The organism is Geobacillus sp. JS12 (genome assembly GCF_001592395.1).
In the GTDB taxonomy this organism is placed as follows: domain Bacteria; phylum Bacillota; class Bacilli; order Bacillales; family Anoxybacillaceae; genus Geobacillus; species Geobacillus zalihae.
In genome coordinates, this window is sequence record NZ_CP014749.1 from 1,797,501 (window position 1) to 1,855,171 (window position 57,671).

Annotated in this window: 54 protein-coding genes and 4 pseudogenes (2 of these 58 cut by a window edge); 10 read left to right on the plus strand and 48 right to left on the minus strand. The window is 52.2% G+C overall.

Annotated elements, in window-relative coordinates; all coding sequences use genetic code 11:
* A pseudogene (locus tag A0V43_RS08690) lies at positions 1-1,396 on the minus strand (ISLre2 family transposase) (it extends 123 nt beyond the left edge of the window).
* 484 nt (positions 1,397-1,880) lie between these two features.
* Here A0V43_RS08690 and A0V43_RS08695 point away from each other — a divergent pair.
* The gene (locus A0V43_RS08695) at positions 1,881-2,171 is read left to right on the plus strand and encodes a hypothetical protein (RefSeq protein WP_063192918.1); all 291 of its coding nucleotides are present in this window, start codon (positions 1,881-1,883) and stop codon (positions 2,169-2,171) included.
* 64 nt (positions 2,172-2,235) lie between these two features.
* Positions 2,236-2,679, plus strand: a complete 444-nt coding sequence (locus A0V43_RS08700; RefSeq protein ID WP_011231631.1) for an Hsp20/alpha crystallin family protein — start codon at positions 2,236-2,238, stop codon at positions 2,677-2,679.
* 16 nt (positions 2,680-2,695) lie between these two features.
* On the opposite strand, the gene A0V43_RS08705 is transcribed toward A0V43_RS08700, so the two are convergent.
* The 9 genes and pseudogenes from A0V43_RS08705 to A0V43_RS08745 form a co-directional block, all read right to left on the minus strand.
* Complete coding sequence (locus A0V43_RS08705) at positions 2,696-3,718, minus strand: LacI family DNA-binding transcriptional regulator (protein WP_020756380.1); 1,023 nt, start codon at positions 3,716-3,718, stop codon at positions 2,696-2,698.
* 56 nt (positions 3,719-3,774) lie between these two features.
* The gene (gene galT, locus A0V43_RS08710; protein ID WP_063192919.1) at positions 3,775-5,301 is read right to left on the minus strand and encodes a UDP-glucose--hexose-1-phosphate uridylyltransferase; all 1,527 of its coding nucleotides are present in this window, start codon (positions 5,299-5,301) and stop codon (positions 3,775-3,777) included.
* 3 nt (positions 5,302-5,304) lie between these two features.
* Positions 5,305-6,291, minus strand: coding sequence for a UDP-glucose 4-epimerase GalE (gene galE, locus A0V43_RS08715; protein ID WP_063192920.1), 987 nt, complete (start codon positions 6,289-6,291; stop codon positions 5,305-5,307).
* Positions 6,288-7,478: a galactokinase gene (locus A0V43_RS08720; protein ID WP_063192921.1), complete on the minus strand. Its 1,191-nt coding sequence runs from the start codon at positions 7,476-7,478 to the stop codon at positions 6,288-6,290. The genes galE and A0V43_RS08720 overlap by 4 nt, the downstream gene beginning before the upstream one ends.
* 700 nt (positions 7,479-8,178) lie before the next feature.
* A complete protein-coding gene (locus tag A0V43_RS08725; RefSeq protein ID WP_063192922.1) occupies positions 8,179-11,220 on the minus strand; it encodes a beta-galactosidase, LacZ type in 3,042 nt (1,013 codons plus the stop codon).
* Positions 11,221-11,241: 21 nt separating this feature from the next.
* A complete protein-coding gene (locus A0V43_RS08730) occupies positions 11,242-12,066 on the minus strand; it encodes a carbohydrate ABC transporter permease (RefSeq protein ID WP_063192923.1) in 825 nt (274 codons plus the stop codon).
* Positions 12,059-12,873, minus strand: a pseudogene (locus tag A0V43_RS08735) (carbohydrate ABC transporter permease). The gene A0V43_RS08730 and the pseudogene A0V43_RS08735 overlap by 8 nt, the downstream one beginning before the upstream one ends.
* A 358-nt stretch (positions 12,874-13,231) precedes the next feature.
* On the minus strand, positions 13,232-14,521 hold the full coding sequence (locus A0V43_RS08740) for an ABC transporter substrate-binding protein (protein ID WP_063192924.1): 1,290 nt from the start codon (positions 14,519-14,521) through the stop codon (positions 13,232-13,234).
* Between the two features lie 201 nt (positions 14,522-14,722).
* Complete coding sequence (locus tag A0V43_RS08745) at positions 14,723-16,741, minus strand: beta-galactosidase (RefSeq protein WP_063192925.1); 2,019 nt, start codon at positions 16,739-16,741, stop codon at positions 14,723-14,725.
* Positions 16,742-17,091: 350 nt separating this feature from the next.
* Here A0V43_RS08745 and A0V43_RS08750 point away from each other — a divergent pair, with 350 nt between their 5' ends.
* Positions 17,092-17,877 carry an EcsC family protein gene (locus A0V43_RS08750; protein ID WP_063192926.1) on the plus strand — a complete coding sequence of 262 codons (786 nt, stop codon included), beginning with the start codon at positions 17,092-17,094 and terminating at the stop codon, positions 17,875-17,877.
* Positions 17,878-17,940: 63 nt separating this feature from the next.
* On the opposite strand, the gene A0V43_RS08755 is transcribed toward A0V43_RS08750, so the two are convergent.
* The 7 genes from A0V43_RS08755 to A0V43_RS20790 all read right to left on the minus strand — a co-directional run bounded on the left by A0V43_RS08755 (position 17,941) and on the right by A0V43_RS20790 (position 25,147).
* Positions 17,941-20,127 (minus strand): alpha-galactosidase, encoded by a 2,187-nt coding sequence (locus tag A0V43_RS08755; protein ID WP_063192927.1) that lies wholly within the window; start codon positions 20,125-20,127, stop codon positions 17,941-17,943.
* Between the two features lie 100 nt (positions 20,128-20,227).
* Entirely contained in the window at positions 20,228-21,886 is a 1,659-nt protein-coding gene (locus tag A0V43_RS08760) for a glycerol-3-phosphate dehydrogenase/oxidase (RefSeq protein WP_063193842.1), read from the minus strand.
* A gap of 159 nt (positions 21,887-22,045) precedes the next feature.
* Positions 22,046-22,600: a glycerol-3-phosphate responsive antiterminator gene (locus A0V43_RS08765; RefSeq protein WP_063192928.1), complete on the minus strand. Its 555-nt coding sequence runs from the start codon at positions 22,598-22,600 to the stop codon at positions 22,046-22,048.
* A 15-nt stretch (positions 22,601-22,615) separates the two neighbouring features.
* Positions 22,616-22,771 (minus strand): hypothetical protein, encoded by a 156-nt coding sequence (locus tag A0V43_RS19780; RefSeq protein WP_162924034.1) that lies wholly within the window; start codon positions 22,769-22,771, stop codon positions 22,616-22,618.
* 17 nt (positions 22,772-22,788) lie between these two features.
* The gene (locus tag A0V43_RS08770; protein WP_063192929.1) at positions 22,789-24,186 is read right to left on the minus strand and encodes a HAMP domain-containing sensor histidine kinase; all 1,398 of its coding nucleotides are present in this window, start codon (positions 24,184-24,186) and stop codon (positions 22,789-22,791) included.
* Positions 24,183-24,857: a response regulator transcription factor gene (locus tag A0V43_RS08775; protein ID WP_063193843.1), complete on the minus strand. Its 675-nt coding sequence runs from the start codon at positions 24,855-24,857 to the stop codon at positions 24,183-24,185. The genes A0V43_RS08770 and A0V43_RS08775 overlap by 4 nt, the downstream gene beginning before the upstream one ends.
* Positions 24,858-25,024: 167 nt before the next feature.
* On the minus strand, positions 25,025-25,147 hold the full coding sequence (locus A0V43_RS20790; protein ID WP_013524106.1) for a hypothetical protein: 123 nt from the start codon (positions 25,145-25,147) through the stop codon (positions 25,025-25,027).
* 231 nt (positions 25,148-25,378) lie between these two features.
* Here A0V43_RS20790 and A0V43_RS08780 point away from each other — a divergent pair, with 231 nt between their 5' ends.
* On the plus strand, positions 25,379-25,843 hold the full coding sequence (locus tag A0V43_RS08780; protein ID WP_011231644.1) for an Hsp20/alpha crystallin family protein: 465 nt from the start codon (positions 25,379-25,381) through the stop codon (positions 25,841-25,843).
* 86 nt (positions 25,844-25,929) lie between these two features.
* Positions 25,930-26,064 (plus strand): annotated as a pseudogene (locus A0V43_RS19010) (sporulation protein); the annotation flags it as partial.
* Between the two features lie 83 nt (positions 26,065-26,147).
* On the opposite strand, the gene A0V43_RS08790 reads toward A0V43_RS19010, so the two are convergent.
* Complete coding sequence (locus A0V43_RS08790) at positions 26,148-26,492, minus strand: YppG family protein (protein WP_013144931.1); 345 nt, start codon at positions 26,490-26,492, stop codon at positions 26,148-26,150.
* Positions 26,493-26,683: 191 nt separating this feature from the next.
* Between A0V43_RS08790 and A0V43_RS08795 the strand changes: the two genes are divergently transcribed.
* Positions 26,684-26,884 carry a YppF family protein gene (locus A0V43_RS08795; protein ID WP_011231648.1) on the plus strand — a complete coding sequence of 67 codons (201 nt, stop codon included), beginning with the start codon at positions 26,684-26,686 and terminating at the stop codon, positions 26,882-26,884.
* A gap of 120 nt (positions 26,885-27,004) precedes the next feature.
* Entirely contained in the window at positions 27,005-27,175 is a 171-nt protein-coding gene (locus A0V43_RS19785; RefSeq protein WP_013144930.1) for a hypothetical protein, read from the plus strand.
* Positions 27,176-27,256: 81 nt separating this feature from the next.
* Here the strand turns inward: A0V43_RS19785 and A0V43_RS08800 are convergent, their stop codons facing one another.
* The gene (locus tag A0V43_RS08800; RefSeq protein ID WP_063192930.1) at positions 27,257-27,640 is read right to left on the minus strand and encodes a YppE family protein; all 384 of its coding nucleotides are present in this window, start codon (positions 27,638-27,640) and stop codon (positions 27,257-27,259) included.
* A 116-nt stretch (positions 27,641-27,756) separates the two neighbouring features.
* Positions 27,757-27,999 (minus strand): hypothetical protein, encoded by a 243-nt coding sequence (locus A0V43_RS08805; protein ID WP_013144928.1) that lies wholly within the window; start codon positions 27,997-27,999, stop codon positions 27,757-27,759.
* A 223-nt stretch (positions 28,000-28,222) separates the two neighbouring features.
* On the opposite strand from A0V43_RS08805, the gene recU reads away from it, so the two are divergent.
* On the plus strand, positions 28,223-28,825 hold the full coding sequence (gene recU, locus A0V43_RS08810; RefSeq protein ID WP_011231652.1) for a Holliday junction resolvase RecU: 603 nt from the start codon (positions 28,223-28,225) through the stop codon (positions 28,823-28,825).
* A 33-nt stretch (positions 28,826-28,858) separates the two neighbouring features.
* Entirely contained in the window at positions 28,859-31,591 is a 2,733-nt protein-coding gene (locus A0V43_RS08815) for a penicillin-binding protein 1A (protein WP_063192931.1), read from the plus strand.
* A 103-nt stretch (positions 31,592-31,694) separates the two neighbouring features.
* Here the strand turns inward: A0V43_RS08815 and nth are convergent, their stop codons facing one another.
* The 18 genes and pseudogenes from nth to A0V43_RS08905 all read right to left on the minus strand — a co-directional run bounded on the left by nth (position 31,695) and on the right by A0V43_RS08905 (position 47,700).
* Positions 31,695-32,366, minus strand: a complete 672-nt coding sequence (gene nth, locus A0V43_RS08820) for an endonuclease III (RefSeq protein ID WP_011231654.1) — start codon at positions 32,364-32,366, stop codon at positions 31,695-31,697.
* A 103-nt stretch (positions 32,367-32,469) separates the two neighbouring features.
* Positions 32,470-33,170 (minus strand): annotated as a pseudogene (locus tag A0V43_RS08825) (DnaD domain protein).
* A 66-nt stretch (positions 33,171-33,236) separates the two neighbouring features.
* Positions 33,237-34,532: an asparagine--tRNA ligase gene (gene asnS, locus A0V43_RS08830; RefSeq protein WP_011231656.1), complete on the minus strand. Its 1,296-nt coding sequence runs from the start codon at positions 34,530-34,532 to the stop codon at positions 33,237-33,239.
* Positions 34,533-34,593: 61 nt separating this feature from the next.
* Positions 34,594-34,734 (minus strand): hypothetical protein, encoded by a 141-nt coding sequence (locus A0V43_RS19790; protein ID WP_164834616.1) that lies wholly within the window; start codon positions 34,732-34,734, stop codon positions 34,594-34,596.
* Positions 34,735-34,758: 24 nt separating this feature from the next.
* Entirely contained in the window at positions 34,759-35,940 is a 1,182-nt protein-coding gene (locus A0V43_RS08835) for a pyridoxal phosphate-dependent aminotransferase (protein ID WP_013144923.1), read from the minus strand.
* A 21-nt stretch (positions 35,941-35,961) separates the two neighbouring features.
* Positions 35,962-36,438, minus strand: a complete 477-nt coding sequence (locus A0V43_RS08840) for a cell wall elongation regulator TseB-like domain-containing protein (RefSeq protein ID WP_015375254.1) — start codon at positions 36,436-36,438, stop codon at positions 35,962-35,964.
* Between the two features lie 5 nt (positions 36,439-36,443).
* Positions 36,444-36,614 (minus strand): YpmA family protein, encoded by a 171-nt coding sequence (locus A0V43_RS19015; RefSeq protein WP_011231659.1) that lies wholly within the window; start codon positions 36,612-36,614, stop codon positions 36,444-36,446.
* A 336-nt stretch (positions 36,615-36,950) separates the two neighbouring features.
* A complete protein-coding gene (gene dinG, locus A0V43_RS08850) occupies positions 36,951-39,680 on the minus strand; it encodes an ATP-dependent DNA helicase DinG (protein WP_063192932.1) in 2,730 nt (909 codons plus the stop codon).
* A gap of 47 nt (positions 39,681-39,727) precedes the next feature.
* Positions 39,728-40,111, minus strand: coding sequence for an aspartate 1-decarboxylase (gene panD, locus A0V43_RS08855; protein ID WP_011231662.1), 384 nt, complete (start codon positions 40,109-40,111; stop codon positions 39,728-39,730).
* Entirely contained in the window at positions 40,093-40,995 is a 903-nt protein-coding gene (panC, locus tag A0V43_RS08860; protein WP_011231663.1) for a pantoate--beta-alanine ligase, read from the minus strand. The genes panD and panC overlap by 19 nt, the downstream gene beginning before the upstream one ends.
* Positions 40,992-41,831, minus strand: coding sequence for a 3-methyl-2-oxobutanoate hydroxymethyltransferase (panB, locus tag A0V43_RS08865; protein ID WP_063192933.1), 840 nt, complete (start codon positions 41,829-41,831; stop codon positions 40,992-40,994). The genes panC and panB overlap by 4 nt, the downstream gene beginning before the upstream one ends.
* A 266-nt stretch (positions 41,832-42,097) precedes the next feature.
* A complete protein-coding gene (locus tag A0V43_RS08875; protein ID WP_013144917.1) occupies positions 42,098-43,087 on the minus strand; it encodes a bifunctional biotin--[acetyl-CoA-carboxylase] synthetase/biotin operon repressor in 990 nt (329 codons plus the stop codon).
* Positions 43,045-44,259: a CCA tRNA nucleotidyltransferase gene (locus A0V43_RS08880; RefSeq protein WP_063192934.1), complete on the minus strand. Its 1,215-nt coding sequence runs from the start codon at positions 44,257-44,259 to the stop codon at positions 43,045-43,047. The genes A0V43_RS08875 and A0V43_RS08880 overlap by 43 nt, the downstream gene beginning before the upstream one ends.
* Positions 44,256-45,392, minus strand: coding sequence for an N-acetyl-alpha-D-glucosaminyl L-malate synthase BshA (bshA, locus tag A0V43_RS08885; RefSeq protein ID WP_063192935.1), 1,137 nt, complete (start codon positions 45,390-45,392; stop codon positions 44,256-44,258). The genes A0V43_RS08880 and bshA overlap by 4 nt, the downstream gene beginning before the upstream one ends.
* Positions 45,389-46,099, minus strand: coding sequence for a bacillithiol biosynthesis deacetylase BshB1 (gene bshB1 / locus A0V43_RS08890; protein ID WP_063192936.1), 711 nt, complete (start codon positions 46,097-46,099; stop codon positions 45,389-45,391). Before bshB1 ends, bshA begins: the two co-directional genes overlap by 4 nt.
* Before the next feature lie 5 nt (positions 46,100-46,104).
* Complete coding sequence (locus A0V43_RS08895) at positions 46,105-46,539, minus strand: methylglyoxal synthase (RefSeq protein ID WP_063192937.1); 435 nt, start codon at positions 46,537-46,539, stop codon at positions 46,105-46,107.
* A 31-nt stretch (positions 46,540-46,570) separates the two neighbouring features.
* On the minus strand, positions 46,571-47,368 hold the full coding sequence (gene dapB, locus A0V43_RS08900) for a 4-hydroxy-tetrahydrodipicolinate reductase (protein ID WP_011231670.1): 798 nt from the start codon (positions 47,366-47,368) through the stop codon (positions 46,571-46,573).
* Positions 47,365-47,700, minus strand: a complete 336-nt coding sequence (locus tag A0V43_RS08905; protein WP_063192938.1) for a nucleotide pyrophosphohydrolase — start codon at positions 47,698-47,700, stop codon at positions 47,365-47,367. The genes dapB and A0V43_RS08905 overlap by 4 nt, the downstream gene beginning before the upstream one ends.
* A 160-nt stretch (positions 47,701-47,860) precedes the next feature.
* On the opposite strand from A0V43_RS08905, the gene A0V43_RS08910 reads away from it, so the two are divergent.
* On the plus strand, positions 47,861-48,733 hold the full coding sequence (locus tag A0V43_RS08910) for a YitT family protein (RefSeq protein ID WP_063192939.1): 873 nt from the start codon (positions 47,861-47,863) through the stop codon (positions 48,731-48,733).
* Positions 48,734-48,871: 138 nt separating this feature from the next.
* Here A0V43_RS08910 and ypjB read toward each other — a convergent pair whose 3' ends face one another.
* The 10 genes from ypjB to A0V43_RS08960 all read right to left on the minus strand — a co-directional run.
* On the minus strand, positions 48,872-49,660 hold the full coding sequence (ypjB, locus tag A0V43_RS08915; protein WP_013524124.1) for a sporulation protein YpjB: 789 nt from the start codon (positions 49,658-49,660) through the stop codon (positions 48,872-48,874).
* 351 nt (positions 49,661-50,011) lie between these two features.
* A complete protein-coding gene (locus A0V43_RS08920; RefSeq protein WP_063192940.1) occupies positions 50,012-50,632 on the minus strand; it encodes a lipoprotein heptaprenylglyceryl N-acetyltransferase LhaT in 621 nt (206 codons plus the stop codon).
* Between the two features lie 78 nt (positions 50,633-50,710).
* Entirely contained in the window at positions 50,711-51,475 is a 765-nt protein-coding gene (locus A0V43_RS08925) for a menaquinol-cytochrome c reductase cytochrome b/c subunit (RefSeq protein WP_063192941.1), read from the minus strand.
* Positions 51,476-51,524: 49 nt separating this feature from the next.
* Positions 51,525-52,199 carry a menaquinol-cytochrome c reductase cytochrome b subunit gene (gene qcrB / locus A0V43_RS08930; protein ID WP_011231676.1) on the minus strand — a complete coding sequence of 225 codons (675 nt, stop codon included), beginning with the start codon at positions 52,197-52,199 and terminating at the stop codon, positions 51,525-51,527.
* A 3-nt stretch (positions 52,200-52,202) separates the two neighbouring features.
* Positions 52,203-52,712, minus strand: coding sequence for a Rieske (2Fe-2S) protein (locus A0V43_RS08935; RefSeq protein ID WP_063192942.1), 510 nt, complete (start codon positions 52,710-52,712; stop codon positions 52,203-52,205).
* A 144-nt stretch (positions 52,713-52,856) separates the two neighbouring features.
* Complete coding sequence (locus A0V43_RS08940) at positions 52,857-53,312, minus strand: YpiF family protein (protein ID WP_063192943.1); 456 nt, start codon at positions 53,310-53,312, stop codon at positions 52,857-52,859.
* Positions 53,313-53,400: 88 nt separating this feature from the next.
* Positions 53,401-53,934 carry a ReoY family proteolytic degradation factor gene (locus tag A0V43_RS08945; protein WP_013144907.1) on the minus strand — a complete coding sequence of 178 codons (534 nt, stop codon included), beginning with the start codon at positions 53,932-53,934 and terminating at the stop codon, positions 53,401-53,403.
* A gap of 56 nt (positions 53,935-53,990) precedes the next feature.
* Positions 53,991-55,247 carry a tetratricopeptide repeat protein gene (locus tag A0V43_RS08950; protein WP_053415046.1) on the minus strand — a complete coding sequence of 419 codons (1,257 nt, stop codon included), beginning with the start codon at positions 55,245-55,247 and terminating at the stop codon, positions 53,991-53,993.
* A gap of 288 nt (positions 55,248-55,535) precedes the next feature.
* Entirely contained in the window at positions 55,536-56,819 is a 1,284-nt protein-coding gene (aroA, locus tag A0V43_RS08955; protein ID WP_063192944.1) for a 3-phosphoshikimate 1-carboxyvinyltransferase, read from the minus strand.
* 27 nt (positions 56,820-56,846) lie between these two features.
* A protein-coding gene (locus A0V43_RS08960) for a prephenate dehydrogenase (protein ID WP_013144904.1) crosses the window boundary here: on the minus strand, positions 56,847-57,671 show its 3' portion. 279 nt of this gene lie beyond the right edge of the window; the window shows 825 of its 1,104 coding nt (coding positions 280-1,104); the start codon falls outside the window, past its right edge; its stop codon occupies positions 56,847-56,849.

A 57,671-nucleotide genomic window follows, 5' to 3' on the forward strand; every position in this document is an offset into this window, starting at 1 on the left:
GGCCTGTTCGATCCGCTTGGACTTTGTTGAGGCCGAGACGGTCGACTGGGGCTCTTGCTCCTCCCACCGTCCCTTTCTCCACCCGATCCCGTCGATTCGGGCTGCCATCGCCCTCAGAAACGCCCGAAGCCCTTGGTCTTTCCAGCTGCGGCGGGATTTCACCCGATGCGCAAACCGGCTCATCACACTCTCCGCATGGCCCATCGGACGCATGCCGGTCGTCTCCACCCCTTGCTCCGACAGCCACCCCGATAGTCCCGGATGCATCCCGGCATCGACTCGATCCGGCGGATCATGGCAGCCAGCTGCTTCTCTTTCGCTTCGTCCTCCAACGTGCCGACCGCGCTGTTCAGCTCTACGAGAAGCCCTTCTTCATCTTGTTTCGCCAGCTTCTTCCGCACCTCCCGCCAACGCGGATGGCCGGACAGACACTGACGCAGCTCCCGCGCCACATGAAATCGATCCAGCTGAAAGCACGCCCGCTTCCCAAAATACTCCCGGCAGGCCGTGATCCACGACGCCGCGTCGCCGTTGATGACCAACAGGTCTTGGCACGGATCATAGGCATATTCCTTCATCAGCCACTCCTCAAACTGTTCCCACACGTCCCCGTCCCTTCATGGAGGTAGTGGCGCCGGTTCACCAGCTCAAGCTGCGACCCGTTTCGTCTCCATCCCTCGTGAACCGCCAGGATTTTCTCTTCTTTCGCCCGTTTCCCTTTCCCCTGGCGGGAAATAAACAGTCCATCGGCCTCCACAAACAGCACCCGGCCGTGCCGTTTGGAAACAGGGTGATGCAGCGAGACAGGGGCCTCCAGCACCAGTTGGCGAATCGCCTCGTGGCTGAGGACCGCATACCCCACGATCGACTCCAGCGTGCGAGCCGCTTTGCGGTAGGAAGAGCACTCGACGGCCAACTCGACCGCCGTTTCCTCGAGGCAAGGGCTGATCGACTGCGCTCCATCAAAGCCCAGTTCGGCATCCAGCAAGAACGTATACGCCCCCGTTTGTCGATCATAGTAGTAGTTCCGTCGGAACGTCACTTCCCCAAACAGCGTTTGGATCGTAGTCGGCCGTTTGTCTTTCAGCTGATACCGGCGCTTGTCCCGCGCTTCCGCCAGTTGTTGATCGATCTCCTCCAAAAGGGCCGCCAACAAGACAGCGAACACCTTTTGAAGAGTTCTCAACAATTGTTCCTCCAACTCTTTTAATAAAGGCCATTCTGTGGTAAGATGTTTCATGGACTCTCTCCCTCCTGTTTTCGGTTGATGTTGACAATCACCATCATAGCAGGGAGAGAGTCCTTTTTGCATGACATTTGCTTGTTCTACCGCGCTTCGCTTGGTGGCCCCGACGAGCGTCGCGAACAAAAGTTCGCAACCCTCGTCGGGGATCATTTCGGAATGTCACCCACAAATATTTTACTCACACTTCTCTTCTTATTACCGCGTTCATTTCGTCGCGGCAATTATTCATTATACGCAGTGTTAACTATTTGTCAATAGTTTTTTTATTTCATGATTGTTCGATCGTTGCACTCCGACATTCCGTCGAAGCGGCGATTTTTATTTTATACACTATCTCACTTTATGTCAACTACTTTTTTAGGTTGAACGCTCTCCCACCTACGCTAACGCTTAGAGGTGGGAGATTCTTGGGAATATCCGCCCCACGGCAGGCTGTCAACCAAGCCATCCCCGTGCGTCCCACGGTTGGGCTGCCTTACTTACAAAGACAGCAAACGAAACCAGCCCCACTATCTACATTCGACTTGGCCTCCCGAATCGCTTCGACTGCTGTATGATATAATTTCTTAAGAATATGTTGCAAGGAGCAGACCTCGAGGATCGCTATGCCTATTTTTTAAGGAGGGAAACAGCCGTGACCTATCCATTTTCTGCACTGCTTGACGCCTACCGCCGCCTTTGGCCGAATCGTTCGATCACAGCAGAGACGCTCGATGAACAGAATAGCAAGGCTCTTTTATATGAAACGATCAGGCAAGAGTTGCGCGATGAATGGACGCATCCGCGCGTGCGGCAATCGTCCGAAGTGAAGTTTTATTACGCAGTTAAGCGGGTGGCCGCTTCTGACTTGCCGGATGGCATGAAAGTAGCACTCATTCAAGCGTATTTGACGGTGATGGAACAATTGCAAGCCAATCATACATAAAACAGACGAATCCGGTTCACACTACTGAGCGGAAAAACATTTCTTGTTAAGGAGGATGGCAGTTATGGCGTTAATTCCGTATGACCCGTTCCGGCACTTGGAATCGATTCGCCGGGATATGAACCGCTTTTTTGCTAGTGATTTTCCATCGCTGTTCACTCATATGGATGAGCAGCACTGGATGCCGCGCATCGACATGCATGAAACGGCCAACGAATACGTCGTTTCGTGCGATTTACCGGGGCTGGAGCGGAAAGAGGATGTGCACATTGACGTGCAGAACAACATGTTGACCATCAGCGGCACGATTCAACGCCACCACGATGTAAGAGAAGAACAAATGCACCGGCGCGAACGCTTCTTCGGTCGCTTCCAGCGTTCGATCACCCTGCCGGCGGATGCGGCGACGGAAAACATTCGCGCGACGTACAAAAACGGCGTGCTGGACATTCATATCCCGAAAACGACGACAGGAACGAAAAAACGCGTTGATATCGAGTTCCATTAATGCGGAAGGGAGCGGCTTATCGACCGCTCCCCTTTTCGTTGCCCTCGCTGCTTGAGCGGATGACGAGCTCTGTCGGCACGACGACCTTTTTGCAAATCGCTCGTTTCGTCGTCAACCGTTCGATGAGCAGCTCAACCGCTGTTTCCCCCATAAATTCCGTGTATACTTTCACCGTCGAAAGCGGCGGGTGAAGAAATGCGGCCGTCGGAATATCATTGAATCCGACAATCGCCGCCTCTTCCGGAACAGCGATCCCGGCTTCATGCAGCGCACGCAGGGCGCCGATCGCCATCGAGTCGCTGGCAATGAAAAACGCCGTCGGCAAGTCGCCGCCTGAAACAGCCTCTTTCATCAGCCGATAGCCATCTTCAGCCGTGAAGGCACCGATCCATACATAGCGGGAATCATACAGCCCTTTGACATACAAATATTCGTAAAACGCCGCTTCGCGCTCATCGCGGATCGGCGTTTCCTCGTCGACATATTCACGGCCGCCGATATAGCCAATTTTCGTATGCCCCAACCGAAGCAAATAATCAAGCACCGTCACCGTCGCTTGACGCAAGTCGATGACGACTGAATCAAACCGATGCTCATCAGGCGAACAGTCGACAAACACAATTTGTTTGGCCCCGGCGGCAAAAACCTCGACTTCCTTCGGCCCGAATTTTCCGACGGCGATGATGCCGTCGAGCGCCTCCATCCGTTCAATCGGATAGGCGCCGTTTTGTTTAAACAATTTGACGAGTTCGATGCCGCGGTCAAAACACTCTTTTTCCACTCCGAGGCGAATCGCCATATAATACGGGTCATCGATTTCCTGGCGCTCCGAATACCAGTGAATGAGCCCGAAGCGAAACGATTCGCGCGCTTGCTGGCTTCGTTCCCGCAATGTTTTGTAGTTCAGCTCTTGGGCGACTTCAAAAATGCGCCTTCTCGTTTCATCGGAAACGGACAGCGTCGCATCGTAATTAAGCACGCGCGACACCGTCGCGACCGAAACGCCGACTTTTTCCGCGATTTCTTTTAACGTAGCCATCGTCTGTTTGCGATCCCTTCCTTATGTTTCATATGAAACGCGTTTTTTCGCCGCATTTAAACAAGAGACGACATGCGCTCCACAGCGTGCTGTATAAAGCGGCGAAACGCGTCCTTCCCTCGCTTGTCCCGCTTAAACACCCCGGCATGTTCCAACACGGTCACAAACCGTTGTCCGACTTCGTGCCGCAAAATGTCATGGACGTTGTCCTTCGTGATGTCCGGGTAGGCCGAGTGAATGGCTTCGCACCAATCCCAATGTTTATGCATCGACTCGTCCCAGTCTTCTTTTTTTGTCCGATGCACGAGATAATCGGCCAGCGTCTCCAGTTCCACGGCAAGCCGTGCCGGCAGCACCGCCAGCCCCATCACTTCGATCAAGCCGATATTTTCTTTTTTAATATGATGCAATTCTTCATGCGGATGGAAAATGCCGTACGGATGTTCCGCTGATGTCCGATTGTTGCGCAAAACGATGTCCAACTCAAACAAATCGCCGCGCCGCCGGGCGATCGGGGTGATCGTGTTATGCGGAACATCGCCGCTGTAGGCCATAATCTCGACACTTGGGTCGCTGTACGTCCGCCATGTTTCATACAAAAAGGCAGCCGCATCCAACACGTCCTCTTTTGGTCCAGTCAAACGGATGACGGACATCGGCCAGCGCACTATGCCGGCTGTGACCGACGGAAACGATGGAAGCGGGATACACTCTTCGATCTCCGCCTTTTCCATCGCAAACGGATAGCACCCGCCTTGGAAATGGTCATGCACTAAAATCGAGCCGCCGACAATCGGCAAATCGGCGTTCGAGCCAATGAAATAGTGCGGGAACTTTTCGACAAAATCAAGCAAGCGCTCAAGCGTCTTCCGCTCCATTTTCATCGGCGCATGTTCGGCGGAAAAGACGATGCAATGTTCATGATAGTACACGTAGGGAGAATATTGGAAATACCACTGTTCATCCAATAACGTGATCGGGATGACACGGTGATTGGAACGGGCTGGATGACGCCACGTTCCTTCATACCCTTCGTTTTCTTTGCATAATACACATTTTGGATACGAGGATGACGGCATCTCTTTTAATTTGACGATTTCCTTCGGGTCTTTTTCCGGCTTCGCCAAGTTAATGGTGATATCCAATTCTCCATAGATGGTTGACACTTTCCAGTGCTGATTGTTGGCGATGCGCGCCGTTTGAATGTAATTGGACGCTTGGCTCAACGAATAAAACCAGTCCGTCGCCTCCTGCGGGTCGCGGCGGTATCGCTCGTAAAAGGCGCGGATCACTTCCGACGGCCGCGGCATGACGCAGTCCATCAGTCTGGCGTCCCATATATCGCGCTCGGTTGTGGTATTCGTTTCCAACAATCCTTGTTCATACGCCCAATCAATGATTGCGTCCAATACGGGAGCGGGCGAGGCCAAGGGAACGTCCTTGATCTCGGCCGGCTGCCATTCCGTGAGCCGGAGCGCAGCCAACAGGCGGTTGCGCGCGTACACCACATCTTCCGGCGCTAAAAGGCCGCGTTGCTCGGCATAACGGATCAGTTGTTCAATCGCCGTCCAAATTCGTTCCATCGCTCACACACCCCGATAGCCGTTTGGCCGCGCTTTGTGCCACTCCCACGCCGAGGCGACGATATCCGTAATGGACAGGTATTTCGGCTCCCAGCCGAGCTCGCGCTTCGCTTTTTCCGATGAAGCGACAAGCCGCGCCGGGTCGCCCGGCCGCCGCGCCACGACGCGAGCGGGGATCGGGTGTCCGGTCACTTGCCGCGCCGCTTCGATCACTTCTTTGACGCTAAATCCATTTCCGTTGCCTAAATTGTATACATCGCTGTCTGCCCCGCTCCGCAATTTCTCGAGCGCCAGCCAATGGGCATCGACGAGATCAAGCACATGAATGTAGTCGCGGATGCACGTGCCGTCAGGCGTGTCATAGTCATCACCGAAAATGTAGATTTCCTCACGCTGGCCAAGCGGCACTTTTAAAATCAATGGAATAAGATGCGTCTCCGGGTTGTGGTCCTCACCGATTGTCGTGCCGTACGCCCCGGCGACATTAAAGTAGCGGAGCGAAATCGAGCGGATGCCATAGGCGCGGTCCGCCCATTTCATCATTTTTTCCATCGCCAGCTTCGTTTCTCCATACGCGTTCGTCGGTTCCGTCGGATCGGTTTCGACGATCGGGATTTGTTTCGGCTCCCCATACACCGCGGCGGTTGAAGAAAAGACGATTTGCTTGACGCCAAATTCTCTCATCACTTCAAGCAGCACTTGTGTGCCGTACACATTGTTGTCGTAATATTTCAGCGGCTCTTCCATGCTTTCGCCGACCAATGAGTTCGCCGCAAAATGAATGACCGCCTCAATGTCGTGCTGGCGAAACACCTCGCGCAAAAAATCGCGGTCGCGAATATCGCCTTGGCAAAACACCGCATCAGGGTGAACCGCCTCCCGGTGCCCCGTCTGCAAGTTATCCACCACGACCACGCGCTCCCCTTTTTCAAGCAGACGGTACACCGCATGGCTGCCGATATACCCTGCCCCTCCGCAAACCAAAATCATCGGCTCATCTCCTCCAGTTCCGTGAGTTCTCTCGCCCCGTCACCAACTTCAACGACATAAAAGCTTGCTTCATAACCGATTTTTTCGGCATACGCGTTTCCGACCCGTTCAATGAAATCTTGAACGCATGCCTTTTTCACAATGTTCACCGTGCAGCCGCCGAATCCTGCTCCAGTCATGCGCGCCCCGACCGTTCCTTCGTGCGACCATGCCGCTTCAACGAGCGTGTCGAGTTCAACGCCTGTCACTTCGTAATCATTGCGCAGCGACAAATGCGACTGTTTCATCAACTCGCCAAAGCGGACGAGGTCTCCCTGCTCAAGCGCCTGGGCGGCTTCAAGCGTCCGCTCGTTTTCCGTCACCGCATGGCGAGCCCGCTTTCGTTCAAGCGGGGAAAGAAGATGTGCATAACGGGCCAGTTCCGCGCTTGTCAGCTCGCCGAGCGAGGCGATGTTCCGCACGCTTTGCAGCTTCGCGAGCGCCGCCTCGCACGTCGCCCGCCGCTCGTTGTACGCCGAGTCCGCCAAGCCGCGCTTTTTGTTCGTGTTCGCGATGACGATCGCACAATCGTCAAGCACCAATGGCAAATAGCGATACTCGAGCGTCTGGCAGTTTAACAGGATGGCGCAATCTTGTTTTCCCATGCCGACGGCGAACTGATCCATAATGCCGCAATTGACGCCGATGTATTTATTTTCTACGTTTTGGCTCATTTTCACAATCTCTAGCTGATCAAGCCCGCGCCTGAACAGTTCGTTGAGCATCACCGCGGTCACAAGCTCAATCGACGCCGATGACGACAGCCCGGCGCCGTTCGGGATCGTGCCGTAATACAAAATATCCAACCCGGTCTCAAGCGGGCCAAGCGCTTGAAACGCAGCCAAGATTCCTTTCGGGTAGTTCGCCCAACCGTGTTCGCGACGATAAGACAAGTCGTCGTAAGAGACCGTGATCACTCCCGTTTCCGGGAAGTTTTGCGAATAAAAGCGGACAAACGGCTCATCTGTTTGTCGAACAAGCGCATACGTGCCGATCGCAAGCGCGCACGGCAGCACATGCCCGCCGTTGTAATCCGTATGCTCGCCGATCAAATTGACGCGGCCGGGGGCGAAGAAGATACGAACTCGTTCTTTACCCCCACCAAATACATTTTTAAAGGTTTCTGTCAAACCGAAACTAACAGCCATGATTATGCCTCCTAAACAATCAATCGCTAGTATATATTTTAGTATAAATTTTACTAAAAAACAATAAAAAAGAATTTTTATTAGGTTGCTTATTTGACATGTAACTTAAAATTACGGTCTTATGCCTTTCTTTCTTTAATCAACGTCTTATCCCTTCATCCTTTAAAAAAGTAAAATTACCCCATATTTTATTTCCTAACCTTAACTCAAAAACAACTCGCGGTATTGTCCAAATCTTAGTATTCGGCTAATCCAAAGCAACAAATAAATACGATAAAATATACCGGGTATCACTTTCAAATTCGATAATTGAATCGCCTCCAATTTCTCTTGTACCATATTGGCCAATCAGAACAGAAAACATAGCTTCAACCACTTTGTTTTCTGCAAAGAAAAAATACAGAGTTTCGCAACGAAAAGTGCAGAGAATTACAACTTGACATGGAGCCTCTGGGGGCGTGATGAAAAAGCCAGGAAGCCAGCAATATCAAGGGCTGGCTATGCCTAAAAAGGCTATCACGCCCCCCTCTCCATGTAAAGTTGGCCTAAGCCAAATTCTCTGCAGATCTCTGCATTTTTATTTTGCAATAAACACCACTTTCCATTTTTGTTTGATAAGTATATCATGTGATGGCATTTTTATTTTTCGAGATAAATAAAAACGCTAAGATGAGAAGTTTACATCATGATGCTGTTGTCGCTAAACTTTATGAATCATAAACTCAAATTCCATGTCTTGATCTGCCTTTATGACGTATTCATCGTGAACAGGGGCGCCCCAGCTGTCGTCTCCGCCAACTCCCATTTGTCGACCTGCTACCGTGACAACCGTATAATGAATATTGGGCAGCTCGTAATGATGATTGGCATGTTCAAGTTCAAAAGCTGTGTATGGCGAAAAGTTGCATTCCAATGGTTCAGTTATAGAAGAAATTTTTATTCCCTGTCCATTGTTGTTCGTTAAGCTTACTTTACGAACTCCTGTTCTGTTTCCTGATTCCTGCGGTTTGAGATAGCGCGATACATTGTCAGATACTTGATTTCTAAAAATTCCAAGTCTTGCCCCCTTTGAGCGATCGACATAGTTTTCTTCGGGCCCCATTGCATACCACTCGAGTTGATTATAGTCGGCTGGAACCTTGAATGATACCGCAAAAATCGGCATTGACGGAAGATTCTCGACTCCATGATAGACCGCCTTCACGCGAATGCTGCCATCAGCATAAACGGTATAACCAAATTTCACTTCCAATTCGGGGTTAATGGAAAATTTGTAGGTAAAGGTGACATTTACTTGGGCCGCTTCCTCTTTCACATCGACTTTTACACATTTACGCGCCAAACTCGCCGCATACCAAAGCCCCGAATAGAAGTCTTGCAAAAAACCTCGGTCATTATCAGTCGTGGCCCTCCAAAACAATGGTGCAGGAGGGACCGCAATCATCTCCTTGCCTGCGTAATTCATTGAAACTAGGCTTCCTGCCTGTTTGGAAAACATGATCGTAAAATCTTTGCCGTGCACCCCAATGTTGACATCACCATGGACAACTTTTAACTTTCCGCTAGGAACAACGAATTCCTTGGAACCAATCTGGAATACAAACTGGCCGAATGCTACCTCATAACCAGCATCAGCCCAAAGTGTTTTTTCTTTCAATTTAAATGATGCATGAATGCAATATTCACCTGCATCTGCCATCATCCCAAGGGGCCAGTCGAACTCGACTCTTTTCTCTTCCTGCGGCGCTACCGATACATTCAGCTTGCTTCGATACAACTCTCTCCCTTCAAGGAATAGGACGTATTCTAAATCATATTCACTTGTGTCAGTGAAAAGACTTTCATTTCTAATATTGACACCGTATTGATCCGGTGAAAGCTTAAAGTTTTGATAAAGATATTTTACTTCCTGCATCTTCGGTGACAACTCCCGGTTAGCATAGACAATTCCGTTCGTGCAGAAACCGTAATCGGTTGGACGGTCGCCAAAGTCCCCTCCATATGCCAAAAATTCTTTTCCATAACGATCTTTTTTCACAAGGGCTTGATCAATGAAATCCCAAATAAAACCACCTTGATACATCGGATACTTTTGTTCCAAATCCGTATATTTGTACATCCCGCCGAGCGAGTTCCCCATTGCATGCATATATTCGCAGCTGATATACGGTTTATCCGGATTTTCTGTTAAATACTTTTCAATTTCATGAGGCTTTGCGTACATACGACTTTCTATGTCGCTTATATCATTATACTCGCGGGCATGAAATACTCCTTCATAATGGACAAGACGGCTCGGATCGACTGACCGAAAATAGTTGGCGACGTTTAACAGAACTTCCCCAGCATACGATTCATTTCCACATGACCAAATCAGGATGGAAGGATGGTTCTTATCCCTTTCAAACATTGAAATCGCTCGGTCCATAACAATGTCTTGCCATTCTCGATTGTTCCCCGGAACATTCCATGTGGGGTCGACACGGCCCATTTTTTGCCACGTTCCGTGCGTTTCCAAATTCATTTCATCAATGACATAGATGCCGTATTCATCGCATAGTTCATACCAATAGCTTTGATTCGGATAGTGTGACGTACGGACTGCGTTAATGTTATGACGCTTCAATGTTTTAATATCCCATAGCATATCTTCCTTTGTGATCGCCCGGCCTCTTCGACAATGAAATTCATGTCGGTTAACGCCTTTAAATACAATCCGTTTTCCGTTAAGGTGCATAACTTTATTGATGATCTCGAATCTTCGAAAACCGACCTTCTGTGGAACAACCTCTACCAATTGGCCAAACTCGTTAAAAATCTGAATATATAGCTTATACAAATACGGTTTCTCCGCGCTCCATAATTCCGGTTCATCGACCGCAATGGAAAATGTCCCCTTTTCGCCATGAAGCTCTCCGTCTTTTTTGGCGACAAGGTCGCCTTTCGCATCATACAGTTCAGCGATAAACCTAGAGCCGGCAGGTACCGGAGACAAAAAGGTAAGGTCCGCCGTTAACATGCCTCTCGTATAGGACGAATCCAATTCGGCGCGAACATGTAAATCATAGACATGAATATCTGGCACTGTATAAAGGTATACATCGCGAAAGATTCCAGAAAAACGCCAGAAATCCTGATCCTCAAGCCAACTTCCGGTGCTGTACTGGTAAACCTCAACCGCGAGCTTATTCTCTCCATCCTTTATAAAAGGTGTAAGTTCAAATTCTGCCGGCGTGAAAGAGTCCTCACTATACCCGACAAACTGCCCGTTCAACCAAACATAAAACGCCGACTCCACTCCTTGAAAAGAAATATACACCGGTTTACCTTTCATACGTTCAGGAAGATTAAAAATTTTTATATAGCTTCCTACTGGATTATAATCCATAGGAACTTCTGGAGGACGAACATCGCAATGACCGTCCCACGGATACATCGTATTTACATACTGGGGAGTTCCATAGCCTTGCAACTGAATATGCCCTGGTACAGAAATATCGCCCCAGTTTGAGCAGTCAAAATCAAGTTGATAAAATTTCGCGGGGCGGCTAGCTGGATTGACCGCATAGTGAAACTTCCAATTTCCATTCAACTCATAGCGCATCGACATGGAAACTCCACTTTTTGCTTCTTCCAACGTCTCATAATAAATATGGTCCGAATGGACAGGCAGGCGATTAACACCGAACACACGAGGATCTGAAAGCCATTCTAATGTGGGGGTTGTTAATGTTTTTTTCATTATTTCCACACTCCTTACTCATCATTTTACTGAACCGAGCATCCCGGCAACGAAGTGCTTTTGCATGAAAAAGAAGATCAGCGCCGTCGGCAAGGTAGCGATCACAATAGCGGTCATGATCATTCCAAAGTCCGGAGAATAACTCGATCCAAGATTTGATATAAGCAATGGCACCGTCTGGTTCTCCGGGGACTGTAATATGACAAGTGGCCATAAATAGCTGTTCCAGCTCGACATAAATGTAATAATCGCCGCGGCCGCATAGGTTGTTTTCATCGTAGGGACATAAAGCCTGAAGAAGATCCCCCATTCAGACAATCCATCAATTCGGCCCGCTTCAATAATTTCCTTCGGGAACATTTTCGTGCTTTGGCGGAAGAAAAAAATCAGAAATGCCGTTGTGACTGTCGGCAAAATAACGGCCGTCATTGTATCAACACCGATGCTTGGAAATATTTGTGACATTGTCCCAAACATTCTAAACAACGGGACCATTAAAGCAGCAAAAGGTATCATCATTGAAAGCAACAAGAAATTGAATACAAAATCTTTTGTTTTGCTTTTAAAAATTTCAAATCCGTAACCAGCCAAAGAGGAGACCAACATTGCGAGTAAAGTTGTTATAATCGCGATTTTCGCTGAATTCATTAATGCATTGACTAGATTAGTGCTATCAAGCAGGTTGCGGAAGTTTTCCATAAAATGACTACCTGGCAATAACCGTCCTTTCGTCACTTCTACTGATTTATTCGTCGCACTAACAACCATCCACAAAAATGGAAACACAGAAACAATAGATGCAATGGTTAAAACAGTATAGTTGAATACGTTTTTGAGATTACTCATTTTTATCACCTGCCACTTTAAACTGAATAATAGAAAAAAATACAATCATAACCACAATCGCATACGAAACCGTTGCTGCATAACCGAAATCAGGGTATATTTAAATGAAAGATTGTAGATATATTGAGAAATCGTCATCGTTGCATTTCCCGGCCCCCCTTGCGTAATGTTCATTACTTCATCGAACAGCTGGAGCGTACCGATTGTTGAAGTGATTGACGTAAACAAAATCATGGGCTTTAACAATGGAATCGTAATTTTAAAAAACTGCTGAACTGGCGAAGCACCATCAATTTTAGCCGCTTCATAAATCGAGTGATCGATATTTTGTAGGGCAGATAAGTAAAAAATCATATTATAGCCTGTCCATCTCCACGTAAGAGCAATAATAATGGTCACTTTAGCCCAAAAAGGATCAGCTAGCCAGTTGATTGGTTCAGATATAAGAGAGCATTTCATCAACATAACGTTGATCAAGCCATCTTGACTAAACAAATATTTAAATATGACAGAATACGCAACTAGGGAAGTGACACATGGTAAAAAAATTGCTGTTCGAAACAATCCTCTCAGCTTTAATTTCGGATTATTCAATAATACGGCTAAAAATAAGGCGAGAATAATCATAATCGGAACTTGAATAATAAGATATATCACTGTATTTTTTACGGTTGTCAAAAAGGTAGGATCACTAAATAAACGAGCATAATTTTTCAATCCCACAAAGGTTAGATTTGTCCCTGAACCTGATTTTAATGAAAGAATTAAGGCTTGGGCCATTGGATAAAAATAAAACGTGCAAATCATAATAACAGCTATTATTACAAAAGACCATCCAATTATTATATTTTTTATGCGGTGTTTCTGATTAATGTTTCGATCCGTTTTTATTATCAAATCTAGATTCACTTTTGTCGGGGAATCACTCTATATCAACTCCTTAACATGTTGATAAATAGAAAGCAACATCCGTGAGAGGGTCTTGCTCTTTACTCAAGCATGAAAATGACCGATCAAGGCGTCGAGGAGCGGGCATCTTCATAGAAGAGCCCCGAACCACTCCGCCTGTTACACACAATGCTCCTACTATGACAAACCAAGCAGACGAGCGGACTCTCGGGGCTTAATTTTTTATGTTTCCCTTAACATAACAGGCGTGCTATATTTATTTAACTTGTTGTTCTGCCTGTTTTTGTGCATCTTCCAACACTTTATCAAGATCTTTGCCTTTTAAGTAATCTTGCAACGCAGCTGCTAAAATATCTTCGATCACATACGTATGTGCACCATAGTTTACTTGAGGAATTTCTGTCATCCATTTGGAGAAATCAGCTGTTACTTTTTGACCTCCAAAAAACTCATCTGCAGCCTTATAGGCCTCACTATTAGCAGCTGGTTTGTATGTGCCAATTGCACCAATTTCTTTGTTTAGCGCTTCATAAAACTCAACATTTGATCCAAACGTTTTAGCTAGAAATTCTGCCGCCTTTTCTTTTCCAGGAATGTTAAGTACATACCAAGAACTTCCGCCTAGGTTCGTAGCATTAACAGAGTTAGGAATGCCCGATTGTTTCGGAAAAGGCACAACAGCCCACTTACCAGCCTGAGAAGCTTCGGCTTTAACAGAAGCTGTAATCCAGTTTCCTGTCGGGATCGATGCAACTGCTCCACTATTAAAAGAGGCAACAAATTGACTCCAGTCAGAAATAGGTTTCGATATCCCTGCGTTTATAATTTCTTTGTAAGTTTTAAATGCTTCCTTCAGCGGCTCATTGTCTGCCAAATTCGGGGTTACTCCGTCTTCTTTCACATACCATGAACCACTAGTTTGAATCATCTCACGAATAATCCCCAGATTTTTAGGATCGAGTGCAAGCATATATTTACCCGTTGCTTGTTTTACCTTTTTCCCAATTTCAATATATTTGTTCCAGTCCAATCCTTGTAAATCATCAACAGTATATCCCGCTTTTTGCAAATAATCTGTTCTCACATATAACCCAGCAACCCCTGTATCAAACGGAAGCCCATAATGTTTACCATTTAAGCTAGTAGGAGCAAGTTTATATTCAGCAAAATCTTCCGCTTTGAAATATTTTGATAGGTCATAGAATGCATCAGGATACGCTTTAAGGAAGCTCTGTGCACGATAGTCTTCAATTAATACGATATTTGGCAAGCCTTTTGTTGTGCCAGAACTTAAACTTGTATTAAGCTTTTGAACGATATCCTCTTGAGCATTTTCAATAATTTTTAATTTAAAATTAGGATTCTCTTTCTTATAAAACTCTTCTGCAATTTTCATCGCTTTTACGTTAAAATTTGGATCCCACGTCCACACTGTTATTTCATTCGTACTTTTTGTACCATCTGTAGCTCCCCCGGTTTTCGTTTCTGAAGAACAAGCAGTTAATAGAAGAATACTTACTAAAAATAGTGTCAAAATCTTTTTCAAAGAAAATCCCTCCTGTTTTTTTAATTCTTATGAACTTTTGGTGAAAAAGGAGTCTAATTAAGAATATACAGCCGAAAAACATACATTTTTCAGTTGTTGTCTTAATGAAATGAGCCTTTTCACTAAGTGCGTAAGATCCAATGTTTATAGACATTATCATCTTATGCATATTATGTTGCCAACTGTCGGAACGAGACTTCTCTAAACCTTCCCGGCTTCATCATGCTCTCTTAACACTGCTACATCAATCCCTTGAATCCTCAATTCACCTCCTCGAAAGCATTTCCCATCAATCATATTCTGGTATATCTTATCTTCTGGCAGTGACAGTGTCACTTCGTAATCATTATGATTGATAATAATTAAATACTTCCATTCATCAGTCTCTCTTTGTTGCACCTCTATATTTTCAGCTACTTCAAGAATGGGATTAATATGATGTTTAGCGAAAACCTGTTCTAAAAGCCTGCCTAAATAATTACTATCTGGATAAGTACCGACGTAAATCCCCTCTCCTTTACCGTAGCAGTTACGTGTAACCGCCGGAAGTCCTGCATACCAATCCCCCTTAAATGTCGCTAGAGGTTCTGCCCCTTCTAATCGGATTATGTCCGCCCACGTCGTACAATCATATTCCCCATCGTTACTATATATTTTGTTTACCTTTGTTTCTGGGTATGGTACAAATTCCTCAACAAAAATCCCCAAAATATCTCGCAGAGGACCAGGATATCCGCCTAAATGTACACGGTCATTTTCATCTACAATGCCACTGAAGAAACTGACAATCAAAGTGCCACCGTTAGCAACAAATTGCCGTAAGTTTTCATCTTCTCCCTCTTTAACCATATATAACATTGGAGCGATAACTACTTTGTATTTTGTTAGATCATCAGATGGCCTTACAAAATCGACAGCAATATTGCGTTTATATAATTCCTTATAATAAGCTTCAACTATAGGAATATATCTTAGTTTATTATGTGGTTTGGAACTTAGTTCGACAGCCCACCAGTTTTCCCAATCAAAAATGATCGCGACCTCTGCCTTGATTCTGGATCCGACCAAACAATCTAACTTTTTCAGTTCTTGCCCCAACTGTGTAACTTCCCTATAAATTCTATTATTCTCGTTCAAAAAGTGTGGCACCATTGCACCGTGGAATTTTTCAGCTCCTGCTCTACTTTGACGCCACTGAAAAAACATAATACCATCTGCACCACGGGCAATAGTTGCATAACTCCATAGACGCATTACACCTGGCGGTTTTGGAACATTAATATCGCGCCAGTTAACATGTGAGGTTACCTGCTCCATCAAAATAAATGGTTGACCTTTTCTTAAACTACGCATAAGGTCATTCATCATGGCGTGCTGAATTGGCAAGCCCTCTCTGGGATCAGGATATGAGTCCCATGTCACAATATCCACATGTTGAGCCCATTGAAAATAGTTTAACGGTTTGAACGAACCCATGAAATTAGTTGATACTGGAATATCTGGTGTTAATTCGCGTAAAATTTTCTTTTCTGTTAAAAACAACTTGAGAATTGAGTCATTCATAAAACGGTAGTAATCAAGTTCTTGGGATGGATTAATAAAAGTTGGTGCCTTTCTAGGAGGATTAATTTCATCCCAATGATTGTATCGCTGTCCCCAAAAATTTGTACCCCAACGTTCATTTAATTCATCGATTGTTTTATATCTTTCCTTTAGCCACTTTCTAAACGCGACAGCACAATTCTCGCAAAAACACTTGGAAACGTGACATGCATACTCATTATTAACATGCCACATTTTGAGTGCCGGATGATTTTTATACCGTTCTGCTATAGCCCTTACAAGTCTCTTTATGTGCGTAATTAATTGAGGATGATTAGGACAATAATGTTGTCTACTGCCAAACGAGAGAATGGCACCGCTTTCATCGATTGGCAAAGAATCTGGATACTTTTTTACAAACCAAGCTGGAGTAGTTGCAGTCGCCGTCCCCAAGTTAATATAAACACCGTGATCATATAGTATATCTATAACCTTGTCTAGCCATTCAAAGTCGAACACACCATCAGACGGTTCAATCTTGCTCCAACTGAAAATCCCTAAAGATACTAAATTCACCCCCGCTTTTTGCATCAACTTAGCATCTTCATACCAAATTTCCTCTGGCCATTGCTCTGGGTTATAATCTCCTCCGTAACAAATTGAGGATAACACATTCATAATTATTCCCCCTAGCTAATTTTCGTTTAATTATAAATTAAGTTAAAATTTAGTATTTGTCAACAACAATATTTTACTAAATAAATATATATTTTTTAATTAAAAACAACCAAATATATAGGCCCTCGCAACGGGAAAATTTCGTCTTCTTCGCAGGATAAAAATATTTTTCTGTCGAATATCGTGAATTGGTGCATTTAGGAGTTTAGGTATTTTCAGAGTAGATAAAAACAGGATCCAGTTTTTAGTATAACACTTATTAATAATCCCTTCTTCATAAATGCATAAAAAATGCCCCTAATCCTCAACCTAAGAAACAAGTGATTCAACAATGGTCGGAGGACGATTTTATGAAGGATACAATAACATCACTAAAACAAGAACTTCAAACCATCATGAACTGGGAACACTCCCAAAAAGACCTATGGTTTTGGGAAAAGCTCGGCCGCTTGCCGTTTCAAGTGCTCGATAAGCTGACGCCAAAAGTCGTCCATCGAAAACTCGGGCAGCTGCTTGATGAATTGGGCAGCTATATTCAAAGCGGCGGGCAATACTTGGTGAATGAAGGAAAGGTATTGGACAAGCTTGGCGTATCGTCGTTGGCCGAAGTGCCGCACTTGCCGCTCGAGACGATGGATCGCGTTTGCGACGAGTTGATCGATGCGCGCGTCACGTTCGCCCAGCTGCAAGGGGCGGCGACTGGAATGGGCGGGGCGCTGACGCTGGCGGTGGACATCCCAGCGCTTCTTGGCTTGGCGCTGAAAACGCTGCAAGAGATCGCCATCGTGTACGGATATGACCCGAAGGAAAAAGAGGAGCGCGTGTTTGTCGTCAAATGCCTGCAGTTTGCCGCGGCGGACATCGTCGGGAAAAAAGCGATTTTGGACGAACTTTCGTCGTTCTCCCATGAACGCGGGCGCGTCTTTTCCGAACTGCAAGGCTGGCGGGAAGTGATGATGACGTTCCGCGACCAATACGGGTGGAAAAAGCTGTTTCAAGCCGTTCCGATCATCGGTGTCATTTTCGGTTCGCTGTTTAACAAATCGTTTATGGAAGACATCGCCGAAACTGGGAAGATGCTTTATCGGAAGCGGCGCATTATCGAGAAGCTCAAACAGTTTGAACCCGGCATCTAACATGCCGGGTTCGATTCGTTTGTTTCGCCCTGATGCATCCGCTCAGGCCGCATCATTCCCCTATCATCGAACAGCTTTCAATCGCCACATCATGCTGATAAAATCGCCCAAGCGGTGCGGCACCGCCACTCCGGCATACATCAGCTCGTCGCCGCCGTAGACGCCAAGGCCTTCGATTTCATAGTCTTGATTCGGGTCAAGCCCTTTGAGCAGCAAGTATGACAGCGGCGCGTTCGCTTCCGCCAGAACACGGAAGTAGGCGACGAGCGCTTCCGACTGATCTTCCGAGACGAACATCCACGCCGCCTCGTTGCCTTCAAACGGGCTGAGCAGCCGATAAAACGTGCCGAACTGGACGAGGCGGCGCACATCTTTGTAAAACGCGACTTGTTCCTTAATGATTTGTTTTTCTGTTTCCGTCAATTTCGTGATATCGAGCTCATAGCCGAAGTTGCCTGACATCGCGACATGACCGCGCGTCTTGAGGGACGCCACCCGCCCGACTTGATGGTTCGGCACGGCCGAGACGTGGGCGCCCATGGCGCTCACTGGGTAAACGAGGCTTGTACCGTACTGGATTTTCAGGCGCGAGACAGCGTCAGTGTTGTCGCTCGTCCACGTTTGCGGCATATAATACAGCATCCCCGGGTCAAACCGTCCCCCGCCTCCTGAGCAGCTTTCAAACAAAATGTCCGGAAAACGCGAGGTGATCTCATCCATCACGCGATAGAGCCCAAGCATATAGCGGTGCGCCGTTTCGCGCTGGCGCTCGGGCGGCAGGGCGGAGGAGCCAATTTCCGTCATATGGCGGTTCATGTCCCATTTCACATAAGTGATGGGGGCGCTCGCAAGCACGTTCGAGATCGTTTCAATCATATAGTCGCACACGTCTTGGCGGGAATAATCGAGCACAAGCTGATTTCTTCCTTCAGAGCGCGGGCGGTTCGGCACATGGAGGCACCAGTCGGGATGTTTCCGGTACAGCTCGCTGTTTGGCGACACCATTTCCGGTTCAACCCATAAGCCGAACTGCAGCCCGAGTTCGTTCACTTGTTTCGCCAACCCGTCCAGACCGTTGGGGAGTTTGCGCCGATTGACCACCCAATCACCGAGGGAACGGCGGTCGTCGTCGCGTTCGCCAAACCAACCGTCGTCCAGCACAACCAGTTCGATGCCAAGCTCCGCTGCTGTTCTCGCGATGTTGACGATTTTTTCTTCGTTAAAATCAAAGTACGTCGCTTCCCAATTGTTGATTAAAATCGGACGTTCGCGGTCGCGGAACGCACCGCGCGCCAGGCGGGTGCGGTACAGTTCGTGGTACGTTTGCGACATTCCGTTCAACCCTTGGTCGGAGTAGACCATAACGACTTCCGGCGTTTGGAACGATTCGCCCGATTCCAATAGCCACGTAAAATCAAACGGATTGATGCCCATCGAGACGCGGGCAGTGCGGAACTGGTCCACCTCGACTTGGGCGAGGAAATTGCCGCTGTACACCAAGCTGAACCCGTACACTTCGCCTTGGTGCTCATCGGCGTTTTTGGCAGCGAGCGCAATAAACGGGTTTTGTTGGTGGCTGCTCGCGCCGCGGCGGCTTTCGGCCGCTTGCACGCCGGTCACAAGCGGGCGGCGCTCGATCCAGCGCTCGCGCCCCCACGCCCCGGGAAGATGGATCCAGTCATAATCGGCAGACGAAAAATCGACGCTCATGCTTAACGCACGCAACAGCTTTAGACGCTCACGCCCCTTGTTTTCGAAACGGGCTGCGCGCGTGATGACGTTCCATTTTTCATACGCCGTATACTGCAACGTGACCTCTAGACCGATCAGCGCATCTCCAAGGACAATTTCGAGCGTCTCCGCTTCCTGTTCATGCTCCACGTATGTCGCCGGCAGCCCGTTCAGTCTAGGCTTCCCTTTGTAAATGCGGTGCGTTTTGTAGCGCAAATCGGTCACGGTCGAGCCGTTCTCAAGCTGCACTTGATACGCTGGAGCCCGGAAATCGGTATTCCCATAGGCTGGATATTCTTGCGGCAGCGTATCGAGCGAAAACGTGCGGTCAGACGGGTCGGGATTGGGGGAAAACGCGCGATCCAGCCGCGGAAACGCCTCCGTGCCCCGAACAGCGCGCACCGCTTTTCCCCAATAGACATGCGCCAAATAGCCGGAGCGGAAAAGCTGCATCACGTAGCTCGCCTTTCCCGCTCGCAAATGAAACTGCTTCGTTTGCGGATTGTATGCAACTGACATTCTCTTCCCCCGCTTTGTTTTTGTTTAAATTTTACTTAATTTTTACGAAAAAATCCATCAAAAAAAGCGCCTCGATTCAGGCGCTCATTTTTTCAACAGATCATTTACTCCGCTCGTCCCCCAACACCGCACGCCGCAGTTCCTTGTCGAGTTCCTTCTGATACATGTCCCGCTCTTCCCCCGTCCACCCGAAATACCGCGCCATAAACGCGATGACCGCTTCTTTTTCCCGCCGGACCGAATCAATGTCAAACAACAGCGCGCCGGTGCGGCGGATGAAGTAGTCGACCGGTTTGGCCGCCATTTCTTCCTCGATGGCGTAGACGAGGCGGATGAACGTTTCGCGCGTTAAGCCGGACGAGCGATCGTACTCGCTGCTTAAGGCAAAGAGGCGGTCGACATTTGTGCCGTACTGTTTTGCCAGCCGCGCCCCTTGTTCTTCTGTCAGCCCATAGCGCACCGCTTCTTTCGCTTTTTCGGCGATGAAGGCCGGCAGTCGGTGCGAGCCGCCGACATCGCCGCCGGAGATCGGCAATTGTGTCGTTCGACACGGTCCAAACGCTTTTCCTTCTTCTTTCTCCAGCTGCTTGGCGACGAGGTCAACGACTGTTTCCGCCATTTTTCGGTAGCCGGTCAGCTTGCCGCCGGCGATCGTGATGAGGCCGGACGGCGATGTCCAAATCTCGTCTTTGCGGGAAATTTCCGACGGGTTTTTCCCTTCTTCATAAATGAGCGGACGGACGCCGGCCCAGCTCGACTCGACATCGTCGGCAGTGACGCCGACAGACGGGAACATGTAGTGAATCGCTTGCAATAAGTAATCACGGTCTTCTTCGGTCATGGCCGGATGAGCGGGGTCATCGTCATAAAATGTATCGGTCGTGCCGACATACGTTTTCCCATCCCGCGGAATGGCAAACACCATCCGGCCGTCCGGGGTGTCAAAATAGACCGCCTGCTTGAGCGGAAAACGCTTTTGATCGATGACGATATGGACGCCTTTTGTCAGCCGAAGTCGCTTGCCGGTTTTCGATCCGTCTTTGTCGCGCAGCGCATCCACCCACGGTCCGGCGGCATTGACGACTTTTTTGGCGCGGATGTCATACAAGAGGCCGCCGAGCATGTCGCGGCAGCGGGCGCCGATCGCGCGGCCGCGCTCGTCGTATAAAAACTGTTCGGCTTTGACGTAGTTGACGGCATCGGCGCCAAGCTCGACCGCTTTTTTGATCACTTCGATCGTCAAGCGGGCATCGTCGGTCCGATACTCGACGTAATAGCCGCCGCCGATCAGGCCGTTGCGCTTTAAGAGCGGCTCTTTTTCCAACGTCTTCCGGGCATTAAGCATCGTGCGCCGCTCGCTTTGCTTGACGCCAGCCAGCCGGTCATACAGCCAAAGGCCGATCGACGTGCTCCATTTGCCGAACGTCCCGCCGCGGTAAATGGGCAGCAGCATCCACTCCGGTGTGGTGACGTGCGGGCCGTTTTCATACACAATCGCCCGTTCGCGCCCGACTTCCGCGACAAGCTTCACCTCGAACTGCTTCAAGTAGCGCAAGCCTCCGTGAACGAGCTTCGTCGACCGGCTTGACGTGCCGGCGGCGAAATCTTGCATCTCGACAAGCGCGACCGTCATGCCGCGCGAGATGGCATCAAGGGCGATGCCAGAGCCGGTGATCCCCCCGCCGATGATCAGAAGATCATATTGTTTTTCGCTCATCGCTTGAAGAACATCGCTCCGATGTTTGCTTGAGAACGTCATGCATGATTCCTCCTTTTGAAAAAGACAAAAAGAGACCATTGCAAACACGATAAGCATGACGCCTACCATGCATGCGTGGTCTCTCCTTGTCTCCTGACTGATGATTAACTTGTTACCTTTATTGTAGCAGACGGCGGCTGATTTGACCAGCTCAACGCATTATCCATTGTAGTGGCGCCAAAGCGTTTCGTTTGACGTCGTCACTGCTGCCGCGCCGGCTTCCAAGGCCCGCTCGACATCGGCCGGGGTGCGAATGAGGCCGCCGGCGTAAATCGGTTTTCCGGTCCGTTCTTTCACTTCGCGGATGATGTGCGGCATGGCGCCCGGGATGACTTCAATGCAATCCGGATTCGTTTTGGCGATCAGCTGGTAGCTTTTCTCTAAAGCGTGGGAATCGAGCAAAAAGATGCGTTGCACGGCCAAGACGCGTTTTTGACGCGCCTTCATAATGACGCCCGCTTTCGTGGAAATGAGGCCATGAGGGCGGAACTCTTGGCAAAGGTATTCCGCCGCATGTTCATCATGACTCAGCCCTTGCACCAAGTCGACGTGAATGATCAACTCCTTGCCATGCCGGCGCGCATAGGCAAAGATGCTTTTTAACTGGGCAATATGCACCTCAAGCAACACGCCGACCGTGTAACCGCTTGACAAAAAGGCGTCAAATTGCTTCATCGTTTTAATGGCCGGAATGATGCGCTGTTTCGCTTCCATTTTCTTTTCTTCGATTCATCCTCTCATTTTGTCGATCTCATCTAAGCATGACAGTGACATCATCGTCCGCGGTTTGCATGTCGCGATTTTCACCCCGCGCTTGCGGAATTTTTCAACGAGGTGATGAATCCCTTTTTTGCTTGCCGCCTCTTCCTCATGGGGATGTCCCATTGCCTCACGCTCCTCTCCTATTCCGCTTTCGGAATGGCGAGCTCCACCGTCGTTCCTTTCCCAACTTCGCTTTCCAACGCAATTTGCCCGCCGTACTTATCGATGATCTCCTTGGCAATCGAAAGGCCGAGCCCGGCGCCGCCTTGTTCGCGGCTGCGCGCCTTGTCGACGCGGTAAAAGCGCAAAAAGACGTTTTTCAGCTCCTCTTTTGGGATGCCAATGCCATAATCACGGATGGACACGATGACAAACGGCCCTTCCTCGCGCAAGGAAATCGCGATTTGTTTCACTCGCTGAGAATATTTTACCGCATTGTCAAGCAAAATGAACAGCAATTGTTCAAAATGATGCTTCGCCATCGCCGCGCGCGCAATCGGCTTATCCGGCTGGTCAATCAGAAATTGGAAGTCCGGGTGCAAGACGCGGAAATTTTTGACGACTTGTCCGACAGCCGCCGCGGCATCCATCGGCGCGACCTCATCCGGCACCGTGATCGCCTCGGCGCGCGACAAGTCCAGAAGCTCGAGAACGAGCCGCTTCAGCCGCTCCGCTTCTTTCACCGCCGCCTCGAGCGATTCTTCTAAAATCTCTGGATTGTGCTTTCCCCATCGCTGCAGCAACGAAAGATGGCCTTGCAAAATGGCGAGCGGCGTGCGCAGTTCATGGGACGCATCCTCGACAAATTGCCTCTGCATGGCGAACGACCGCTCAATTTCATCCATCATGCCGTTGAACATCACCATCAGTTCCGCAATTTCATCGCGCGCCGGAGGCACATCAATGCGCCGTTTCAGCCCGTTGTTTTTGATGTCGGCCATCGTTTTGGCCAGCGTTTGCAACGGCCGGACGAAGCTTTGCGCCACGAACCGGCCGGCGACAGCGCTTGCGGCCATGGCCAAAAAGCCAATCGCCGTCATGATGAGAAAGAGCGTGTTGGTCACTTGCTGGAACCTCGCCAGCCGGCGGGCGATTTCGATCGTTCCATGCAAGTTGCCGATATGAAGCGGCTGACGGAGCAGCAAAAACCGTTCATTGTTGATGAAATGCTCATCCATTTTCCGCTTGTCGGGCATCTCGCTCGGCGATAGCGACACCGCTGCCCCATTTGAAACGGAGACGATGACGTTTCCTTTCTCATCCGTGACGCGAATGAGTTGGTATCGTTCATTCAACCTTTCCAAAAACGCGCGGCTGCGGCGAATTTCCTCCCACGATAGATTACGTTTTTCCGCGTAATAGGTTTCAATTTCCGCCACCGTTTGTTCCATCGTTTTTTCTTCTTCCTTCAGCAGCCATTGTTTCACCACATGATATTGCAAAAACGTAAACACAAAATACGTAATGAAAATCGCCCCGGCAGACAAAACGGTCAGCTTCCCTTTCAGCGAAAGCCGGCGAATCGCCTCCCTCTTCATGGCCGCATCACATATCCCGTGCCGCGCACCGTTTGGATATACCGCTCTTTATCGTGTTCGTCAAGCTTTTGCCGCAAGTAGCGGACATAGACGTCAACGACGTTCGTCTCGACTTCGGCGTCGAATCCCCACACTTTGTCAAGGAGCACATCACGCGTCAAGACGACATTGATGTTTTGCATAAAGGCGACGAGCAAGTCGTATTCCCGCTTCGTCAGCTCAATAAATTCGTCTCCTTTTTTCACGGTGCGCGCCTGCACGTCAACGACTAAATCTTTAAACGTCAACACTTGGGCGTTCGCTTCCGGATGAACGCGGCGGAACAAGGCGCGGATGCGGGCGAGCAGCTCTTCAATGGCAAACGGTTTGACGATGTAGTCATCGGCCCCGTTATCGAGTCCCATGACGCGGTCAAACACGCTGTCGCGCGCTGTGATCATCATGATCGGCGTCGATTTCGCCGCCCGGATGCGGCGGCATACTTCCATGCCATTGAGACTCGGCAGCATCACATCAAGCAAAATGAGATCCCACTGCTCCGAAAGAGCGAGCTCGAGCCCTTCGCGTCCATCGGCGCATACATGCACGTCAAAGCCTTCGTGCTTTAAGTCAAGCTCCAAAAACCGGGCGAGCCCGGCTTCATCTTCAATCAATAAAATACGTCCGTTCATCAGCTGCTCCTCCTCCATTGCGGCAGTTTGCTTTCATTTTATACATCTTTCACTATACACAACAAATCGTCCACCGCCAACGGACAGCCAGCAGTCAAAAAAGGAATGGGGCGCCTGTTCGAGACGCCCTCAAAAATGAATCGGCCAAAAGCGGCGCAGGCAGCTGTTTACGAGTGGCGGTCAACGATCCAATCGACAATGGCTTGAACGATTTCCAACGCTTGATAGGAAAGAAGCGACACGGCTGTTCCAGAAAAAAACAATGTCACCAACCAATGAACCCAATGCATCGCGCCATCCCTCCTCCCGCCGCCGGGCAACCGACAGCGTTATTGATGTGCATCTCATGGATGGTGGTGTCATTATATTCCATCTGGGTTAAAACAAGATGAAAACTCCCTAAAAAAGTACGGAGTAGCTTTTTTTTCGCTCCGTACATACATTGACAGTGAATCGCCTTGCCAATCGGCAGCGTCCCGACAGAGTCATTTCGCTGTTTTGAAAAAAGGGAGGGAAGCGCAATGAATGAATCGTTTCAACCACCAGCCAATGGGGGAGGCCATCACCCGTTCCATCATTTGCGGAAAATGATGAATCAATGGTTTGATGAACGGCCGCTGCAAAAACTGTTTGAAACGCTCGATGACTATTTCGCACAAACGTTTGCTGCCGCGTACATTCCGATCGAGGTGAAAGAGACGAAGCACGATTACCAAATCATTGTCCGGCTGCCTGACATCAAAAGGGAACAAATCAGCTTGCAATGGCAGGAAGATGGGCTGCAGCTGATCGTCGATCACAATGAAACCATTGAATCGGCAGATCATCACGGCCATGTATACGAACGCCGCCACGCACGGCGGCGCGTGGCGCGGCTGATTCCGTTTCCGTATCCGGTCGCTGAGCATGAGGTGAAAGCCTCGTTTCAAAATGGGACGCTCACCATCCAGCTGCCGCAAAAACGGAAATATATCGATATCGATTGAAGACGATCCAGCCTGTGTGTGCGTTCAAAAACCATTTTGGCAACGGCCAGCGCCGCGCTTGGGCGTGAAACAAGCCGTTCCCTGCATTTGTCCGCGACTTAACGCAAGAAGAAAGCGCCTTTTTGGACCGCATTTTGCCCCATGAAATCCGCTATGCGATGGATGAGCGCGATTATGAGCGCGTGTATCAGCTCAATGAAGTGTATGAGTTGCTCATTTGACAACGTGACAACCGCTCCCCGTGCAAACGGCGGAGCGGTTTCCCTTTTTCAAGCGCGCTCGACCGTCGCGCCATGACGCGGTTTCATTTTTTAAACGTACCGAGCAACCCTTTCAACACGCCATTCACTTGATTGACCGTATTGATCATTTGCCCCACGGTACTCATCATTTTGTTGATATCGTACGTTCCGTCGCTGTTTTTAAACTGGGCGAGAAACGACGGGCGCGGCGGCGGCAAAAGCGGTCCTGGCTTTGGATACGGCATCGGATACGAGGGAGGCGCGGCATGGCCGGACGGAAGATGAGGCCAGTGAACCGGCGCCGATGGGAAGGATGAAACCCCATAGTGAAAATAAGGACTATAATGGCCGCCTGAGCCGTATGGTCCATAAACCGGCGGCGAAACTGGGCGCGGATAACGGTGCATGTCTCCTCTCCCCATGTTTGATAATCGATTCCCCCTAGGCTAAGGAGGCGAGCTGCCACTAGTATATGTGCAAACGCCTGACGACGTGTGCGGACATGTCACCTCTTGTCGGAAGTTTTAATTTTCCGAAATCATTCTTTCTTCCTATTTTCATGGTACGATGTAAAAAAGGGGAAGGGGGAAAAGCATCAATGAACGTGACGGAGTTAAAGCATAAGTTTATGGCGGTCAAACATTGCGAACCGGCTGAGGCGAACGAACTGCTTGATTTTGCCCGCCGTCTGTATTTGCGCGGGGAAATTTCGCTCGCCGAGTACCGCGATCTCGTGCGTGAGCTCGAAAAAGCCGGCGCCTCTCAGCCGGATGAAGCAGGGGAATACGCTGGGCTGTAGGACGATGAGGGAGCTTTTCCCTTCTTTTTTTTTGCCCCTGTTCCTCAAGACGCATAAAAAACGATGTTTCTTCCCACCCTAAAGAGGCAAGAGGAATTGTCGTACAAGGGGGGATTGGCGATGGGTCGAGGCGTCCACTTTAACCATAAATTGAAAGGCCATGACCATGAAAAGCCGAAACATGGAAAACCAGCGCCGCCCAAGCATACGGAGCGGGTCGAATACGAGATCAACACCGTCGCTACTGCAGAAGGCGGCCCTGTCTCGATCACAACAGGCAAAGACACATAAAACAAAAAAGGGGGGTAATCCAAAACGCACTCGCGTTTTGGGTCAGCCCCTTTTTCCGTGCGGCCGCTTTCTCCTGCCCCGTCAAAACCTCTCCTTGCCTGCTTCGCTCGTGTCGTCAAGCCGTTCCTTGACAAGCGCCAGCGTATAAGCGACGGCCTGGCTGTATTGCTTGATGCGGCGCTCAGGAACGGATGGATAAAATGCCTCAACGCACAGCTTCGCCATATGGTCGGCGGCGGCCTCAATTTGCCGCTCATGGACATATTTCGGCCGCGCATGGCGGACCCAGCGGGAAGCGGCGTCCTTCCACCGTTCGGCAACGGCCTGCACCTCTTCGGCCATCGGTTTCACGTCGCCAAAAAAATCCGGCTCCTCGTTCCGCTCGCGGGCGCGCCGGGCGATCAAAAGCAACTGTTCGTTGTATTGTTGCAGCCGCTTCGTCAACGCCTTAAGCTCTTTTTCCATGGCGCCTCCTCCTTATCCATGCCGGCAAATCCGGTTTGCCCATGTGCCCTACGGCCCGGAGAACGGATGCGTTTTGCCGCGATGCGCTTCTGTTTGATGATACCATATCGGCCGGCTTACACGAAATACAATTTCGACGAAAGCGGAAGTGCAGCGCTCTGCTTCTCCTTCTCAAGCCGCTGTTCCACGCCGGCGATCTGCCCTTCAAGGCGCCCGAGCTGCGCTTGATTTTGCGCATAACGCTCTTCGATGACATCGGCGATCACTTTTTCCATTTTCGCATCGACCTGCTCGATGAGTGCAACAATTTCCTGCAGCTGCTTTTCGATCTCCTCTTTTTTCACGAGCCGTTTTTCCATTCCCTCTCCCCATTTCTCGCATGATGATATTCCATTCGCGGCGGGAAGGACGACTCCTGCTGCGGCGACAAAAGTAGAACGAATTCGGCAAAGAAAGTGGCAAGCAGCCGCCATTCGACATTGACCTCCTTCGCTTGCCTTCAGTCGAAAGGAGGAAAAGAAAAAGAGCGCATATGACCGGAGCGTATGGTATAATAAAAACCATTCAAAGGAGATGAACGCGATGGCACTCAAATACCCGAGCGGAAAAGAGTATCGCGGAAACAAGCCGAACGCCGCGCGCCGGCCGGCGGCCGATTATGCCAATCGCGGCATGACGCTCGAAGACGACTTAAACGCGACGAATGAATATTACCGGGAACGCGGCATCGCGGTCATCCATAAAAAGCCGACCCCGGTGCAAATCGTGCGCGTCGACTATCCGAAACGAAGCGCCGCCGTCATTACCGAAGCCTACTTCCGGCAAGCGTCGACGACCGACTACAACGGTGTGTACCGCGGCAAGTACATTGACTTTGAGGCGAAAGAGACAAAAAACAAAACGGCGTTTCCGCTGAAAAATTTCCACGCTCATCAAATCCGCCATATGGAGCAAGTCGTCGCCCACGGCGGCATTTGTTTTGCGATTTTGCGTTTTTCTTTGCTCAATGAAACGTATTTGCTTGACGCCTCTCATTTGATCGCTTGGTGGAACAAACAGGAAGCCGGCGGACGAAAGTCGATTCCGAAACAAGAGATCGAACGGCATGGACATTCCATTCCGCTTGGCTACCAGCCGAGAATTGATTATATTAGTGTAGTAGACAACGTGTACTTCACCCGTTGAAGTGAAAACTTGTAAGAAAGGCAGGATTTGCTTATGTCTGGTGAATATCGTTCTCGCGTAGAACGAAAGCAGGCAGCGAAACAAACGAAACAGAAGAAAGCGAAAACGAAACGAGGAAGATCGTGGTTAAAAACCATCGCCATTGCGATATTGCTGATGATGGTCCTTGGCGCCATCGGGGGTATTGCCACTTTCGCCTATTTCGTTAAGGACGCTCCTCCGCTGGATGAGGCCAAAATTAAAGATCCGCTTTCTTCCGTCTTGTACGATATGAATGGAAAACAAGTAGCGGAGCTTGGCGGCTACAAGCGAACGTACATTTCGTATAAAGACGTGCCGAAAGTGCTTGAAGATGCCGTCTTGGCAACAGAGGACGCCCGCTTTTATGAACACCACGGGATCGACATCGTCCGCTTGGCCGGCGCCGTCCTCGCCAACATCAAGGAAGGATTTGGTGCAGAAGGCGGCAGCACGATCACCCAGCAAGTCGTCAAAATGACGTTTCTCTCATCCAAAAAAACGCTGGAACGGAAAGCGCAAGAAGCTTGGCTGGCACTGCAGCTGGAACAAAAATATTCGAAGCATGAAATTTTGGAAATGTACTTGAACAAAATTTATTATTCAGACGGCATTTATGGCGTCGCTCGCGCCGCCGAATATTATTTTGGCAAGACGGACTTGAAAAAGCTCACTCTTCCGGAAGCAGCCTTGCTTGCCGGCATGCCGCAAAGTCCAAACCGGTATAATCCGTATGACCATCCAGAGGCGGCAAAAAAACGGCGCGATACGGTATTGTCGCTTATGGTGAAACATGGCTTTATCAGCCAGGAAGAAGCGGAAAAAGCGAAACAAGTCCCGATTCAATCGATGCTGACAAAACGGAAAAAATCGCAAAATGATGTACCATATGACGCCTTCATTGACGAAGTAATCAAAGAAGTGACCGACAAAGCGAACGTCAACGTCTTTGAAGATGGGCTGAAAATTTATACAACGCTCGATCAAAACGTTCAAACATACGTAGAAAAGCTATTAAACTCTGACAAATACTTTACCAATAAGAAGGATTTGCAATCCGGCATCGCCGTCGTCGACACCAAAACAGGCGCCATTCGCGCGTTAGGCGGCGGTCGCCATCGCGACAATATCGAATTCGGCTTCAACTACGCAATCCAACCGGTCGGCCAGCCCGGTTCGACGATCAAGCCGATTTTGGACTATGGCCCGGCGATTGAATATTTAAAATGGTCAACAGCGCACATTCTTGTTGACGAGCCGTATACGTATTCGGACGGCACGCCGATCCGCAACGCCGGCGGAAAATACGCTGGGCCGGTGACATTGCGCAAAGCTCTCACGTGGTCATACAACATTCCGGCGCTCAAAACCTATCAAGCCGTCGGCAAAGAGCGGGCGAGGGAGTTCGCTAACCGACTCGGCATGGGCTTTGATGAAGTATATGAGCCTTACGCTATCGGCGGAGTATCCCGCTACGTATCGGTGCTGCAAATGGCTGGAGCGTACACTGCTTTTGGTAATAACGGCGTCTATACGAAGCCATATGCCGTGACAAAAATCGTCTTCCCGGACGGCACGGAAATGGATTTGCAACCCAAACCAAAACGAGTGATGCACGACTATACCGCCTACATGATCACGGACGTGCTGAAGTCTGTCATCCGCTCCGGAACAGGTCAATTGGCCAATGTTCCAGGACTTGAGCTCGCAGGCAAAACAGGGACGACGAACTATGGGAAAGATGGAGCAAAATTCGGCCTTGACCGGGACGATGTGCCGGACAGCTGGATTGTCGGCTATACGCCAAACTATACGGCGGCCATTTGGGTCGGCTTCAGCAAGCGAAGCAGCACGGCAAAGCTTGATAAATATGAGCAGAAAATCCCGAAATATTTGCTCAGAGACATCATGTCCCACATCGATGACGGCAGTGGGGAATTCAAACAGCCGGACAGCGTCGTCAAGCTGCCGATCAAAAAAGGCACAAACCCGCCGAAGCTCGCCGGCAAATACACGCCGGAAAGCGAAATTACGTATGAATTGTTCGTGCGCGGCACTGAGCCGACGGAGACGGCGAACGACGTGCCGGAAGAACTGCCGGCGGTGAAAGGGTTGACCGCTGTGTACGACCAAGCGGCGAACGCCATCTCGGTTTCGTGGTCATACGATGAGCAAACCGATGAGACGATCTTCGAGGTGCGCGTCAAAGATGGCCAAGGTCAAACGAATACGATCACCACAAAAGACCGTTCGATCACGATTTCCAATCCGACGCCAGGATGGACGTACACAATCGCCGTGTACGCAAAAGACGGCGAACGAATGAGCAAACCGGCCATAGCCAGCGTTCATGTCCCCGGCGGAGAAGATCAAACTCCCGCGCCACAACAACCGGGGGATGACAGCCAAGGCAGCGGCGGGCAAAACGGCGGCACCGATCAAGGCAACAGCGGGAATAACGGAAACGAAAACGGTCAGGGAAACAACAATGAACAAAACGGCGGCGCAAGCGGCGGACAAGAAAATGGCAACAGCGGCGGGGCCAACCAAAACAATGGCCAAACGGATGGAACAAACAACCAAGGAACGAACAGCAGCGGCCAAACGAACGGAACGAACAACCAAGGAACGAACAACAGCAGCCAAACGAACGGAACGAACGGTGGAACGGGTGCAAACAGCGGAACGCCGCCTGTCTCCCCGCCGTTAAAAAACGGATCCGGAGCGGGTCTTGGCACCCGTCCATAACCGTTGCATTCCCAAAAAACGGATGGCTTTTGCGCCATCCGTTTTTTCATGACCGACCGGCATGCTGCTGGCCCTTCTTCACCAAGCCCTTTCACGGCTCCGTTCACTTCTGATTTGCCGCTTTTTCCTCCCGTTTTCGCATCCGTTTTTTTCCTTCACGGCATAAATGAAGAAGAGGACATGACGGACATTGCGGAGACTGTGCCTTGCAATGGTAGCGGCCGAAAAAAATCATTCGGTGGTGGGTGATCGACCATTCTTCTTTTGGGATGATTTTCATCAGCGTCTTCTCGACTTCCAAAACCGAGTCGTCCCAGCGGCAAAAGCCGAGCCGTTTGCTGACGCGCTCGACGTGTGTATCAACCGCGATGGCCGGCACGCCGAACGCAACGGACACAACGACGTTCGCCGTCTTCCGCCCGACGCCCGGCAGCTTCATCAACTCATCGCGGTCGCGCGGCACTTCGCCGTTGTACTTGTCAATCAACATCGCGCACAGCTTTTGAATGTTTCGCGCTTTGTTCCGATATAAGCCGATTGAGCGGATATCTTGCTCGAGCTCCTCAAGCGGCACCGCAATATAATCGTGCGGCGTCCGATATTTTTCAAACAGCCGTTTCGTCACCTTGTTGACAAGCGCATCGGTGCATTGCGCCGACAAAACAACCGCAATCAGCAGCTCAAACGGATTGCGGTGCACCAGCTCGCAATGCGCATCCGGAAACATTTTTGCCATCTCATCCAAACAGTAGCGGATTTGTTGCTTTGTCAGCACCTCGTCTCCTCCTTATTGCCATATTGGCCCGAACAAAACGACGCCTTTTACCGGTTCGATTGGCCATTTTTGGACAAACAAAAACGAGAGACAGCGCCTCTCGTTACGAGTCGAGCCAATTGAAAAACGGGATCGTCTGTTTAAATTCTCCCGCCGTCTGTTTCGCCGAACGGGAGGACGGCTTGCGAAACTTTTTGCCGTAGTCGTGCGCCTGTTCAATCGTGCGAATGCCGTTCTTTTTCCATTCAAACAAGATGCGATCGATGTAGCGGAAATTCAACTTCCCCGACAGCACCGCTTCGCGCAGCGCCGCTTTAATGATGGCCGGCTCATGGCCGTCTTGATCGATCCACATCGCAAGCGTTTCACACTCGAACGGGAGAGTGGGCGGCCAAACTCCTGCTCAAAAACGGTGTATAAGCTCTCCTCTTCCTCCTGCCGGCCGAGTTCCCCCTGTTGAGCCGCCTGGGTGTACAAATGATGCACGAGCTTCTCCCAAAGCGGTTCAAGCGTATATTTTTCGTTGCGAATGCCTTGTTCATCCGTATGCTCTTCAATCGCGATCATCCCTTTTTGCAAGAGCCGACGCACCATCTCCATGCATTCCGCTGCCGAGACCGTCATTCTTTCGGCCAGCTCGGCCGGCGTCGGAAACAAGACGCCTTCTTCGAAAAACGACTGCATATGCAAAAGCAAGACGAGCTCCCCCTCGCCCAACCCAAGCTGCTTGTAGTGGCCAAGCAACAGCTTCGGGACGGCGATGCTTCCTTGCGCCAGCCATTCGGCCACCTTTTTCTTTTCCATGCCGATGCACCTCAACTATAGTATAACATGACGGCGGCGAAAAAACCCCCTTTTTGCAGGGGTTTTTTACGGATAAAGCCGGTTGAGCAGCCGCGGGAACGGAATCGTCTCGCGCACATGTTCGACGCCGCAAATCCAAGCGACAGTGCGCTCCAAGCCGAGCCCGAACCCTGAATGCGGCACAGAACCGTATTTGCGCAAATCCAAATACCATTCATACGCTTCAAGCGGCAAATGGTGCTCTTCAAGGCGGCGCTTGAGCAGCTCATAATCGTGAATCCGTTCCGAGCCGCCAATGATTTCCCCGTATCCTTCCGGCGCAATCAAATCGGCGCATAGCACAACGTCGGGGCGGTTCGGGTCCGGCTGCATATAAAACGGCTTCAAAGAGGTCGGATAGTGGGTGATGAACACCGGTTTGTCAAAACTTTCGGCGATGGCCGTCTCATGCGGCGCACCGAAGTCATCGCCCCACTCGATGTCGGTCAATCCTTTTTCATGAAGCAGCTTGATCGCCTCATCATACGTTAGGCGCGGAAACGGCGGTTTGACCAGCTCAAGCTTCGACACGTCGCGCCCGAGCCGCCCGAGTTCAAGCCGGCAACGCTCGAGCACCGACTGCACAAGGTAGGAGACGTACTCTTCTTGCAGACGCAAATTGTCTTCAAACTCATAAAACGCCATTTCCGGCTCCACCATCCAAAACTCGATCAAATGGCGGCGTGTTTTCGATTTTTCGGCGCGGAACGTCGGGCCGAATGAGAACACTTTGCCGAGCGCCATCGCCGCCGCTTCCATGTAGAGCTGGCCGCTTTGCGACAAATAGGCATCCTCATCAAAATATTTCGTATGAAACAGTTCGGTCGTTCCTTCCGGTGCGCTGCCAGTCAAAATCGGGGCGTCGACTTTCACAAACCCGCGGTCGTTGAAAAACTCATACGTCGCCCGGATAATTTCGTTGCGAATTTTCATGATCGCGTGCTGGCGCCGCGACCGAAGCCAAAGGTGGCGATGGTCCATCAAAAATTCGACGCCATGCTCTTTCGGCGTAATCGGATAGTCAACTGCTTCTTGAATGACTTGCAAATCGGCAACCGACAGCTCGTAGCCAAATGGGGAGCGCTCGTCGATGCGCACCGTGCCCGTCACATAGAGCGACGTTTCTTGCGTCAATGTTTTTGCGCGTTGAAACACCTCTTCCGAGACGTTCGCCTTTTCGACGACGCCTTGAATAAAGCCAGTGCCGTCGCGCAGCTGCAAAAAGACGATTTTCCCGCTTGAGCGCTTGTTCGCGAGCCAAGCGCCGATCGTCACTTGTTGTCCTACATATTGATTCACTTCCGCAATCGTCGTCGTTTTCACGCACTGATTCCCTCCAATAATCGACACGTCCATCATTCGCTATTATACCGTTCCGTCGGCGTCACGGCAACGACCAGCCAAAGCAGCGCAAAACGATGCTGTCCCCACCAATCGCCCTTCGGCGCAGCCGCCCGGAGCCAGCCGACAGACCGACGCGGAAAAAGCGGCTTTGCGCCAAACAAAGCCGCCCTTTTCTTTCCACTCTGACACCTTGGCGCAAAGCGCCTTAGGCCCGCGCCTCCATAAACCGGCGGATGCGTTCGATCGCTGTCTCGAGCGCCTCAAGCGAGGTCGCGTACGACAAGCGGACGTAATCTGGCGCCCCAAACCCAGAACCAGGCACAAGCGCGACTTTCGCTTCCTCCAACAAGACGGCGACGAACTCGTCGACCGTGCGGCATCCGGCCATATCCGCCGCCTTTCGGGCGTTCGGGAACAAATAAAACGCTCCTTGCGGTTTGATGCAGGTGAAGCCTGGAATTTGCACAAGCTTGTCATAAATGATGTCAAGCCGCTTTTCAAACGCTTGGCGCATTTGTTCGACCGGCTCCTGCGGCCCGCTGTAGGCGGCAATGGCCGCATATTGAGCGATCGATGTCGGATTCGATGTGCTATGGCTTGCTAAATCGGTCATCGCTTGAATGATGTCTTTCGGTCCAGCCGCGTAGCCGATGCGCCACCCTGTCATCGAGTGCGATTTCGATACGCCGTTGATGATGATCGTCTGCTCCTTCAGCTCCGGCGACAGTTCGGCGATCGACACATGTTTCGCCCCGCCGTAAATCAATTTTTCATAAATTTCGTCCGAAACGATCAACACGCCATGCGCCAAGCATACTTCCCCGAGCGCTTTCAGCTCCTCGGCCGTATAAATCATGCCGGTCGGATTGCTCGGGGAGTTGATAATCACCGCCTTCGTCTTCGGGGTAATCGCCTGTTTCAGCTGATCCGGCGTCATTTTAAAGTCGTTTTCTTCCAGCCCTTCAACGTAAACCGGAACGCCGCCTGCCAGCTTCACTTGTTCCGGGTAGCTCACCCAATACGGCGTCGGAATGATGACCTCATCGCCTTCATCAAGCAGCACTTGAAAGAGCGTATAAAGCGCATGCTTCGCCCCGACACAGACGATGATTTCCGCCGGCTCGTACGAAAGCCCTTGATCGCGGGCAAACTTTTTGATGATTTCCTCTTTCAGCGCCGGCAGCCCGCCTGATGGCGTATATTTCGTATGCCCTTCATTCATCGCCTTGATGGCCGCCGCGATAATGTGCTGGGGCGTGTTGAAATCCGGTTCGCCGGCCCCAAGGCCGATCACGTCATATCCGGCCGCTTTCAGTTCCTTTGCTTTCGCCGTAATGGCCAATGTCGCCGATGGCGTCAGCGACGCCACCCGTTTTGCCAGTTTCATCGCTTCTTCCCCCTCACGTCCTCACTGTTGAAAACTGTACCTCTTCAGGAAGGCCCCATCCGCAAAGTGAAGGTAATAAAACGAATACCTTCCTTCCGCATCAATATATGTCAACTCCCAAAGAGGCACGCCTTTTTCCATGCCAAGCGTCGCGTCGATGATGCGCCGCGGTCGGCGGTCGCGTTGCAAAATGGCGCGCGCTTCCGCCTCGCTGATGCCGCTGTCCACGCCCTTGACGACGACACTCCCCTTTTTTTCAGGCACCCAAACGACGACCGCTTTCCCTTGTTTTGTTCTTCCGATGAATACGGTGCACGCTTCGTCGCCATAATATGTATAGACTTTCTTCACATCAGCAAGCCCGGCGGCTTCCTTCGCCCGCGCCAACGCATGTTCCACCATCAGCCGTTTGGGCGCCATCGCCTCGTCATAAATCGACCATGCCTGCCAAATGAGGAATCCAAAAAAAAGCAGAGTGAACCAACCCCACTTTTTCATCGTGATCACGTCCGATAAATCGTAAAGATGGCCTGGCGCTTGTCGTTTTCATCCAAGGCAAGGCCAAACATCAAATTGTCGCGCTTCAGCGTTCGGTTCAAGCAGTCGACAATTTTGTACAAGTCGTCGGAGTGCTGAACTTTGACGGTAGCGAGCACTTCGATTTTGCTTTCCATTTTCGTCGTTTCCTCCTGTGCGGCGCAAATTTTGTTACTTATACACGCCGGCGGCTCCGGCAACAATACAAATACAGCGAAGGTGACATCAAAGGCGTGCTTCTTCGCACCTCTGCGGCCAAGCCGACAAATCCAAACGGCAAGGCGCAAACTGTCATCGCAGTTGTGCTTCTTCCCTATTATAGCAGGTTTGTCCGATCATTTCATAACAAATTTGCCCGCCTACACCGTCAACGCCAATTTGCTTCTTTCCCCCCGCTTCATGCGGGGTTTTTTGCCGCCTGACACCTTTAGATTGCGCCGTTTCGTCCATCTTTATGAAACATAAAGCGCGCTTTAAGAAAGCCAAGTTTCCGCCTTGTCGAGCAGCTCAGAAAGCGCGCCTTCATGCACCGAAAGCGGCGGCAAAGAAGCGAGAAAATCCGCGCCGTACGGGGAAGCCAAAAGCCGCCGATCCAGCACAAATACGGCTCCTTTGTCGTCTTCCGTGCGAATGAGGCGGCCAAACCCTTGCTTAAAACGAAGCACCGCCTCAGGAAGCGCCAGCTCGGAAAACGGATCACCGCCTTCTAGGCGAATGCGCTCGCTTTTTGCCTCCATCACGGGATCGTCCGGGGGCGCAAACGGCAAGCGGGCGATGACAAGCACATCGAGCGCTGAACCTGGCAGATCGACCCCTTCCCAAAAGCTGCTCGTCCCAAACAACACCGCATGCTCAAACTGCAAAAACGTCCGCAAGAGCTTTGCCGGACTGCCGCTTTGCACCCCTTGAGCGATCAAAACAAACGGCTCGCCTTCTTCCTCCGTCTTCAACGCATCAACCGTCAGTTTCAACAGTTCATACGAAGGGAACAACACAAGCACCCGCCGTCCGAGGCGTCGGGCGATCGCAAGCACCGAAGCGGCGACCGCTTCGGCGTAATCTTCAAGCGGCACGGCAGAAACGAGCGGCATGTCCGCCGGCACGAAGAGCGCGGCCTGCTCCTCGTAACGAAACGGCGGCGGAAACGAGCGGCAAAGTGGATAAAAATCCTCAAGACCGAGACGCGCCGCCATATACGTGAACCGGCCGCGGACAGTGAGCGTCGCCGACGTCAAAACGACGCTCCGTTTTTTCATAAACAGTTGATCGGCGAAAAAGTCAGCAAGGTCAACCGGCTGCGAGTAAAGGCGGACAGCGTTCGCCGCCCCTTTTTCGTCCGTTTCGATCCACCGGACGACACCCGGCTCCTTTTCGGTCAGCAAACGCACAAGCGCAGCCATTTGCCGGTTGAGAGCCGCCAAATCAGCCGACAGCAAGGCGGATGGTGGGAAATCGCCACTCGTATCAGCGGATAGAAGCGGCTTCGCTTCAGCGGATAGCGCCGCCGCCAAATCGCGCAGGCGCCAGCATAACTCCACCGCCGCCTGCCACGCCCGGCTCTGTTCGTCCGTCGGCGAAAAGCGATAGCGGCAACGTCCAGCGCGAGCTGGCTTTTTTTCCAACGCATAGCGGCGCAACAGGCGGAACAGCTCGTCCCCTTCAAACTGCAGCTCCTCAAGGCGCTGCTGGCAACGGACAAGAGCCCCATTCGGTGCGTCCTGTTCTGCTTCTTGCCATTTCGCGATCGTCTGCGCGATTTTGGCGGTCAGCAGGCGAAACGACACATAGCCAATCTGCTCGCCAAAACACCGGGCGGCGGCATCTTCAAGCCGATGCGCCTCATCGATGATCAGATGGCGAAACGGCGGCAAAAGCGACGCCGGGGCGGTCAAATCATGAAGCAAAAGCGCATGGTTGGTAATGACCACATCCGCCCGTTCGGAGCGCTCTTTCGCCCGGGCGAAAAAATGATGCCGCCCGCCGTCTTCCTCTTCGCCGATGGCAAGCGCGGACAATAGGAGACGGGCGCCGGATGACACATTCAATTCGTCCAAGTCGCCGCTGTCGGTCTCAAGCAGCCAAACGAGCACCTGACATTTCAAGAGCGCCGCATCGTACGTGTCAGACGGCTCCGACAAAAACGAAGCGAACTTGTCAAGGGATAAGTAATGTTGCTTTCCTTTCAAAACGGCAACGCGGAGCGGAAACGGCGCGATTTGCCGCAATACCGGCCAATCGCGGCGAATGAGCTGCTCCTGCAGCTGGAGGGTATGCGTGCTGATGACGACCCGCTCTTGCTGCTCACAGGCAAAAAAAGCAGCGGGAATCAAATAGGCGAGCGATTTGCCAAGTCCAGTCCCTGCTTCAATGAGCGCGTGCTGGGACGTCGACAGCGCCTCATAAACGAGCCGCATCATCTCCCACTGCCCCGCGCGCCGCTTGTAGCCGGGAAGCGGAAGGGGCGGCTCCTGTTCGCAAAAGGCAGCGAACGAAGCCAAAGCGGGGCGCCGATCGCTCTCATCTGGCTCCGGCGCCGGTTGTTTCAACGCAATGCCGCGGTATACGGCGACAGCGCGGTCGGCCGGCGCCTTGTTCCGCTTTTTGGCGATGGCCGCATCAAGGAGCAAGTAAATATCGCTTTTCAAGTGGCGGGCAAGACCGCGCAGTTGCTCAAGCGTCATAAGCGGCAGACGGGAGAGCCGCTTGAGCAAGGCAATGAACAGCTTGGCGGTCACTTCCGCATCGCTGTCCGCTTGATGAGGACGATCGTGGTGAAGGCCGAGCTGCCTCGCCAAATCGCCGAGCTTATAGCTTTCGGCAGTCGGCAACACGATGCGGGCGAGCTCGACCGTATCGATCGTCGGACCGGCAAACGGCGGCCAGCCAGCCCGTTCAAGCTCGGCCTGCAAAAACGGCAAATCAAAGTCGACGTTATGGGCGACAAAGTAAGCACCGTGCATCAAGGCGGCGATCTCGCCCGCCTTGTCAGCAAACAGCGGCGCTCCTTCGACCATCTGTTCGTTGATGTTCGTCAGCTGCTGAATGAACAGCGGAATGGGCTGTTCCGGGTTAAAAAAGCTGGCAAACCGTTCGACAATCAGGCCATCTTCGACGACCGCCATGCCGAGCTGGATGATCCGATCGCCTTTTTTCGGCCCATTTCCGGTTGTCTCCAAGTCAATGATGACAAAGCGCGGTGCCATAAACGATCACCTCAAAACGAAAAGGGGCGGAAAGCCCCTTTTTGCCCTCATAAAACCGTATGCGCCGGCTCTTCGGCGATGAGCTGCACAATTCGGTTGTTTTCGTCCATAATCGCGATTTTCGGTCGATGGGCGGCGATTTTTTCCTCTGGAACGAGCACATATGAGATGACGATAATAACGTCCCCTTTTTGCACAAGGCGGGCGGCGGCGCCGTTTAGGCAAAAGACGCCGCTGCCGCGCTCACCGGGGATGACGTATGTTTCAAAACGGGCTCCATTATGATTGTTCACTACCTGTACTTTTTCATTCGCCACAATGCCGACGGCATCCAAAATATCTTCATCGATCGTGATGCTGCCGACGTAATCGAGATTGGCCTCTGTTACACGAGCGCGGTGAATTTTGGCGTTCATGAGCGTGCGAAACATGCTTGCTCCCCCTTTCCATCCCCTTGTTCGCCGGTTTTGGGCAACTCAATCATGATATTGTCGATCAACCGGGCGCTCGCAAATCGGACGGCGACAGCGATCAGCACTGTCCCGGCGAGCGTCTCAAGCGGCGTCAAGTCCGGATATGAACATACTTCGACATAATCGATCTCAGCGTGCGTATGCGCTTCAATATGCTCTCTAACCATCCGGCGGATGGCCGCTGCGCTCCGCTCCCCTCGTTCGACGGCGGAAGCGGCTGCTTGAAGCGCTGCATACAGCGCCGGCGCCTCACTCCGTTCTTGCGGCGACAAATAGACGTTGCGCGAGCTTTTCGCCAGCCCGTCCGCCTCGCGGACCGTCGGCACCGGCACGAGCTCGATCGGAAAATTGAGATCGCGGATCAAGCCGTCGACGACCGCCACCTGTTGGGCATCTTTCATCCCAAAGTACGCGCGGTCGGGCATCACAATGTTGAACAGCTTCATGAGCACCGTCGCCACGCCGTCAAAATGGCCGGGGCGCGACCGTCCGCACAGCACGTCGGCGCGCGCTTGAACGATCGCTCGTACGGTAAGCGGCTCCGGATACATCTCGTCCGCTTCCGGATGGAACAAGACGTCGACTCCATGCTGTTCGGCGATGCGCCGGTCGCGCTCGAAATCGCGCGGATAACGGGCAAAGTCTTCGTTCGGTCCGAACTGAAGCGGGTTGACGAAAACGCTTAGGACGACGATGTCGTTTTCCGCGCGCGCCCGATCGATGAGGGAGGTATGCCCTTCATGCAAATAGCCCATCGTCGGAACGAACCCGATCGTCTTTCCTTCACGGCGATATTGGCGCATGAGCGCCTGCATCGCTGCAATCTGATCCATCACGATCATCCTTGCTTTCCTCCGTAAAGCGCCACCCATTCTTCTTCCTTCATCGTAAACGTGTGCACCGGCTCCGGGAACTGGCGCAGTTTGACATCAGCGACGTAGTTGGCTAACGCCTCGACGATCGTCTCTTGGATGGACGCGTATTGTTTCACAAACTTCGGCACGCGGGCGACACCGTAGCCAAGCAAATCGTGATACACGAGCACTTGGCCGTCGACTTCCGCCCCGGCGCCGATGCCGATGACGGGAATGGTGAGTTCCCGGGCCATGGCCGCCCCGAGCTGCTTCGGAACACACTCTAAGACAAGGGCGATCGCTCCCGCCTGCTCGCATTGTTTCGCATCATCGAGCAGCTTTTTCGCACTTTCGGCATCTTTGCCTTGCACTTTATAGCCGCCAAGAACGCCGACCGATTGCGGCGTCAACCCGAGATGGGCAACGACCGGCACGCCGGCTTTCGTCAGCGCGGCAATCATGTCGACGACTTCATCCGCTCCTTCGACTTTAACGGCGTTCGCCCCTGACTCTTGCATGATGCGGCGGGCGTTTTGCAGCGCCTCTTCTTTGGACGCATGGTACGACATAAACGGCATATCGGTGACAATAAACGTGTTCGGCGCACCGCGGCGAACCGCCTTCGTATGGTGGATCATATCATCGACCGTCACCGGGATCGTTGAATCATACCCGAGCACAACCATGCCGAGCGAATCGCCGACCAAAATCATATCGACGCCGGCTTGCTCGGCAAGCTTCGCGGACGGAAAATCGTAGGCGGTCACCATCACGATCGGCTCACCCGCCTGCTTCATGTGGAAAAAATCGGTTTTCGCTTTCATTTTCGTTCCCTCCTCTTTGACTGCAGAGGAGATGAACCGCCCGAAACAAAACGTCCTTCTTTCCCGCCTTGAGAAAGAAGGACGCCATAAAACCGCCGTCGGTTTCGTTCATCCCTCTGTCCTAGTCCTTCAAAAAAGGATCAAGGCAGATCATTTCCTTCACCTATTCGTGCTGTCGGCCTCGGTGCAGTTCTTCTTGCGAAAGATACTGCCCTTTTCCTCGCTTTGTATTTTAACAAAATTGTTACAATTTTTCTAGTGGCAAATTAGAACTGAATATCGGCAGAATGGATGTAATGGATGTTCTTTTGCTCATCTTCAAGGATGAGCAGCCCGTCGTCGGTGATGCCGCGGGCGATGCCGTGAATCACGCCGTTCAGCGTTCTCGCTGTCACCGGCTTGCCGATCGAAACGGCGTACCCTTCCCAAAGAAGCTTAATCGGACGGAAGCCATGCGCCAAATATTGCTCATACAGCCGCTCAAGCCGGAACAAAATTTCCTGAATGAGCGGGGCGCGCTTTACGGGCCCGCCCTTTTCAATGGCCAGCGATGTCGCGATGGCCCGGATATCCTCCGGAAACTGCTCGATCGTTTGGTTGACGTTGATGCCGATGCCGATGATGACCGAATGGACGCGGTCAGGGTCGGCTTGCAGCTCTGTTAAAATGCCGACGCACTTTCTGCCGTCAAGCAAAATGTCATTCGGCCATTTAATGTCTGGGACAAGCCCGGTCACTTCCTGAATCGCCTGGCTGACGGCCACCGCGGCAAGCAACGTCAGCTGCGGCGCCCGCTGCGGCGGGATGGCCGGCCGCAAAATGAGGCTCATCCAAATGCCCGTCCCTTTTGGGGAAAACCATTTCCGATCCAAACGCCCGCGCCCGGCCTTTTGCTCTTCCGCGACGACGAGCGTTCCTTCCGGCGCCCCTTCATACGCGAGCCTTGCCGCAATGCGCTGCGTCGAATCGACTTCGTCAAAAAAGTGGATCGTGTGGCCAAGTTTTTCCGTTTTTAAGCCGAGCTGGATTTCGTTGGCCGTCACTTTATCCGGCGTGCTGATAATCCGGTAGCCAAGGCGGCGCACTGCTTCGAGTTCAAATCCTTCTTTGCGCAGCTCCTCGATGTGTTTCCATACGGCCGCCCGCGAACAGCCGAGCTGTTCGCTGATTTTTTGCCCGGACAAAAACTCGCCGTTCGCTTCGGCAAACAACTCTAACAGTTTTTTTCGTGTGTCCGATTGCGCTCCATGAGCCATGCGTAAATCCGCTCCTTCTCATTTTCGACTTCGCTGCTGACGACCGCCCGCCAGATGGCATCCAGCGTCTCTTTCACCCACGGACCGGCCGGTTTTCCAGCCCAGCGAATGACGTCTTTCCCGTTGACGGCAAGCTCCCCTTTCGTTTTGATCGGCAGCGCCGCAAAGCGGCGGCGGAGCTCCTCATGATGCGGTTCAGACGGCGCGCCGCAAAGCGCGGCGCGCACCGCTTCAACCGATAGCGCCCGCTCGAGGCCGGCTGAAAACAACTGTTCGTTCGTCCACTCCTCCGGCCTAGGGACATCATCGAGCGCCGCCAAAATGGCGCCAGCTTCATCGATTACTTTGTTGGGAAGCTTCCAGGCGCGCAAAAACGGACGGATGTCTTTGACATCAAGCGCGCGGCAAAGAAGCGCCCAGCGCTCTTCGCGCTTTGTAAGCCACGGCCAGCGAAAGGCGGCGGCCGAGCGCAGCAGCTGCACTTTTGCGGCCAGCCCAGGCAAATAAGCGAACAGCCCGGTATCGGCCAACAGCGGCAGCGCCTCGGCAACGAACGGACCGGCGAGCAGTTTTTCCATTTCCATGGTCATCCGTTCGACAGAAATGTGGGCCATAAGCGGTGCGTTTTGGACAATCGCGCTCTTCGTATCCTCAGAGAGCGCAAATCCGAGCTGGCTGACGAAGCGAACAGCCCGCATCATGCGGAGCGCATCTTCGCGAAACCGTTCGTCCGCCGCCCCGACCGTGCAAATGAGCCGCCGCTCGATCGCCTCTTGTCCGCCAAACGGATCAATGATCGTTCCGCGTTCATCCATGGCGATGGCGTTCATCGTGAAATCGCGCCGCTTTAAGTCTTCCTCAAGCGAACGAACGAACGTCACCGACTCCGGACGGCGATGGTCCTCATAATCGCCGTCCGTGCGGAATGTCGTCACTTCGTACGCCGTTCCTTCATGCACGACGACGACCGTGCCGTGTTTCGAACCGACGTCGATCGTTTTCGGAAACAAGCGCATCACTTCTTCCGGCAGAGCGCTTGTCGCGATATCGACGTCGCCGATCGCACGCCCGATCAAAAAGTCGCGCACCGCGCCTCCGACAAAATACGCCTCATAGCCATGCCGCTTCAATTGTCGGATAATGCCGAGCGCCTGTTCAAACGGCGGTTTCATCGTTTCACCTTCCTTGCCGCAAGCGAAGCGTACAGCTGTTCATACTGGCCGACGATGTCGGCCGAGCGGAACTTGCGCTCAACCGTTTGCACCGCCTGTCTTGCCATCTCAGCGTGCAACCGGCAGTCTGTCAACAGCGCCATCGCCTGTCTTGCTGCCTCTTTGACATCGCCAAGCGGGCATAAAAACCCGGTTTTCCCATCCTCAATCACTTCCGGAATCCCGCCGATGGCCGTGCCGATGCACGGAACGCCGCACGCCATCGCTTCAAGCAATACGAGCCCGAAGCTTTCTTTTTCCGACAAAAGCATCATCACATCACTGATCGAATACAGCTCTTCGAGTTTATCCTGTTTTCCTAAAAAGCGGACATCATCTTGCAGCCCAAGCTCTTTCACAAGCCGGCAGACGACGGTCATTTCCGGACCGTCGCCGACAAGCAAGAGCTTGGCTGACACGTGCCGGCGCACGATGGCAAACGCTCGCACTACATCAGGCACACGCTTCACTTTCCGGAAATTCGAGACATGGATCACAACTCGTTCATCGTCGCGAATGCCGTACTCGCGCCGTAAATGGCCCGCTTCCCGACGACGGTAGACGCGTTCATCGACAAAATTGTAGACGGTATGGATCGTCGCTTGCACATCGAGCAGTTCATACGTCTGCCGGGCAAGGGCGTCAGACACCGCCGTAACGATATCCGACTGCTCGATGCCAAATTTGATCATATCGGAAAGCGACGGGTCATAGCCTAACACGGTGATATCCGTGCCGTGCAGCGTCGTGATGATCGGCAGCTCGCCGACCATTTGCCGCGCCAACACCGCACAGACGGCATGAGGAACGGCGTAATGGGCATGAAGCACATCGAGCCGTTCCCGCTTTGCCACCTCAGCAATTTTGCTTGCCAATGCCAAATCGTACGGCGGGTATTGAAAGACGGAATATTGGTTGACACTGACTTCATGATAATAAATGTTGCCGTACACTTTATTCAAACGAAACGGCATGCTCGATGAGATAAAGTGAATCTCATGCCCCCGCTCCGCCAGCAGCTTGCCAAGCTCAGTGGCGACCACTCCCGAGCCCCCGACCGTCGGATAGCAAACAATCCCGATTTTCAGCTTCATCGCTCCTCCTCAAACAAATTGGAAAGATGAATCGGCGTTTTCGTCAAAAACCCTTCCGCATACGCCGCGCCGATTTGTTGACCGAACCAGCGCTCGCGGCTTTCAATCATCTCGATGTAGCCGTTGGTCAGCGGGGTGTCAACCGAGCCAGGCCGTTTTTGAAACTGGCTTTCGTACGCGCGCAGGCTGTCCAGCTTGTCATCGATCGTTTCGCTAATATCGATGAGAAAATGCGGGCGGCAAAAGGCATTGATCATATAATAATACACCGCCCGAACGCGGTGCGCATCGCCAAGCTCTCCGGCGCCATAGCGGCGGATGCCGGCGGAAAAGACCGCTTCCTCGACAAGGCGGGCGCATCGCCCGTGATCCGGATGTCGATCTTCCCAATAGGGGGCGAATACAAGGCGCGGCCGATAGCGGCGGATGACCGCTGCGATCTGGCGGATCGCCTCTTCCTCGACGTAAAGGCCGCGGTCAGGCAACCCAAGATTGAACCGCTCGGATACACCGAGCCGGCGGGCCGCCTCGGCCGCCTCTCTCTGCCGCTCGTCGACCGTGCCGTTGGACGACAGCTCGGCTTGCGTCAAGTCGCAAATGACAATACGGTACCCACGGCGTACGTATTTGGCGATCGTCCCTCCCATGCCGATTTCGACATCATCCGGATGGGCGCCGAACGCCAACAAGTCACACGTTTCCATCATCGCTGTCACCTTTCTGTTTTCGATTCCTCCCCGCCTTTTGTTCGGCCGCGCACAATGCTGCGCCATGCCAAATCGCCGCGCTCCAACGCGCGGATGAGCAACTCGGCCGTGCCGATGTTCGTCGCCAACGGCACGGCATAGACGTCGCAAAGCCGCATCAATGCGCTGATGTCCGGCTCATGCGGCTGGGCGGTGAGCGGATCGCGGAAAAAAATGACCAGATCCATTTCATTGCGGGCGATCATCGCCCCGATTTCTTGGTCGCCTCCGTACGGCCCCGATTGGAAGCGATGAACGGGAAGACCGGTCGCCTCCTGGATGCGCAAGCCGGTCGTGCCGGTGGCGTACAATTCATGGTTGGCAAGCACAGGCGCATAGGCGGTCGCAAATGCGACCATCTCTTCCTTTTTTTGGTCATGGGCAATTAACGCGATTTTCATTCCATTCTCCCCCGTTTGCGCAGTTTGCACACTATTCCAAAATATGCTCCAGCCCATAGACAAGCGTATGTAAATGCATCACCGTTTCCACTGCCAGCTTCACCCCGGACATAAACGAGCGGCGGTCGAACGAATCGTGGCGGATCGTCAACGTCTGGCCGTTGCCGCCGAAAATCACTTCTTGATGAGCGACAAAGCCCGGCAGACGGACGCTGTGGATCGGGATGCCGTCATATTCCGCGCCGCGCGCGCCAGCAAGCGTTTCCTTTTCGTTCGGGTGGCCTTGCTTTTTCGACGGTCGCACTTCGGCAATGAGCTGCGCCGTCTTCAACGCCGTTCCGGACGGTGCGTCAAGCTTTTGATCATGGTGCAATTCAATGATTTCCACATCAGTGAAATATTTGGCCGCCATGCGGGCGAATTTCATCATCAACACCGCTCCGACGGCAAAGTTCGGCGCAATGATGGCGCCGATTTCTTTCTCTTCCGCCAGCTTGGTGAGCCGCTCGATATCTTCCGGCGTAAATCCAGTCGTGCCGACGACCGGACGAACGCCGTAACGCAGCGCCAGCTCGGTGTGCCGCTTTCCGGCTTCCGGCGTTGTCAAATCGATCAATACATCCGGCTTCACCTCGGCAAAACAGCGGGCCGCATCGGTGTAAATCGGGGCGTTGACGCCGGAAAATCCGTCGATCTCCGCTAAATTTTGTCCATCGTAACGGCGGTCGATGACCGCAGCCAGTTCAAAGTGATCGGTTTGCTGCACGAGCGCAACCGCCTCTCGGCCCATGCGGCCGCGCGGCCCCGCGATGGCAATGCGAATCGTCATGATCCTTCCTCCTTCCGCGTCCAGCGGTCGCGGTCGCGGGTGCGAAACTTGTCCATCACCCGGTCGTGCGCCGCCTGCAAATCAATGCTGAGCGAATTGGCGAAGCAAATGAGCACAAACAGCAAATCGCCCAGCTCTTCTTCCACCGTTTTTTCTTGTTCGGTCGCCTTTTTCGGTTTTTCCCCGTAGTAATGGTTCACCTCGCGCGCCAGCTCGCCGAGCTCTTCCGTCAGCCGCGCCAGCATGGCGAGCGGGCTGAAATAGCCTTCTTTGAATTGACTGATATAGTCATCCACTTCCTGTTGCATTTGTTTCATCGTTTTCTCCTGCATGGCTTGTCACCTCGTCTGTTTTCATGTTAGCGAAAAGCGGCGCATTTGACAAATGTTTTCGCCCGCTGTCAATTCCGTCCGTTTTCGCTCGTCATTGCCTATATGGACAAGTTCCTCTATAATTAAGGGCGCCGACTATTTTTGCGGACGGAGGGACGGTATGATTTTTGGACTAAAGATCAAAAACTGCCTGTTTATTTTGCTTGGCGCCGCCATTTTCGCCTTCGGGCTCGTTCATTTCAACATGCAAAACAATTTGGCGGAAGGCGGGTTTACTGGCATTACGCTTCTTCTTTATTTTTTGTTCGGACTGGATCCAGCGATCACCAACTTGGCGCTCAACATTCCGCTCTTTTTCATCGGCTGGAAGCTGCTCGGCCGCCAGACGTTTCTCTATACCGTCATCGGCACGGTCGCCGTTTCCGTCTTTTTGTCCATCTTTCAGCGCTACATGATTCATATGCCGCTTCGACATGACATGACGCTCGCCGCCTTGTTTGCCGGCGTCTTTATCGGCGTCGGCCTCGGCATTATTTTCCGCTACGGCGGCACAACCGGAGGCGTCGATATTATCGCCCGCCTCGTCCATAAATATAAAGGCATCAGCATGGGCAAAACGATGTTTGCCTTTGACGCCGCCGTCATCACGTTGTCGCTTCTTCTTTACCTGTCATACCGCGAGGCGATGTATACGTTGGTCGCCGTCTTTATCGCCGCCCGGGTCATTGATTTTCTGCAGGAAGGCGGCTATGCGGCAAAAGGGGCGACCATCATCTCAGAAAAAAGCGAAGAGATCGCCAACCGGATCTTGACAGAGATGGAGCGCGGCGTCACCGTGCTGAAAGGGCGCGGCTCATATACGAAGCGCGACCGCGACGTCTTGTATTGCGTCGTCGCCAAAAACGAACTGCCGCGCTTAAAAAGTGTCATTATATCCGTTGATCCGCATGCGTTCGTCGCCGTCACCGATGTGCATGATGTGCTCGGCGAAGGGTTTACGCTCGATGAACAAAAGCGGCCGCTGGAACCATGAAAAGCCGCTGGCGCGAAAGCCCAACCGGGACAAGCCCGGCAAGCGCCGCTTGAAAGTGCCGGGGCGGTGCTTGCACAAAGCGACGGGAAAACAAAACAGAGGGGGAAATGTTTCCCCCTCGCAAAAAGCGCCGGTCTTTTAATCTTCCGGCTGCCGCGCCCGCTTCTCTTCCTTTTCTCCTTTGTACTTCCGCCAGCCAACGTACGTCAGCGTCAACACGATCACTCCGCCAGTGGAAATCATCACCCAAATCAGCGACGGATCAGCTTCGTCCTTTTTCACCCCGGCAAACAGCGCTTCAAGATCTTGACGCGCATCGGCGAGTTGCTCACGCTGCTCGTCTTCGCCGCGTTGCCAAAACGCGGCGGCCTGCAACGCCTCAAGATCGTCATCGACCTTTGTCGCGATATCCGGCGGCACGTCGATTTTCACACTCGGCTCGATCAATGTATAGCGGTCAAGCAACTGGCGGAGGGCAGCGGCATACGCTTTCTGCTCGCCTTGTTGTGCCGCCTTTTCGACCGCGGCAAACGCCTCCATGACAGCCGGCTCCATCTCCGTCCAAAGCGGCTGGTATGTCGAATGGATGGCGTCAACAACAAGGCGAAACTGGGTGATCGCCGCCACTTTGTCTTCCGCGGAGATCGGCGCCGTCATCGCCTTGACTGCCTGCTCGTGCGTCACGGTCACCGCCCGCAATTCATCGGCCGATTTCAACCGTTCTTTTGCCCCAAGGGCGAAAAACCGCTCGGAAAAATAGCGGAGCACTTCTTTTGCTTCGGCAAAACGACCGTTTTTCGCCAATTGCAGCGCCTCGTCGGAAATATCGTCCAACTGCTCCCAACCGTTTGTTTGTCCAGCCGCGCCAATGGGCGCTGGCCATAAAAAGGCGAGCGACAACAACATGGCTAGCCCGATTCGCTTCATCATCGTCCCTCCCTCATCCACTAGTACAATGTATGAAGGAGTGGACAAGAGTAGACCAGGCAACTGCTATATAGATGCAATTCGAAGCTTTGCCATTTGCAGCTTTTACCGAGCATTTGATCGACTGTCGGGCGACCGAACAACGCCGCTTCCAGACCCATGTATGGGTCTGTGAAGCGGGTGGTTGTTCGGTCTTCCGTCACGCCTTGGCGTGACGGAGGCAAGCCTGTGGCTTGCCTTCGACAGTCGAAAAATGGACAAGTGACTTTTCCATCAAGGATATGTTAAAGTTTTTCGTTGCATCTATATATAGAAAGCTGCCGCCCAACGTTCCTCCTTGTGTTCCACGCTCTACTCTGATGCCTGCCGGAAAGACATGCCGCCCGGCAGAAGCGGCTGGCGCCGGAGGCGGACGCCAAGCTGGTACGCAGCGGCAATCGATGCGATGCTCAACCAAAACGTAAAATAGCCGATTTCGTTGGCGTAGTCAGCCAGCACACTATAGCGCGGCATCATGCCAAAAACGTAGTCGATGACATCGTTATGCAGCGTCCAAACGGCCGCCAGCATAAGGTGAAGGAAGCGGAATCGATAAAACCGGGCGTACAGCATTCCTTCGATCGCCATCGCCCCGTGCGAAACGATGAGCATCCAGCCGGCCCAATCGAGCGTGCCGGTGACGCGCCAAACGAGCACATTCATAACGACCGCCCAAATTCCATACTTCACAAGCGTCACCAAAGCCAACGCTTCAAAAAGCGGCGCCGACCTGCCGAAAAGCCATGCCACAAGGACGACAAGAAAAAAAAGGCTCGCCGTCGGACTGTCGGGAACAAACGGCAAAAAGACGGGCGGAGTATCGGCAAGTTGATAACGATACCAATAATATCCATAGATGGTGCCGGCCGCGTTGACGAACAAGAGCAGCCAAACAACCGGCCGGGAAGCCAACAGCGCATAAAGCCATACCATCATCTGCACCTCGCCTCGGTTTCATGTTGGCACGAAAAAAGCTGACTAACGCGAGTCAGCTTTTTCGTGTCGAAACGATTATTCCGCTTTCAGTCCGGCGATGAATTCGGACAGTTTTTTCAACTCTTCATCCGTGCCCTTAAAGACGCCGGCCGGCATGTTGCCTTTCCCTTCTCTCGCGATTTTCGCGATTTCTTCCGGTTTCAAGCCGGTGCCGATGAGCGACGGACCAGCGCCGCCGGACAAGTTTTGTCCGTGGCACGATGTACATGTGTTCGCTTGGGCGATTTTATAGCCTTCCGCGTTCGTGTCAATTTTCACTTCCGCCCGAATTTTCCCTTGTTCAGCCGCTTTTTTCCAGTCATGTGTAACGACCGATTCCCATGTCAAATAAATCATCGCTGCAAGCGCCAACAGCATCATCCCGGTCGCGACCGGACGCTTCCAAGGACGGCGCTCTGGGCCGCGGTCCAAAAACGGCGCCAACAAGAGCGCGCCGAACGCCAACCCCGGGATGATGATCGCGCCGACGACCGTATACGGACCAGACGCATACGAATATTTGAGCAATTGGTATAAGAACAAGAAATACCAGTCAGGCAGCGGCACGTACGTCGTGTCCGTCGGGTCGGCGATCCGCTCAAGCGGCGACGGATGGGCGACCGTCAAACATAAGAAACCGACGAGAAAGACCGATCCGACCAACCATTCCTTAAGCAGGAAGTTCGGCCAAAACACTTCCGTTTTCCCGGGATATTCCGAATAGTCCTTTGGAATATTCGGTTTTCTCACCGCGGGAACACGGGAATCGCCGACGAATTTCATTCCTTTTCCGCGATGCATTGCGTGGTTCCCTCCTTTTTTCTATCACCTCTAAACGCGGGCCGACCGATCATAGCGGACCGGAAATGCCTTGTCTGCGAATCATTAAAAAGTGCGCTGCCATTAAGCCGAGTAAAGCGGCCGGCAAGAAGAAGACGTGAATGGCAAAGAAGCGCGTCAACGTTTGCGCGCCGACAATTTCTGGGTCCCCAGCTAACAGCGTCTTAATGGCCGGGCCAATGAGCGGCGTCGCTTCCGCGATTTGCAAACCAACTTTCGTCGCAAACAGCGCTTTCATATCCCACGGCAACAAGTAGCCGGTGAAGCCAAGACCCATCATCACCATAAAGATCAATACGCCGACGATCCAGTTCATTTCGCGCGGCTTTTTATAAGCCCCTTGGAAAAAGACGCGCAGCGTATGTAAAAACATCATGACGATGACAAGGCTCGCCCCCCAGTGGTGCATACCGCGCACAATTTGGCCGAACGCCACTTCGTTTTGCAAGTAATACACCGATTCCCACGCGTTTTTAATATCCGGGACGTAGTACATCGTCAAAAACATGCCTGACAAAATTTGAATGACCGTGACAAAAAACGTCAGCCCGCCGAAACAATAGACAAAGGCGGAAAAATGATGGGCGGGGTTGACGTGCTCCGGAACTTCGTGATCGGCGATATCCCGCCATAAAGGCGTAATATCTAAGCGTTCATCGACCCAGTCATACAGCTTGTTTAACACGCATTACGCCTCCTTTCTTGGTTTCGCCTTGCCTAAATACAGCTTGCCGTCTTTCACTTTGTACTCGTAACGGTCAAGCGGAGCTTGCGGCGGCGTCCCCTTAACGTTCGTGCCGTCCTTCTCATAGCGCCCATAGTGGCATGGGCAGAAAAACTGGTTCGGATGCTCTTTGTCCGTGTTCCAGTCGACCGTACAGCCAAGGTGTTTGCAGATCGGCGAAAGGGCGATGATCTCCCCTTTTTCATCCTTGTACACCCAAGCTGACTTCGGCTCTTCCGACTCATACCAAGCGTCTTTCACCTTCACTTTAAAGTCGAAGCGCTTCGGTTCGGTCGTAATCTCTTTGACGTCTGCTACCGCGACCATCTCCGTCCCTGCTTCATCCTTCAAGATCGGATCGAAAGCAAAACGGAGCATCGGCATCAGCATCCCTGCCGCCATAAAACCGCCGACGCCGGTCAGCGTGTAGTTTAAAAACTGACGTCTCGTTACACGATGTTTGTTGTCGCTCATCGTCTTCCCCCCTCTATGCAAAATCAAGTCCGCACCGGACGATTGTATGTATAACACATATGGAAAACTAGGACATTCTAATGATAGCTCAATTGCTGGACAAGGTCAATATCGCAGGCGGCAAAACGTCGGACTTTGCCGCATCTACTCTTGCACCCATCGACCGATGAGAAAGCGGAGCAGCTCGGCGGCCTGCTCTCTGACAAGCTCGTGCTTGTACGATTCACCCATGCTCTCGAGCGGAACAACCGGAACGAACCAAACGCGGTCAGCTTCTTCGCCCTCTTGCCACGCACGGTCGCACGTCACATAAAACAGATGCTTCATTCCTTCCCGCCTAAGCCGGTTGGTCCAATCCGCCAGCCTTTCGGTAAGCAGCGCCCGCGGCTCATCGGCAAAATACACAAACGACGGCATCAAAAACAACCGGCCCTTCAGCTGCCGCTCGACCTCGGCCGCGATGAGCCCGACAAGCTCCCCGCCGGAAGCGAGCCGCTTCGCTCCTTGGCCGAAAGCCACCGGCAAAAGCGGAAGGAGCGCCGTGTCGATGTAGTCGCGCTCTCGTTCATAGAGGGCGACGTCCTCGCCTGTCCACTTCATTCGTACTCTCCTTTTCCTTAAAGTTTCTTCCCTTCATCACCATACCATATTTTTCGGCAAAAGAAAAACCTTGCCGGCGGCAAGGTTTTTACAATTTGTTTAATTCATCGGTCAGGCGGCGGAACGCCTCTTCATCATGGCGGTCAAGCGCCTCATCGATCAGCTTCATGAGCCGCCCGCGCCGGAATTCGTAAATGGAGCGTTCCAAAAACTGCTCGGCGAGGCGCTGGTCGTTTTCGCTCACTTGCGCCTGCTTCGGCGCATACGGGTTTTCCTCAAGCACAGCGACATATTGCGGCGAGTGAAAAGAAGCGCGGAAATTCAGTTGAATGTAAATATCTTCGTCGCGGTTTAAACGGATGTCATGGAACGATTTCTCTGCATCGGTTGTCATCACATTGCCTTTGTAAAAACGGAACGGCACATCGTCGACGCAGTGAGTCGACATAATGATGCCGCGCGGGCAATATTGGGCATTCTCGACAAAATGCACCTTTTGCATGAGCTGGTCATGGCTCATCAAATAGTTTAAAATCCAGACACACTCGCGCCGCTTCAACTGATAGTGGCTTAAAAACCAACGGATAAACTCTTTTTTCTCATTGACGGATACGTGCGTCATTCTGCGCTTCCCCCTCGATCGGTTTCCAAGAAAGAGGTTGGGCCACCGCTTCTCCCCTACTCTTCGAGCTCAAGCAGCATCTCCGCCGCCTCTGTATGGGTTGGGTCGAGACGGACGATCTGTTGAAATATTTCTTTCGCCGCCGCCCGATTTCCTTCCTCGATGAGAAAATATCCGTACTCTTCGAGGAACTCGACATTGTGCTTAAAGAAATTATATGCCTCGCCGTAATGATTTAATGCATCGTCGTACATCTCAAGCCGATGTTTGGCGCGCCCAAGGTCCCATTCAAACTGCGGATCGTACTCGCCATCGGCCATCGCCTGCTCAAGAAGCGCTACGACATCCTCATAGCGCTGTTCATTTAGCCAAAGCGCCGATAAAACCGTGAGCGCCTCGATGTACCCGCCATCGATCTCAAGCGCTTTTTTCAAATGTTCCTCTGCCTCCTCCGGCTTGTTCAGCTTGAGCGCCAGCTTGCCTGCGTAAAGGCGGAGCTCTTTGTTCCATTCGTCGACGCCAACGCCCTCAAGCGCCGTCTCATAGCTTTGCACGAGCCGTCCTTCTTGTTCATACGCTTTCGCCAAATAAAGGTAAAGCGGAGTGTAGTCCGGATCGAGCTCTTTTAAAGCGCTGAGCTTATCGATGGCCGTTTGTGTATAGCCGGCCTGCAACGCGGTGAATCCGTAGGCGAACAGCGTCCGGCTGTCCATTTTTTCATTGAGCGCCTCCTCATAATACGGAAGCGCCGCCTCGAATTCCCCGGAACGGCTGAGCGCCTCAGCGATCCGCTCAGTGATCAAGACGCCGGCCATCTCCTTATTCGTCTTCCGCACCTGTTCATAAAGCGGCACGCTTTTTGAGTATTCACCGTGCGAAAAATACAACTCAGCCAACGCAAACTGCACGATCGGCTCATCTGGAGCTTTCTCGTACGCTTGACGCAGCTTCCGCTCGCTCACTTCCGCCAGCCCTTGCATTTCGTACAAATCGGCGGCAAGAAGGCACGCGCGGACAAACTGCGGATCGTCTTCGTCGATCTCCGACAAAATGGCGAGCGCTTCCTCTTCGGCTTCAAGCTCCGTATACACTTCCGCCAAAAACAGGCGAATGTCGCCGTCATCCGGATAGCGGGCAGTCAGCTCCTCAAGCAGCTCCTTCGCCTCTTCCGGCATTCCCCATCCGTACAAGCAGTCGGCAAGCGCGTATTTTTCTTCATCACTTCCATATTTTTTCACTTTCGGCACGAGCGCCAACGCTTGGTCGACGTTTCCGTTTTCCACTAAGCGAATGATTTGTTCGACGCGTGTCATGGTTTCGTCAGCCCTCTCTTGCGGCAGGCGGCCGGGCGCCCACAGGAGCCCATCCGCCTTTGCCATTCAAATCGTTATGTACCGTTACAACGGGAACATGAATGATGATAATCGATCATGGCCGTTTCCGCAACCAAACCGCTCGCTGTCTGGAAGATGCGCCGTTTTTCGGCCAGAAACCGGGAATGTATCCGCTTTCAAAAAATGCGAAGCCAATTCCTCTCACTGACAAAATATGAACGAACAACGCAAAATATGACCTCCCGCCCGCTTGGGGCGGGAGGCCTTTTACAGCAGCGAGCGGAGATCGGCAAAAAACGCCGGATAGGAAACGGCGACCGCTTCCGAACGCTCGAGGCGGACTGTCCCTTTGGCGATGCAGGCAGCAACGGCGAGCATCATGCCGATGCGGTGGTCGCCATGGCTGTCGACAACAATCCCGTCGGCATAAAGCGGCGTTTTGCCGCGGATCATCATGCCGTCGTCGGTTGCTTCGATGTCAGCGCCGAGTTTTTTCAACTCGGTGACGACCGTATGGATCCGATTCGTCTCTTTCACCTTCAGTTCGCTCGCGTCTTTGATGACGGTCGTTCCTTCCGCCTGCGTCGCGAGCAAGGCAATGATCGGAATTTCGTCGATCAATCTTGGAATCAGATCCCCGCCGATTTCGACCGCCCGAAGCGTCGACGTGCGGACCGTAATATCACCGACCGGCTCGGTTTCCTCGTTGCGGACGTTGTCAATCGCAATATCCGCCCCCATTTGTGCAAGCACATCGATGATGCCGGTCCGCGTTGGATTTAAGCCGACGTTTTTCAGCGTAATTTCGCTGTTTGGCACAATGGCGCCGGCGACAAGGAAAAAGGCGGCTGACGAAATATCGCCGGGAACGTAAATGTGCGTCCCACGCAAGCGTTGCGGACCGGCCACCGAGACGGTCAAGCCATCCACATTCACTTCACCGCCAAACAACCGAACCATCCGCTCGGTATGGTCGCGCGAGCGGTGCGGCTCGGTGACCGACGTTACGCCGTCGGTGAACAAGCCCGCAAGCAAAACAGCTGATTTCACTTGCGCGCTCGCCACCGGCGAAGTGTAGCGAAGCGGACGAAGCGCGCCGCCGCGGATGGAAAGCGGCGTATAATTGCCGCCCTCACGCCCGTCAATACGCGCTCCCATTTCGCGAAGCGGTTTCGTCACCCGCCCCATCGGCCGCTTGGCGATCGATTCATCGCCGACAAGGCAGGCGTGAAACGGCTGGCCGGCCAAAATGCCCAAAAGCAGGCGCGCCGTCGTTCCCGAGTTGCCGACATCAAGCACCGCAGCCGGCTCGCGCAGCCCGCCGGGGCCGGCTCCTTCGACAACGACTGTCGTCCCGTCCTGGCGAATGTCAACGCCGAGTTTCCGGAAACAGTCGATCGTGCTTAAACAGTCCGCCCCAGGCAAAAAATGGTCAATCACCGTCCGTCCAGAAGCAAGCGCCCCGAGCATGACGGCGCGATGGGAAATCGATTTGTCGCCAGGGACTTCGATCATTCCTCGGAGCGACGACACGTTGGTTGGCAACTGCATGCAAAATCCCTCCATTGTTTTTCCTTGCTACCCTTCATAGGTGGCATAGTTCGTATGTTTGGCGAGGCACGCTTTCGCCCGCGCCCGATCGTCTTCGCTTTGGAAGCTGAGGCGGAGCACGCCGTAAATTTCTTCGCGCGTCTCAATGATGCGGATGTTCGTGATGCTGATGTTTTCCTCGGCCAAATAGCCGGTCACTTCGGAGATGACGCCCGGATAATCCGGCACGTCGACATACAAATCGTAAAACGACGGAATCGCTCCTTTCGTTCTCGACGGCAGCCCGTCGCGAAACTGTTTCGCCTCCAAAAAGTAATGGTAAATCGCGATGCTGTTTTCTTCTTCGACAAACGAACGCAGCCGCTCCATTTCGGCGATCCAGCGGTCAAAGAGCGCAAGCAGTTCATGCTTGTTATGGATAAAAATATCGCGCCACATTTCCGGATTGCTCGACGCGATGCGGGTGATGTCGCGGAAGCCGCCGGCCGCCAGCCGGCTGACGAGGGCGTTTTCGCACTCGTATTCGCGCGCCTGATGAACGAGGCTCGCCGCAATCAAATGCGGAAAATGGCTGATTACGCCAGTGATGCGGTCGTGCTCTTTGGGCGTTAAGATGACAAACTGCGCTTTCGTTCCCGCAAGCCACTGTTTCAACGCCTCGACTTGCTGCGGCGGCACATCGTCCGTCGGCGTCAAAATGTAAAAGGCGTTTTCAAACAGATGAGCCCTTGCGGCCGCCACACCGCTTTTATGCGACCCGGCCATCGGATGGCCGCCGATGAACGCTACGCCATGATCCAACAGGCGGCGGGCGCCTTGAACAATGCGCTGCTTCGTGCTGCCGACATCGGT

Bases quoted from the DNA above. Each gene is read 5' to 3' on its own strand.
- A0V43_RS08700 (WP_011231631.1), top strand. From the start codon at position 2,236: ATGGCGTTAATTCCGTATGACCCGTTCCGGCACTTGGAATCGATTCGC.
- aroA (WP_063192944.1), bottom strand. From the start codon at position 56,819: ATGCAGTTGCCAACCAACGTGTCGTCGCTCCGAGGAATGATCGAAGTC.
- A0V43_RS08760 (WP_063193842.1), bottom strand. From the start codon at position 21,886: ATGACGTTCTCAAGCAAACATCGGAGCGATGTTCTTCAAGCGATGAGC.
- A0V43_RS08805 (WP_013144928.1), bottom strand. From the start codon at position 27,999: ATGGAAAAACGGCTCGTGAAAAAAGAGGAGATCGAAAAGCAGCTGCAG.
- A0V43_RS08910 (WP_063192939.1), top strand. From the start codon at position 47,861: ATGATTTTTGGACTAAAGATCAAAAACTGCCTGTTTATTTTGCTTGGC.
- bshA (WP_063192935.1), bottom strand. From the start codon at position 45,392: ATGAAGCTGAAAATCGGGATTGTTTGCTATCCGACGGTCGGGGGCTCG.
- recU (WP_011231652.1), top strand. From the start codon at position 28,223: ATGGCACTCAAATACCCGAGCGGAAAAGAGTATCGCGGAAACAAGCCG.
- panB (WP_063192933.1), bottom strand. From the start codon at position 41,831: ATGAAAGCGAAAACCGATTTTTTCCACATGAAGCAGGCGGGTGAGCCG.
- dapB (WP_011231670.1), bottom strand. From the start codon at position 47,368: ATGACGATTCGCATTGCCATCGCGGGGCCGCGCGGCCGCATGGGCCGA.
- A0V43_RS08880 (WP_063192934.1), bottom strand. From the start codon at position 44,259: ATGAAACCGCCGTTTGAACAGGCGCTCGGCATTATCCGACAATTGAAG.
- A0V43_RS08750 (WP_063192926.1), top strand. From the start codon at position 17,092: ATGAAGGATACAATAACATCACTAAAACAAGAACTTCAAACCATCATG.
- A0V43_RS08755 (WP_063192927.1), bottom strand. From the start codon at position 20,127: ATGTCAGTTGCATACAATCCGCAAACGAAGCAGTTTCATTTGCGAGCG.
- A0V43_RS08935 (WP_063192942.1), bottom strand. From the start codon at position 52,712: ATGAGCGACAACAAACATCGTGTAACGAGACGTCAGTTTTTAAACTAC.
- A0V43_RS08920 (WP_063192940.1), bottom strand. From the start codon at position 50,632: ATGGTATGGCTTTATGCGCTGTTGGCTTCCCGGCCGGTTGTTTGGCTG.
- ypjB (WP_013524124.1), bottom strand. From the start codon at position 49,660: ATGAAGCGAATCGGGCTAGCCATGTTGTTGTCGCTCGCCTTTTTATGG.
- A0V43_RS08815 (WP_063192931.1), top strand. From the start codon at position 28,859: ATGTCTGGTGAATATCGTTCTCGCGTAGAACGAAAGCAGGCAGCGAAA.
- A0V43_RS08940 (WP_063192943.1), bottom strand. From the start codon at position 53,312: ATGAAGTGGACAGGCGAGGACGTCGCCCTCTATGAACGAGAGCGCGAC.
- A0V43_RS08835 (WP_013144923.1), bottom strand. From the start codon at position 35,940: ATGAAACTGGCAAAACGGGTGGCGTCGCTGACGCCATCGGCGACATTG.
- A0V43_RS08745 (WP_063192925.1), bottom strand. From the start codon at position 16,741: ATGAATGTGTTATCCTCAATTTGTTACGGAGGAGATTATAACCCAGAG.
- A0V43_RS08720 (WP_063192921.1), bottom strand. From the start codon at position 7,478: ATGGCTGTTAGTTTCGGTTTGACAGAAACCTTTAAAAATGTATTTGGT.
- A0V43_RS08945 (WP_013144907.1), bottom strand. From the start codon at position 53,934: ATGACGCACGTATCCGTCAATGAGAAAAAAGAGTTTATCCGTTGGTTT.
- A0V43_RS08905 (WP_063192938.1), bottom strand. From the start codon at position 47,700: ATGCAGGAGAAAACGATGAAACAAATGCAACAGGAAGTGGATGACTAT.
- panC (WP_011231663.1), bottom strand. From the start codon at position 40,995: ATGATCGTGATGGATCAGATTGCAGCGATGCAGGCGCTCATGCGCCAA.
- A0V43_RS08775 (WP_063193843.1), bottom strand. From the start codon at position 24,857: ATGAACGGACGTATTTTATTGATTGAAGATGAAGCCGGGCTCGCCCGG.
- A0V43_RS08925 (WP_063192941.1), bottom strand. From the start codon at position 51,475: ATGCATCGCGGAAAAGGAATGAAATTCGTCGGCGATTCCCGTGTTCCC.
- A0V43_RS20790 (WP_013524106.1), bottom strand. From the start codon at position 25,147: ATGCATTGGGTTCATTGGTTGGTGACATTGTTTTTTTCTGGAACAGCC.
- A0V43_RS08730 (WP_063192923.1), bottom strand. From the start codon at position 12,066: ATGAGTAATCTCAAAAACGTATTCAACTATACTGTTTTAACCATTGCA.
- A0V43_RS08950 (WP_053415046.1), bottom strand. From the start codon at position 55,247: ATGACACGCGTCGAACAAATCATTCGCTTAGTGGAAAACGGAAACGTC.
- galE (WP_063192920.1), bottom strand. From the start codon at position 6,291: ATGATTTTGGTTTGCGGAGGGGCAGGGTATATCGGCAGCCATGCGGTG.
- bshB1 (WP_063192936.1), bottom strand. From the start codon at position 46,099: ATGATGGAAACGTGTGACTTGTTGGCGTTCGGCGCCCATCCGGATGAT.
- A0V43_RS08795 (WP_011231648.1), top strand. From the start codon at position 26,684: ATGAACGTGACGGAGTTAAAGCATAAGTTTATGGCGGTCAAACATTGC.
- panD (WP_011231662.1), bottom strand. From the start codon at position 40,111: ATGTTTCGCACGCTCATGAACGCCAAAATTCACCGCGCTCGTGTAACA.
- A0V43_RS08800 (WP_063192930.1), bottom strand. From the start codon at position 27,640: ATGGAAAAAGAGCTTAAGGCGTTGACGAAGCGGCTGCAACAATACAAC.
- A0V43_RS08770 (WP_063192929.1), bottom strand. From the start codon at position 24,186: ATGAAGAGGGAGGCGATTCGCCGGCTTTCGCTGAAAGGGAAGCTGACC.
- dinG (WP_063192932.1), bottom strand. From the start codon at position 39,680: ATGGCACCGCGCTTTGTCATCATTGACTTGGAGACAACCGGAAATGGG.
- A0V43_RS08875 (WP_013144917.1), bottom strand. From the start codon at position 43,087: ATGGCTCATGGAGCGCAATCGGACACACGAAAAAAACTGTTAGAGTTG.
- A0V43_RS08765 (WP_063192928.1), bottom strand. From the start codon at position 22,600: ATGGAAGCGAAACAGCGCATCATTCCGGCCATTAAAACGATGAAGCAA.
- galT (WP_063192919.1), bottom strand. From the start codon at position 5,301: ATGGAACGAATTTGGACGGCGATTGAACAACTGATCCGTTATGCCGAG.
- A0V43_RS19780 (WP_162924034.1), bottom strand. From the start codon at position 22,771: ATGGGACATCCCCATGAGGAAGAGGCGGCAAGCAAAAAAGGGATTCAT.
- A0V43_RS08840 (WP_015375254.1), bottom strand. From the start codon at position 36,438: ATGAAAAAGTGGGGTTGGTTCACTCTGCTTTTTTTTGGATTCCTCATT.
- A0V43_RS08895 (WP_063192937.1), bottom strand. From the start codon at position 46,539: ATGAAAATCGCGTTAATTGCCCATGACCAAAAAAAGGAAGAGATGGTC.
- A0V43_RS08780 (WP_011231644.1), top strand. From the start codon at position 25,379: ATGAATGAATCGTTTCAACCACCAGCCAATGGGGGAGGCCATCACCCG.
- A0V43_RS08705 (WP_020756380.1), bottom strand. From the start codon at position 3,718: ATGGCTACGTTAAAAGAAATCGCGGAAAAAGTCGGCGTTTCGGTCGCG.
- A0V43_RS19015 (WP_011231659.1), bottom strand. From the start codon at position 36,614: ATGGAAAGCAAAATCGAAGTGCTCGCTACCGTCAAAGTTCAGCACTCC.
- A0V43_RS08725 (WP_063192922.1), bottom strand. From the start codon at position 11,220: ATGAAAAAAACATTAACAACCCCCACATTAGAATGGCTTTCAGATCCT.
- A0V43_RS08790 (WP_013144931.1), bottom strand. From the start codon at position 26,492: ATGCACCGTTATCCGCGCCCAGTTTCGCCGCCGGTTTATGGACCATAC.
- A0V43_RS19785 (WP_013144930.1), top strand. From the start codon at position 27,005: ATGGGTCGAGGCGTCCACTTTAACCATAAATTGAAAGGCCATGACCAT.